The sequence below is a fragment of the Mesorhizobium sp. M1403 genome (assembly GCF_040317695.1).
Taxonomy (GTDB): Bacteria; Pseudomonadota; Alphaproteobacteria; order Rhizobiales; family Rhizobiaceae; genus Mesorhizobium.
Genome location: NZ_JAMYKY010000016.1, coordinates 1 through 54,849, shown reverse-complemented (window position 1 = coordinate 54,849; position 54,849 = coordinate 1). Strand labels below are relative to the sequence as shown.

The window sequence follows — 54,849 nt, the reverse complement described above, 5'->3', positions numbered from 1 at the left end:
CGCTCCTGCTCCGCCCTAGGATGACGAAGGCGTGGTGGGCAGCTAATCCCAAACCCTGGAGATTGGTAGCGCGATTGGCCGGGGCTCCAGCCCTCAGCCCTTCAGGGTCGGTCAAAGGATCAAGCCCTACCGCCCGGTCTTCAGCATACGTGCCGCCTCGCCAGAAATCGCTGCTTCGAGCGCCTGCCAGTCGCCCAGGAATTCCCGGGGGAAGCGGTAGGTGAGGCTGAGATTGTCGCCGACCAGGATGTCGCGTTCGCAGGGCGCCAGCGACTCGTCCGCGCTCGGGCCGCTCAGGCAGCGGGCAACGAACGGATCCTTGCCGGGGCGGTTTGCGACCGCCAGCACTTCGTTGAGATAGCCTGATTTTTCGCTGAAAGCGTAAAGTGTGGTGCCGCCAGGGCCGGGCGTACCCGGCTTGGCGATCAGCGCGCTGTAGATCGGCGCAAAGCGGCCGCTCATGTCGCGCGACATCATCTGCGGCTCGAACGACAGGAAAATGATGTCCTTGCTGGGTCCGGTGTGGTTGAAGTCGTTGCGGGCAACCTCGCTGTAGCCGTCCATCTCGGGATAGCGCAAATAGAGGTCGAGCCGCGAGGCGATGCCGTCGCGCCGGGCCTGGGCAAAGCGGATGACATTGGCCGGCACGGCGATGATGTTGTTGCCGATGACGACCTTGTGGACCGTGGTGTCGTCGGTGTACCCGGCCATGGCGATCGAGCGGCCGAACCATTTGCCGCCAAGGCTGATCGCCACCGAAAGCAGCGCCAGCGTCGCGAACGCATAAAACACCCGCTTCATCAGCGTCGAATCGACGACGCTGAGTTGCGGGCCCTCTGTGGCGGCTGCCTGCTTCATCGCGATCCTCGTTGCCGTCCCATCGGTGTGCCTGAACGGCACATCTCGGCGCGGCACGGCTCTTGCTACGCAGCTTTGCAGGCGACTGTGCGATTTCATGGTAAACGGAGGGTAAAGATGAGCCCGGTCGAACAAATCATATTCAGTTTTATGGCTGGGCTGACGGCTTGCGGCCTGGCCGGATCGGCGATGGAACTGGTCGCCGGCCGCAAGCTTGCCTTCGTCCAGCCCTATGTATCGTCGAAGCACATGCTGCGCTCGCTCGCCGCGACGGCTTGCGCCGGGCCGCTGATGTTCGTCAACGAGGCGCTGGACGCCTGGCGGGAGCGTCGCATCTCGGTGCTGGGGCTGATCTCCTGCGGCTGTACGGCGACCATCTGGGCGCTGGCGCTGGGCATGGTGGTGATCGCCATTGCGTCGTGGGCGGCTTCGCTTCTAGGGTCTGGCACCTTGTCGGTGTGAGACAATCTGGAGACAGCGATGCCGATCTACGCGATTGACGGAAAAGCGCCCACCTTCGAGGACGCCGACAGCAATTGGATCGCGCCCGACGCCACGCTGATCGGCAATATCAGGATCGGCCGCAACGCCGGCTTCTGGTTCGGCGTCGTCGCCCGCGGCGACGACGAGCCAATCGTCATCGGCGCCGACACCAACGTGCAGGAGCATACAATCATGCACACCGACGCCGGCTTTCCGCTAACCGTCGGCCAAGGCTGCACGATCGGCCACCGTGCCTTGCTGCATGGCTGCACGATCGGCGACAACAGCCTGATCGGCATGGGCGCCATCGTGCTGAACGGCGCGAAGATCGGTAACAACTCGCTGGTCGGGGCTGGTGCACTGGTCACCGAAGGCAAGCAATTCCCCGACAATTCACTGATCGTCGGCTCGCCCGCGCGCGTCGTCAGGACGCTCGACGAAGCCGCAATCGCCAGGCTGCGCGCGTCCGCCGCGCATTATGTCGCCAATGGGAGGCGGTTCAGGGCGGGGCTGAAGAAGGTCTAGCGCCAGGCAGTGAAGGCCGCCTATCGCAAGCCCAGAAATGGTGGAGCCGGCCCGGGGACGGGGCCGGCTCCTAAACCCGGTCGTTGGGGACGGGGAGGGTGGGGACTCGACCGGGTTTCTCCTAAAGCGCGAAGTCATGCGACGCACTTAACCTCTGTTTTATGCATGTCGTTATCCCAAAACCGCTACGCACTTTTGGGCGACATGCATTGGCGTCCTCAGCGGACGCTGGCGACCGCGTCGGAGCGGCCGTCGTTGATCGTTACCCAGGCGCCGGAATTGCGGTCGGACTGGCGCTTCAGGTAGGTGTAACTGGTCTTGGTCCAGGACAGCACCTTGGGCTGGAGATTGTCGAGGATGAACTCTCCAAGGCTGGTGCGCACGGTCAGCACCGCATGGCCGTCGCCGTTGCGCTGGCGCACCACCGTCATCAGCAGATCGCCGGCCGGCACGCCCATGCTCATCAGTTCGCGGCGCTTTTCCAGCGCATAGTCCTCGCAGTCGCCGAAGCCTTTGGGAAACGACCAGACTTCTTCCTTGCCCCACATTTCCATGTCGGTGCGCGGCGCGACCCTGCTGTTGACCGAATTGTTGATCTTGACGATCGTTGCCCACAGCTTGCGGGTGAGTTCGACCGGTGCCCGGTTCGGCGTCCTCTGATTGCATTCCTGCGGGATCTGCCGGCACAATTCGTAGTGACCGACCGGCTGCGTGGTGCGGCCGCCGGTATGCATGAACGCCGGCTCCGCCGCGCTTGCAATCCCCCAGCCGAAAAGCTGCATCGCTATTGCCGCCAGCAACAGCTTGCCCCTCATCCTTTTCATTATTCAGTCTCCCCGTTTGAGGAGACAATGACACGGCTGGATTTATTTGACGCAAAAGCGCGAAGTAGACATTAAGTAAAACGCCAATAGAATAAACATAAAATTTGATGCAATTGAGTATAGAATTATTTAAGGATTCTAGCCGGGTGTATTCCCATGCTTCGTCGCACCGTTCGAACAGCTAGGATGGCGATCTTCGCGATGGTGCTAAAGCTTCCGCGTCAGCCGCGCGGCGAGCTGAATTCGGTGTCGAGCGTTTCCGGCCGCTGGACGACGGCGAACTCGATGGCGACGCCATCTTCGAAATGGCGCACCACCTGGCCGCGCATGGTGCCCAGCGTCACCTGGACGCCGATGGCCGGCTTGACGTCGATCTCGATCGCGGCGCCCGACAGCGACAGATCGATGATGCGGCACTGGTACTGCCGTCCGTCAGCAAGTTGCAGCACGCTCGTCGGGTTGCGCGGTGCCACGCGTTCATGGCGGCGGTCTTCCGGCAGGTCGAGCTCGTGCTTGTTGGCAAGCCAGGTCAGTTGCGCGGCGAGCTTGTCCCGCTTGCGGTCCGACGCGATGACGGTCATCGCAAAGCCATCCTGCAAAGTGCGGGTGATGACGCCCTCGATGCGGCCGATGTGATCGATGTAGGCAATGACCTTTTCACCCGGCAGGCCGGCGCGCTCGGTGCGCAGTGCGACGTTGCCGGGCGACATGTCGACCACCTGGCAGGGATGTTCGGTGCGGTCTTCCAGCATGAAGCGTCCGTAAATCTTCACGCGGACGCGCTGAAAGTTACGCCTTTCAGCTTGGGACGGCGCATGGTCGACCGCCGCTGACCTCATGACTGCCATACCCCGTTCGGCATTCCGCGCATGGATGCGGGGAATTTCAGCGGAAAACTACAACAAAGCAGGTTAACAAAGGGGAAAGCCCGGCACTGTTGCTTTAAGCTTTGGCATCATTCTTCGCGTCCGCCGTCGAAGACGACCAGGTGACGGATGCGACGGGCCTGGCCGAGCGCCGAAATCGTCTCGGGCGGGTCGAATTCCGATGGGGCGAGCGAGGGAACTTCGATCGCCGGGCGGTTCTTCAGGAACATCGGCTCCTTGTCGGGATCGACGACACGGATCGAATCGATCAACGCGTCGAGAACCGGGTCGGCGCCCAGCCAGAAGGGCTTTTCAACGGCGCTTATCACGCCGAGGCAACGCGGACTCTCGACACCGCCGTCGAGCGGCAGTGCGAGCAGCTCGAACCTGTTGGAACGGCCGTTGCGGCTGAAACCCTCATAGGTGATGAGCACCACCGATTTCAGGTCGAAGACGCCATCGGTCAGCTTCGAGATCAGCCGCTGGTCCTTCTCGCGCCACAGCGAAGGGAATGAAAACCCCTTGAGTTCACGGCCATAGACTGCGCAAAGCCTGGTGCCGGCCAGCCGGAACACCGCTTCGCCGCGCGTGTCCTTTTCCAGGATGAACGTGTCGGCCAGCAGCGACTTGATGTCGGCCGGTTCGACTTCCGAGCGCTTCGGGGCAGGGCGTCCGTCACGCAACCGGTTCCAATAATGGAACAGCGTGATCGATCCGGTCTGGTTCATGCTAATGCTGCTCCGCGCATTCTGTCTTCTGATGTCCCATCGGTGAACAGAAGGGCGCCCTCCGAAGACCTACATGCGTTGCGGAGCAGGATGCGTGCCAGCATCGTTAATACTTGTTCACGGGTCGGGGCGGTTAAGGTTAACAACTGGTTTACGTTGCGCGCCGGCCAGGCCTGTGGCACACCAAAACCACTCCAGAAGCGGTCGTTTTGCGACGATCGGCAGCACTTCAGTCAAGAGTTCAGGGGGAGCAAGGGGGCTCGACCAGCCGTTCAAGGGAAATCTTGGACGGCTTCTTTTTTGATTCGGAGCTGCTGATTCGCCGTTTGTGATTCGGTTGGCCGTGATCTACATGCTCGCGAAGTCCAATCCAGCGACTGAGTGCAAGCCGTATGAGCGACCCAGAAAGCCCACCGGAGATCGAGCAGGGCGAGAGTGGGCCTGCCGCCCGCGAACCGGAGCAGCGCCGTGAACCGGTGTTCAACCTGCCGCCCGTTGTGCTGGCGGTGATCGGCATCTGCGTCGCCGTCCATCTGATCCGGGTCTATTGGCTGACCGACGACCAGGACTTCGAACTGCTTGTCCGGGCAGCCTTTGTGCCGATCCGCTATTCCGGCCGCTTCGACCTGGATTTCTTCGCGTTTTCAAGCCCATTTACCTATGCCTTCCTGCATGGCGGCTTTGCCCATCTTGCCATCAACATGGTGTGGCTCGCGGCCTTCGGCTCACCGCTGGCCAACCGCTTCGGCGCGTTGCGCTTCAGCCTGTTCTTCGCCGCGACCGGACTGGCGGCGGTGGCGCTGTTCTGGGCCATGCATCCGCTTGGCGAGGCGCCGCTGGTCGGCGCCTCCGGCGCGATTTCCGGCATGATGGGTGCGGCGGCGCGCTATGGCTTCCGCATCGACCGCTCGTCGGGCAAGGCCGCCTTCGCCGGCCAGCCTTTGCCGATGGCGGCGGTGCTGCGTTCGCGCGGCGTCGTCACCTTTCTCGCCATGTGGATGGCGATCAACCTGGCGACCGGCCTCTTCGGTCTGGCGCCCGGCATTGACGGCCAGATCGCCTGGGAAGCCCATATTGGCGGCTTTCTTGCCGGCTTCTTTGGCCTGCGGTTTTTTGATCGGCGAGAGCAGGCGCCCCGACAGGCGGACGAGCCGGAGACCTGAGAGCTCCGCTCTTGAAATGAAACCGATCGCGGCGCACCATGTTCATACTAGGGAAAGCCGGCCAGGGCAGGAGCCGGCAGGAAATGCAGAGGAGGACGCCATGACTGTTAAGGCAATTCTCGAGGCAAAAGGCCACGACGTGGTGACGCTCGGGCCGAACGAAAAGCTCAGCGAAGCCATCCGCATGCTTTCCGAACACAGGATCGGCGCGCTGGTCATCACCAACGGCGATCACAAGATCGTCGGCATTCTTTCCGAGCGCGATGTGGTGCGGGTTCTCGCCAAGGAGGGGGCGGCGGCGCTCGACCTTGCCATCCGCTCGGCGATGACGCCCAAGGTGAAGATCTGCAATGAGAACCACACCGTCAACGAGGTCATGGAGATCATGACCAAGGGCCGCTTCCGCCATCTGCCGGTGGAAAAGAACGGGCTGCTCGACGGCATCGTGTCGATCGGCGACGTGGTCAAGCGGCGCATCGAGGACGTCGAGCGCGAGGCCGAGGAAATCAGGGCCTATATCGCCACGGCATAGGTGAGGGCGGCCGGGTTGCCGGCCATTGAATTTTTTCAAGCTGCTATAGCAGTCCATCGCGGCAGGTGCGGGCCTGTGCCGCGTCGGCGCCCGCGGCTTTGCGCTTGTCTCTCTTGGCGGTTTGCACTAGCGAAGTTGCACATCAAAATATGCGTTCTCGCATATCCGCAATTCCACTATGCAGGCCACTATGACCCTCATCGATACCCGCACGCCCGACGCCAAGCGCCTGGTTCCCGGCGCCACCGGCGACTGGGAGATCATCATCGGCCTCGAGGTCCATGCGCAGGTGACCTCGCAGGCAAAGCTGTTTTCCGGCGCCTCGACCATTTTCGGCGCCGCGCCCAATGCCAATGTCAGCCTGGTCGACGCGGCGATGCCCGGCATGCTGCCGGTCATCAACGAGGAATGCGTCAAGCAGGCGATCCGTACCGGGTTGGGCCTGAAGGCTGAGATCAACCACAAATCGGTCTTCGACAGGAAAAACTATTTCTATCCCGATCTGCCGCAGGGCTACCAGATCTCGCAGTTCAAGCAGCCGATCGTCGGCGAGGGCAAGGTGATCGTCTCGGTCGGCCCGGACCGGCAGGGCGAATTCGAGGACATCGAGGTCGGCATCGAGCGTCTGCACCTGGAGCAGGATGCGGGCAAGTCGATGCACGACCAGCATGCGACAATGTCCTATGTCGATCTCAACCGCTCCGGCGTGGCGCTGATGGAGATCGTCTCCAAGCCGGATATGCGCTCCGCCGATGAAGCCAAAGCGTATGTCACCAAGCTGCGCACCATCGTGCGCTATCTCGGCACCTGCGACGGCAATATGGACGAAGGCTCGTTGCGAGCCGACGTCAACGTCTCGGTGCGCCGGCCCGGCGGCGAATTCGGCACGCGCTGCGAGATCAAGAACGTCAACTCGATCCGTTTCATCGGCCAGGCCATCGACTATGAAGCGCGCCGCCAGATCGCCATCCTCGAGGACGGCGGCAGGATCGAGCAGGAAACACGGCTGTTCGACCCCAACAAGGGTGAGACGCGCTCGATGCGCTCCAAGGAAGAAGCGCATGACTACCGCTATTTCCCGGATCCCGATCTTCTGCCGCTGGAATTCGACCAGGCCTATGTCGATGAGTTGGCAAAGGACCTGCCGGAACTTCCCGACGCCAAGAAGGCGCGGCTGATCTCGTCGCTTGGCCTGTCGACCTACGATGCCTCGATCCTGGTATCGGAAAAGGCGGTCGCCGATTATTTCGAGAAGGTGGCGGCTGGGCGCGACGGCAAGCTCGCCGCCAACTGGGTCATCAACGACCTCCTGGGGGCCTTGAACAAGGCCGGCAAGGATATTGAAAACGCTCCTGTTTCGCCCGACCAGCTTGGTGCCGTCATCGACCTGATCAAGGAAGGCACCATCTCCGGCAAGATCGCCAAGGATCTGTTCGAGATCGTGTGGAACGAGGGCGGCGATCCGCGTCAGCTGGTCGAAAGCCGTGGCATGAAGCAGGTCACCGATACCGGCGCCATCGAAAAGGCGGTCGACGAGGTGATTGCGGCCAACCCGGACAAGGTCGAGCAGGCGCGTGCCAAGCCGACCATGGCCGGCTGGTTCGTCGGCCAGGTGATGAAGGCAACCGGCGGCAAGGCCAATCCGCAGGCGGTCAACGAGCTGGTCAAGGCCAAGCTCGGGATCGAGTAGGATGTTCGTCCGCACCGCCGGCGAGCGCGATCTGGCGGCGGTGCGCGCATTGCTGATCGAGACATGGCATGCCACCTATGACGCCATCTACGGCGCGGCGCGGGTTACCGAAATCACCGATGAATGGCATTCGATCGCCGCGCTCAAAGCACGGCTGACGCGGCCGAACTCGGAGTTCCTGGTCGCCGACGACGGCAAAAGCATCGGCGGCATGGCTTTCGCCGCCGCCACCACGGATGCCAGGATCGTCATGCTGAACCAGCTTTACGTGCATCCGGCCTGGCACAGGCAAGGCATCGGCCAGGCGCTGCTGGACGAGATCGAGGCCAGCTTTCCGGAGGCCCGAACGCTACGCGTCGAGGTCGAGGAAGCAAATGCCCCGGCGATCGCCTTCTACCGCTCGAGAGGGTTCTTGCCCGCCGGCAACACGGCCGATTGCGGCGGCGCCACAGGGTTGCCGGCGCTGGTTTTGGAGAAGGCGATCGGCTAGCTCGTTCGCCTGACGCTCAGTTGCGTTTCACAGGCAGGTTGGAGCAGCCGGCAGCGAGAAACTCGCACGGCAGGCTGCCGCCGCCGCCCGACGTGTGCGGGGGCGTAGCGGCTTCGATTTTTTCGACCTCGTAATATTTCGAGGTGACACCCCATTTTTTGACGCCTTGGCACGTCGAGCGCACGCCAACCTCCGTCGCCTTCGCCGCCGTCTTGTAATAGGTGGTGATCCGGCAGGATTGGCTGACCGGCAGCGCGTTCGCCGGGCTCGTGACCGGCGGCACGAGGTTCGGGAAAGCAAGCAGCGAGATTGCCGCAATGATCCGGGCGGCGGGCATGGTGTGGCGAAGGTGCAGCATCGTTTGTCTCCATCGATGGCGCCGCTCGCTCGTGGCGAGCGGCGCGTTTGTTCCCGCAAGATCAGGCCATGAAGCAGGCGCTGCCGCATCTGCCGCGCGGGGGATGGCGGCAGCGGTCCGAACCGCCGCCGTCATCCGCGAGTGGCCGCGTCAGGGCGTTTTCGGCTTGATGAGCGTCTCTATCGGAACGGCGACTTTTGGTGGCCGGACCGTACTGGCGCCACCGTCGACGGCCAGCCCGCCGCTGTTGAGATAGCGCACCGTATAGCGCAGCTCGTAGCCCGGAACTCTGATCCATGTAGGCTTGTGATTGAACTGGTCCGGAGGCCTCGAATACCACTTCGGGATCTGCATGACCTTGGAACCGGCACCGAATCCCGCACTCTTGGCCGCTACCGCGAAGGCGCTGTCTCTGGGATCGTTCGGCGGCTGGTCGACATTGCCGATGACGACCAGCGAATCGTATTTTCGCGCGTCGAGCCTGAGTGTGGGAAGGTTCAGCACAGCCACGTCGCCTTCGCGCATCGTCAGCGCCTTCTGAAGGCCGCCCTCATTGGCGTAGACGTTGAGGTTAATGGCCTCGGATTCCGCATAGACCACATTGTTGTGGAAGTCGCGGGCCGCCAGGCGCGTCAGGCTGTCGAAGGTCACTTCAACCGTCGGCTTGGCTATGGCGTCCGTCACAATCAGGTTGCGCCGCGGCACCGTCCAGAAGATGAGATCGTCGCCGGTGGCTTGCGTTCCGGCATCGGACCCGTCGATTGCCGAGCATTTCGAATTCGGAACCGGCGTCGTCACCGGCAGGGGTGCCGAAAACGAGCTGCGTACCTGCGCATCGATGTAGTTGCCGATGTTGAAAACATCTTCGAGGATGTTGCCGCCTTCGAAACTCGCCGGGCCGGGTTGCGAGCGGATGATGACCTGGCTGGAATCTGTCTGCCAGCGGCTGCAGAAGACGTTGACGTCTATGGGAATGCCGATGTGACGGTCGGACGTCACCGGGATCGAGACCTTGATGGTGAGGATATAGGGAACTTTGACAAACCAGTTGTTCGGCTGGTTCAGCATCTGCGTCGCAAAGCGCGACGGCCGCCATTGCTTCAGCGATTCGATCGATGCGCGCGATGATCGTCCCTGGGCGGCTAGCTGTGCGTTGGTGGCGTCGACCTTGGCTTGCGCCAGGTTGCGGACGGTGTTGGTGATCAGGAACACGCCGAGTTCGGCTTTGCAGGGCCTGTTCGATTGTGTGGGGTTGCATGGGGCAAGTGCCGCACTGGGAACCGGCGGCCCCGAAGGCGGCGGCTGGGCGGCCGCGGTGGCCGCCATCAGACCGAAGAACAGCATCGTGCAGGTTTTCAACATGGTATCCTCGCTCTGTCGTTGGAAACCACCCTCCGGCTAGACAGCAGCATTTGTCCGATGGCGGTTCATCGCCCGCACGGGGGATGAACCGCGAAAACATCGGGCGGGCCTAACGACGTCGAGCCGCCGTCCTTTCGGATTGGATGGCTACTGCTTCACGACGCCTTTGGTCGTCGCCTTCGGCGCGACGACCTTGGGCTTGGGGGTTTTCGGACCTGGGTCGACTACCAATGCGGCCGTGCAGGAGCATTTGCCCGAACCGCAGTTCAGGTCGCCCTTGCACATTTTGGAATGCCGCATGTCGGTGCAGTCGGCGGTCCCGGAGCAGGAGCAACTGCCTTGCCCGATCGTACCCGACTGACATTTGAAGCTCCATGCCGGATCGGCAGCAAGGCCGGCCACAGCGAGCGATAAGACAAAAAGCGTTGTCGAGATGAGCTTGCGCATGAATACCTCCCGGTTCTATCGAGCGATGGAACCACGGAGCAGCAACGCCTTCATCTCCCGCGCGGGAGATGAATTCGCGTACCGGTGACGATCGTCAATGCTGTCCCTTCAGCACGACGAGATAACCGCGTTCGACGCGAAGCCGGAACGCGATTTGCCCTGCGGTGCCGGGATCCTTGGAAACCTTGTCGATGACATAGCCGCTGGGATGCGAGCCAAGCCATTCTTCCGGTTTGTCGGTGGTTTCGAATGGCTTTTGCAACCGGGCCAGGAAGCCGACTTCGCCTTGATAGTCGAAAGCCACGGCCCAGTCCGCATCCTTTCGCTCGTCGACGAAGTTGGCGAGCGGCGTCAGGTCATAGCGTTTGAACGCGGTTGCCGATGCCACCGCGTGGCCGATGCCGAAAATGACAAGCATGACGACGGCCGAGCTTTTCAGCCTGGCGAGCGGGATCTCCGCCATGAAATACCCGAATAGGATGGTCACGAACGGCAACATCGGCACGACATAGTGGGGCTGCTTGCCGGATATCGCGCTGAATGCCAGCAACACGGCAACGAACGAGAACGACAGCAGGCGCAAGGCGCGCAGATCGGGCGACTTCGTCTCGATCAGGCTGCGTATCCGCGTGCGCAGCTTCAATCGCCATACCTCAGGTATAAAAATCCACGGTATGAACATGACCGGCAGCAGCAGCAGATAGAAATAGAACGGCCGGCCGTGCGAATTGCGCAAATTGCCGGTGACGCGCCCCGCCGATTGGTTCCAGACCAGATCATAGACGAAACTGCCCTTTGTCAGGATGGTCGCCGGCACCAGCCAAATCGCCACCGGAATTAGCGCGGCGAGCACTGCCAGGCCCACTCCAGCGAGGAAGTTCGGTGTCGCCAGTCCCGCCCGCCGGTCGCGCCAGAACGGGTAGAACAGGATGGGCGCGCCGATATGGATGAGCACCACCGGGCCTTTCGTCAGCACGCCCATGCCGATGAACAACCCGGCCAGAACGGCCTGCCAGCGGTCGCCGCTCCGGGCAAAGGCAATCAACGACAACAGCGCGGCGAGCACGAAGACCGTCAGCAACAGGTCGAACAGGATCAGCGTCGAATAGATGACGAACACGCTGCTTCCGACGACCAGCCAGGGGACGCGCCGTGCGATGTCGTCGCGGCCGGGAAACAGGGTCCTTGCCAAAGCCGTCGTCAGCCAGATGACGAGTGAGGAGGCGGCGAAGATGACCAGCATCGCCGCCGGCCGGCTGGCGCCGAAAACGGTCCAGACAAGGTCGATAAGCCAAAACAGCAGCGGCGGCTTCTGCAGATAGGGCGCGAAATTCATCGTCGGGACGAAGATCTGTCCGCTCAGATACATTTCCCAGGTGACGCTGAGATATCGCGTTTCGTCGACGGGCAGCAGTGGCCGGAAAGCGACCGCGATGACGATCAGCCCAAGCAGGAAAAGGTAGGGGAGCAGCCGCTCGGTAGATGTCGGTATCAAAGATCGAGATCCGCGCCAGAAACCATTTTCTTTCCAGCCGAGCATAGTGCCGCGTTTCTGGACCGCGAACGACCGCACCATGATTTTGGCCGAATTGCAACGATGCCGGTTTCGTTTTGCAGATTTTGCGGATGATGTTCTTAAAGGCTTGGAAAACTTACCGGCCGAGCCTTTTGGACCACGGCCGGTCCGGGGGATCTGCGCAAATCAACTGGAGCGCAACGGCGGCGACAATTCGCGCATCAAGAGTTCGAGCTCGCGCTGATCGCCGGTACCGGTCTTGTCGAAGATCGTTGCCAGCTGCGACTTGACGGTGCCATCCGAGACGCCGCCGGCCGCGGCGATTTCCTTTCGCGTCAGGCCGGCGGCAACGTGACCGGCGACGCGCCTCTCTGCCGCGGTCAGTCCGAACAGCGCCGCAATGGCGTCCAGCGCCGGGATTGGTGCCGAACCGGCCGCGGCGATGAAGATCGCCGCGGCGGCGCGCTGCGAGATACGCGCCGAGATTTCACGCCGCGCCAGCGGCATCACATGGGCCACCGCCGGAACGGCCGTCTTGGCCAGCGGAATGTTGATGCCGCAAGGTCCGAGCGCGAATTCGTCGCGCGTGCCGAGCTGGACGGCACGGCCGATCGCGGCATTGGCGTTGGCATAGGTGAAGGAAAGCTGTCCGCGCACGCAAGCGACCGAGATGTTTTCGGCGAGCAGCGCTTCGGCTGTCGGGTTGGCGAAGATGATGGTCATGTCTTCGGCGACGATCAGCACGGGATGGTCAAGGCTTTCGATGATGGAACGGAAGATTTCGGCCTTGCGCCGCTCCGCCTCGAACAGGTCGCCGATGGTCACCGCGCGCCGCACATGCGGCGCCAGCAGGCAGACAAGCTCGAGATCCTCGCGGGAAATCTGGCGTCTGTCCTTGTCGGTCACCACCATTAGCGTGCCGATCCGGGTCGGCCGCTTCATCAACGCCACCCAGAAGAAATCGTCCAGCCGGTTGGGTTGCACCCATTCGCGCACGATGCGGCTTTCGAGCCATCTCTGTCGCGTATCTGGACCTTGCAGGGCGTAGATCGAATCGACGGTGAATGGCACGTCGATCTCCATCTTGGGAACCGCCGCGTAGAACGGCACTTGCGAGCCGTAGTCATGCTTCAACGGCTCAAGAACTGCGGGATCGCCGCAAGACACCGAAAACCGCGCGGAACTGCTGATCGTGTCGATGACGGCGAGCATGGCAAGCTGGCCTTCCGCCAGGCTGCAGATGGCCTCGAGTGTCGCTTGCCAGCGGCCGACGTCGGCAATCGAATCGTAGATCGCCTCAACGACCTGCGGCAATGCGCGACCGGCCGTGCCCGCCAGCGATGACATGAGCCCCTCTCATTTGCCGCCCTTGAGGCGACGAAGCATCAATTCCTAGAATAACGCTGCGTAAGGTTGCCAACAACCCATTTCATCCGCTTCGCGCGGTCGCGAGGATCGCATGAATGTATCGCTTGCCCGCCAGCCATTTGCTTGTCGGTTGCGGCAAGACCCTTGCCTTCGCAATGCCGTGACGCCATAAGCAGGAACAGGCGCCGCGAGGACTTGCTACAAGGACTTGCCACGAGGATTTGGATGAAAACTTTCCTTCTGCAGTTTTTCACCTGGTGGAACAGCCAGACGCTGGGAACGCGCTTCCACACCTGGCGGCACGGCAAGATGGTCGGGCAGGACGAGGTCGGCAACGTCTACTACGAGGGCGGCGTCGATTCGGAAGGCCGCACCCGCCGCTGGGTCATCTACCGCGACTATTCGGAAGCCTCGGCGATTCCGCCCGGCTGGCATGGCTGGATCCATCACCGTGTCGACGTTGCGCCGCCAACGGAAGACTACAAGCCCCGCGACTGGCAAAAGCCGCATGTGCCGAACCTCACCGGCAGCCCCGCAGCCTATCGCCCGAAGGGCTCGGTGCTGACCAACCAGCATCGTCCGCAGGTGACGGGCGACTACGACGCCTGGACGCCCGGTTCGTGATCGATCGCCGCGACACGCGCGCGGTTCCCACAGGCACCGTCCCCACGGGCGCGGTCCTTTGTCGCCACAATTGCTGTTTAGCTGTTTGCTGATCCGACAGCAGCAACTAGCCTTGGCGTTAAGAGAATCACCCGGGCGCAAACCACCGGACCTTGCATGAGCATGTTCAGCCGAATTTTGACGGGCGGATCAACCGCGGTCGTTCTCGCTTCTATGGTGGCGCTTGCTGCTGCGCAGGAGTTGGCGCCGCCTGCGCCGGACGCGTCGGTGGCACCCGCAGCACCCGCAGTATCCGAGCGCATCACCAATCCCGTCGCTGAATTCGCCGGCATCGACAAGATCACCGGCCGGATCATCACCTTCGACGTCTATATCGACGAGACGGTGCAATTCGGCGCTTTGCAGGTGACGCCGCGCATCTGCTATTCGCGGCCGGAAAACGAAGAGCCGAAGACGGATTCGTTCGTCGAGGTCGACGAGATCACGCTCGACCGGAAAATCCGCCGTATCTTCACCGGCTGGATGTTTGCCGAAAGCCCCGGGATCAACGCCGTCGAGCACGCCGTCTATGATATCTGGCTGAAGGGCTGCAAGCAGAAGTCCGACGTGCCGGCACCCGCTGCCCCCAAAACCAACTAGAACCTGTCAGCGCGGCGGATACGGCGTCTTGCGGAACCGCCTTGTTGTCCGAGCGTTGGGGCTTCTCTAGGGAGGAGGTTGCCATGATGATGGCCAACAAAAGCGAGCTTCTCGACATCGAAAAGGGATTCTGGACCGGCGACGCCGACTATTTCAAGGCCAACGCCGACACCGAATGCCTGGTGGCCTTCCCGCAGATGGCGCGGGTGATGAGCAACGCCGATCTGGCCAAAACCGCGACGGAGCCGAAGCGCTGGCGCGAGCTCGACATCGACCTCAAGGGCATCATCGAGCCCGGCAGCGACATCGTCATGCTGACCTACGAGGCGCGTGCGACCCGGCAAAATGGCGAAGCCTATGCAGCACTGGTCAGTACCGGCTATGTCCACCGCGTCAATGGCTGGAAGATGATGTTCCATGCACAGACACCGCTGGTGACGGCGACCAAGGGCTGACCGGCCGGTAGAGCAATTCCAGGAAAAGTGTGAACGGTTTTCCGTGCGGAATTGCGTCAAAACACAAAATAGACCGGTTCGGCGTTTCCGTGAAACGATGAACCGTTCTAGATCACGGAAAAAACACAGCCTCGCCCTTTAGCGCCTCGGCCAGCATCTTCTCGTACTTGCCACGTGGCACGTCGATTGCGCCGAAACGTTTGAGATGCTCGGTCGTGAACTGCGTATCGAGCAGCGCAAAGCCGCGCGCCTTCAGGCGCTCGACCAGATGAACCAGACAGGCCTTCGAGGCGTCGGTCTCCCTGGCAAACATGCTCTCGCCGAAGAACACCCGGCCGAGCGACACCCCGTAGAGCCCGCCGACCAGCCGGTCGTCGTGCCAGGCCTCGACCGAATGGCAATGGCCCATCCGATGCAGCTCGACATAGGCTTCGCGGATTGGTGCGTTGATCCAGGTCGACCGCCGTTCCTCGCGTCTTTCGGCGCAGGCGTCGATCGTCGCCTCGAAATCGAAATCGATGCGGAATTCGAACAGATCCTTGCGGATCGTCTTCCTCAGGCTCTTCGGGATGTGGAAACCGTCGAGCGGAATGATGCCGCGCGTCTCCGGCCGCACCCAGAACACCTCGGGGTCATTGGCATTTTCGGCCATCGGGAAGACGCCGGAGGCATAGGCTTTGAGCAACAGGTCGGTCGGGATGCGATAGCCGGGTGCGTAGGGGCGGGTCATCGCGTCGCCCCTGAGTCACTCGCCTTTGGCCAGATATTTTTCCAGCCAGTGGATGTCGTAGTCGCCATTGGCGATGTCGGCGTTGCCGACGAGGTCGCGAAACAGCGGCAGCGTGGTCTTGATGCCGTCGACCACGAATTCATCGAGCGCGCGTCGCAGCCGCATCATGCACTCGACGCGGTTGCGGCCGTGCACGATCAGCTTGCCGATCAGGCTGTCGTAGTAGGGCGGGATCTTGTAGCCGGAATAGACGCCGGAATCGACGCGGATGCCGAGGCCGCCTGGCGTGTGGAAGTGGGTGATGGTGCCCGGCGAGGGGGTGAAGGTGCGCGGATCCTCGGCATTGATGCGGCATTCGATAGCATGGCCGTGGAAGCGGATATCTTCCTGGCGCACCGAAAGCCCGCCGCCCGAGGCGACGCGGATCTGCTCGTGCACGAGGTCGATGCCGGTAATCGCCTCGGTCACCGGATGTTCGACCTGCAGGCGCGTGTTCATCTCGATGAAATAGAACTCGCCGTTCTCATAAAGGAATTCGATGGTGCCGGCGCCGGAATAGCCGAGATCGGCGATCGCCTTGGCGCAGACGCCGCCAATATGTGCGCGCTCCTCGGCATTGAGCGCCGGCGAGGGCGCTTCTTCCCAGACCTTCTGGTGGCGGCGCTGCAGCGAGCAGTCGCGCTCGCCGAAATGCACGCCGCGCCCGGCGCCGTCGCCGAACACCTGCACTTCGATATGGCGCGGCTTCTGCAGATACTTCTCGATATAGACGGCGTCGTCGCCGAAGGCGGCGCCCGCCTCCGAGCGTGCCGTCTGCAGCGCCACCTCGAGGTCGGCCTCGCTATGCGCCACTTTCATGCCGCGCCCGCCGCCGCCGGCCGACGCCTTGATGATCACGGGGTAGCCGATCTCGGCGGCAATGCGCTTGGCCTCCTTTTCCTCGGTGACCGCGCCGTCGGAGCCGGGTACCACGGGAATGCCGAGGCGCTTTGCGGTGCGCTTGGCCTCGATCTTGTCGCCCATGATGCGGATATGGTCGCCGGTCGGGCCGATGAAGGTGATGTTGTGCGCGGCGAGGATGTCGGCGAACTTGGCATTCTCCGACAAAAAACCGTAGCCGGGATGCACCGCGTCGGCGCCCGTGATCTCGCAGGCGGCGACGATCTGGTGGATGTTGAGATAGGAGTCGCGCGACGGCGGCGGGCCGATGCAGACGCTCTCGTCGGCGAGACGCACATGCATGGCGTCGGCGTCGGCGGTCGAATGCACCACCACCGTCTGGATGCCAAGCTCCTTGCAGGCGCGCAGCACCCTGAGGGCAATTTCGCCGCGATTGGCGATGAGGATTTTCTGGAACATCTTTCGCCTGTTCCCGGCTCTACTCGATCACGACGAGCGGCATGCCGTATTCGACCGGCTGCGCATCTTCGAACAGGATCGCCGTCACCATGCCGGCGCGCGGCGAGGGGATCTGGTTCATCGTCTTCATCGCCTCGATGATCAGCAGCGTCTGGCCTTCCTTGACCTTCTGGCCGATTTCGATGAACGGCTTGGCGTCGGGCGACGGTGCCAGATAGGCGGTGCCGACCATTGGCGAGGCGACGGCGTTCTTCGACACGTCGGGCGTCGCCGGCGCGGCCGCTGCCGCAGGCTGCGCTGCTGCCGGGGCATAGGCTGGCGGCGCTGCGGCGATCGCATGGACGGCCGGCGCCTGCCGCGAGACGCGCACCTTCAGATCGCCCAGCTCGACCTCGATCTCAGTGAGGTTGGTGTCGTTCAGTATGCCCGCCAGGTCGCGGATCAGCTGCTGGTCAACACCGTTCTTCTTTATCGACATTTTCGAGCCTTCTGTTTGTTGGCCGGTCATAGGCGTGCAGCCAGCGCCTGCAGCGCCAGCGTGTAGCCGAGCGGCCCGAACCCGCAGATCATGCCGACAGCGACCGGCGCGACCATGGAGACGTGGCGGAATGGTTCCCGCGCGTGGATGTTGGAGAGATGCACCTCAGCGACCGGCAGCGGCGCGACGGCGCGGATGGCATCGTGAATGGCGATCGAGGTGTGGCCGTAGGCGCCTGGATTGATGACGATTGCGGCGGCCTTCTCGGCGGCCTCGTGGATCCAGTCGACGAGGTCGCCCTCATGGTTCGACTGGCGGAAATCGATCTCCAGCCCAAGTGCGGCACCCGCCTGCTTGCAGTCGTCGGCGATCGCCGCAAGCGTCTTGCCGCCATAGATGCCCGGCTCGCGCTTGCCGAGCGCGTTGAGATTGGGGCCGTTCAGGACGAAAACCGTTTTCAAAAAATGCCGACCTTTCCCGGCGCGGCTAAGCCGGCGCGCCGGACCCTCTATAATGGGCATAGACGCTGGCGAAAAGAGCGCAAGTGCGTTCTTTCGCCGTCCACAACAGCCGGAAAACGGCCCGCGCCGGAAACCCGCAGCCTGATCGAAACCCGAACGCTAATCAGAGTGCGGCCTTCGCCGCCTCGATCTTTTCGGCCAGCACTTCCTGGCCGAGCGCGCCGAACACAACCTCGTTGCCGACGACATAGGACGGCGTTCCGGTGATGGCGAGCTTGGTGGCAAGATCATAGGTCTTGGAGAAGGCCTCAGTGATGCTCGGGTCCTTCATCTTTTCGCGCAGCGCCGCCTCGTCGGCGCCGAGCGACAGCGCCACCTTGATTGCCGCCGCCTCGGTGGCGCGCCCCTGGCCGCCGAGCAGCGCGTTGTGGAATTCGCCGTATTTCTCCGGCTTCATCAAGTGGAAGGCCATCGAGACGACGCTCGCCTTCTGCGAATCAGGGCCGAGGATCGGGAATTCCTTGAGCACGAAACGCAGGTCCGGATCGGCCTTGGTCAGCGCGCGCATGTCATCGATGGCGCGTTTGCAGTAACCGCAATTGTAATCGTAGAACTCGACGATTGTGACCTTGCCGTTCGGATTGCCGACAACGCCGTCGAAGGCGGAGTTGAAAATCTGGTCCTTGGCGTCTTTGATGACGCCGAGACTGGCGACGCGCTGTTCTTCCTTCTGCTTGGCCTCGAGCGCCTGCTGGGCTTCCAGAAGCACTTCCGGGTTCTTCAGCAGATAGTCGCGGACGATGCCTTCGACTTCGGTGCGGTCGAGCTTGGTTTCCGAGGACGCCGTCTGGACAAGCTGCGCCGTGCCGGCCTTCGCCGTCTGCGGACTTCCGGCGACGAAGCCGAACGCCAGCATGGCGAGGGCGGCTGCCACTCCGGTAGTGCCCAGCAGAATTGCCTTGGTCATGATCCTCGATCCTCTAGCCTGTGTTCGGGTCCGCTCGGTTCGGCTGTGTCGCAGCGTGCGTCCGAAAGGTTCACTTCTTCTTACCTGATGGTGCGTAGTTTATAATGTCCTGCGCGCGAAGCCAGCCCGGCTCGCCCCGCTTCATGCTCTGCTGCGCCCGCATGGCGAAGATCTTCGCATTCTTGTAGTCGCCGGAATAGAAATGCCCTTCGGCGGTTGCAAGCTCGGCCGCCGGGATGTTGCCGAGTTCGCCATAGGCCTGTGCCAGATAGCGGTATCCGGCGGCGTTTTCGCGATCCCGCCCGAGGCCCGTGTTGATCTGCGCCACCGCCTTCTTCAGCGAATCCGGCGTGCCGATAGCCATCAGCGCCTGGCCGTACGAGACCGGCAGCAGCCCGGATCGCGCCGGATCGAGGCTGACCGACCTGGCATAGGCGTCCGCCGCATCCTTCGGCCTGTTCGCCTTCATCAGGATGTCGCCGCGCAATTCCTGGAAATAGGGATTTTTCGGCTGTTCCTTGATCAGTGCGCTGGTCTTGGTGAGCGCCGAGGCCAGATTGCCGAAGAGATAGGTCATCTGCGCGTCGCCATAGCGCGAGGCGAGGCTGCCGGGGTTCTTGCGCATCAATCGCGACGCGGCGGCCTGTCCTTGCATATAGGCGGCGATCTTGATGCGCATCATGTCGTGGCGCTGCTGCAGTGTCGGTGGGTCGACCTTGTCGAGGTAAGGGCTCTGCTTCACCAGCACTTCGAGATTGGCGATACGCTCCTGCGGCATCGGATGGCTGATCTTGTAGGGATCGACTTGGGCGCCCGAGAGCGACAATGCGTTCTGGAAACGGCTGAACGTCTTCAGCATGCCCATGCCGGACTGGCCGGTAGCATTGAGATAAGCGATTGCCGAGCGGTCGGCGGTCATCTCTTCGGTGCGCTGATAGGCGAGGATACTGCGTTGCGCCATCTCGCCGCCGCCGGCCATCACGCCCATGCCGGCCCCAGCAAGGCCGCGGCTATTGCTGGTGGCGCCGGCCACCATGGCGCCGGCGCCAAGCAGCGTCGCCAGGATTGCCATCGTCTTGGCGCGCTCGAGCTGTTCGCGCAACTTTTGCTGGTGTCCGCCGGCGATATGGCCGGCCTCGTGGGCGATGACCCCGATGATCTCGTTGGGCGTTTCGGCTGTCATCAGCGCGCCGGTGTTGATGAACATGCGGCGGCCAGCAACAAAGGCGTTGAAGCTCTGGTCGTTGACCAGCACGATGTTGATGGCGTCGCCCGATAAGCCGGCCGCTTTGAAGATCGGCCGTGCGTAATCCCGCACCAGCGCCTCGATCTCGGCATCGCGTACCACCGGCACATTCTGCGCAAACGCGCTGACCGAGCCAGCCATGGCTAGCACCGCGGCAAGCGAAAGCGTTGCGAAGGCGCGCGCTGTCCTGGCGATCGTCGATCTGGGTCGGCTTAACATGGCAGGTCCACTGGTAGACGAGCGGGCGAAGGATGAAAAGTCGGCACCTTAAAACTTACCGAACTTGTGATCCCCACATCAATCGGGCATTTGTGCGGCGCGGCCTGCATGGCCGGCACGTGCGGACAAGTGTGGTGGGTTGAAAAATGGTTGTTTCGCTTTCGCGCCGCGGCGCCGTCGAGCCGTTCCACGCCATGGACATCCTGGCCGAGGCGAATCGGCTGAAGGCCAAGGGCGTGCCGGTCGTTTCCATGGCAGTCGGCCAGCCGTCCGACCCGGCACCGGCCGGGGTTCGCGAAGCGGCGGCGAGCGCCTTGAAAGCAGGCCGCATCGGCTATACCGACGCGCTGGGCCTCGCCGGCCTGCGCAAGGCAATCGCGGCCCATTATGGCGAGCATTACGGGCTTGACGTGCCGCCCGAGCGGGTAGCCGTTACCACCGGATCGTCGGCTGCCTTCAACCTTGCCTTCCTGGCGATGTTCGATCCGGGCGACCGCGTCGCCATCGCCGCGCCGGGCTATCCGGCCTATCGCAACATCATGGCTGCGCTCGGCATCGACATCGCCGAGATCGAGCTCGACGGCGCCGCCTATCTTCATGCCGAGCACCTGAAAGCCGCGCACCGCGAAAAACCGCTGAAGGGCGCGCTGTTCGCCAGCCCGGCCAATCCGACTGGCGCGGTGATTCCCGCCGGCGATCTCGAGGCGCTGGTCAAGATGGCGCACGAGCTCGGCATCGCCGTGATCTCAGACGAAATATACCACCGGCTGGCCTATGCGGCGCCCGACACGACGGCGCTGTCTTTCGGCGCGGACGTGACGGTGATCAATTCCTTCTCGAAATATTATTGCATGACCGGCTGGCGCATCGGCTGGATGGTGCTGCCGCAGGATTTGGTGCGGCCGATCGAGCGCATCGCCCAGAGCCTCTACATCTCGCCGCCCGAACTGTCCCAGATTGCCGCGATCGAGGCGTTCAAGGCGACAGAAGAGCTGGAAGCGGTGAAGGCGCGCTATGCCTGGAACCGCGAGCTCCTGATGCAACGCCTGCCGGAGCTCGGCTTTGCTTTGGCCGCGCCCATGGACGGCGCGTTCTACGCCTTCTGCGACGTCACCAGGCACACCAACGACAGCATGGCGTTCGCGCGCAGGATGCTGGCGGAGGCGCATGTGGCGGCGACACCCGGCCGCGATTTCGATCCGCTGCAGGGCCATCGCACGATGCGCTTTTCCTACGCCGGCAGCCACGACGACATGGTCGAGGCGATGGCGCGTATCGAACGCTGGCTGAAGTAGCGGGGACGACGATGCCGGAGCTTGAACAGGCGGCGCAACGCGGACAGGTGCTCCAGCTTGAACAGGCGCCCCAGCTTGAACAGGCACTGCGCGAGGTTGCCGCCGAAATGGCGGAGCGTGCCGATCGCGGCGACGTTGCCAGCTATATTCCGCAGCTGAGCAAGATCGACCCGAAAAAATTCGGCATTGCCGCGGTGACCAATGACGGCCGCGTGCTGACCGCGGGCGACGCCGACGAGGCATTTTCGATCCAGAGCATCTCAAAGGTATTCACGCTGACGCTGGCGCTCGGCAATGTCGGCGACGCGCTATGGCAACGGGTCGGACGCGAACCGTCGGGCAATCCGTTCAACTCGATCGTCCAGCTCGAGCACGAGAACGGCATTCCGCGCAATCCGTTCATCAATGCCGGCGCCATCGTCGTTTCAGACATCCTGCTTGCCGGCCATCAGCCGCGCGAGGCGATCGGCGAGATCCTGCGCTTCATCCAGTTCCTGGCCGATGACGACACGATCATCATCGATCGCGAGGTCGCGGCGTCCGAACGTGCCACCGGCTTTCGCAATTTTGCGCTTGCCAATTACATGAAATCGTTCGGTAATCTCAATCACGCGCCGGAACTGGCGCTGGGCGTTTATTTCCACCATTGCGCGATCGCCATGAGCTGCCGGCAACTCGCCCTGGCCGGGCGCTTTCTCGCCAATGGCGGCAACAATCCGGCGACCGGGCATTCCGTCGTCTCGGCCGAGCGCGCCCGCCGCATCGGCGCGATGATGCTGACCTGCGGCCATTATGACGGCTCCGGCGACTTCGCTTTCCGTGTCGGCATTCCCGGCAAGAGCGGCGTTGGCGGCGGCATATTGGGGATCGTGCCGGGCGTCGCCTCGCTTGCGGTGTGGTCGCCTGGCCTCAATGCCAATGGCAATTCCAGGCTGGGCTCGATCGCGCTGGAGAAACTGGCGAAGATGATGAACTGGTCGATCTTCGCGCCATAGTGCCTGTCGCCTGGAATTGGCACGAAGAAATCCCGCGCAGCCAGTCGGCAGCGCGGGATTCTTTTAATCAGAAAGTCTGGCTAATACACGGAAAGCTTAGAAAAAGCCCTTCCGCTGCCACCAGCCGGCACGCTTCGGCTTGTCCTCGGCCTTTGCTTCCTCGGTCTTTGCCTCGTCGGGGACGATCGAGGAGACGACCGGCACGACCGGAGCATCCACCGGTGCGGGTTTGCGCCGCGACGGCCGGGCTTTCGGCGTTTCCTTGCCAGCCGCCACTTCGGTCTCCTGCCGAACCGGCGCAGCGGTCTCGCCGGAAGCCACCGCCGCGGCTTCGGCGGCCGATGTCTCGGCGCCCGCAATCTCGGCAACTGCTTCCGCCGCGGCCTTCTTCGGCTTGGCGGCACGGCGCGGCTTCTTCGGCTTTTCGGCGCTCGGCGTGTCGTCGTTCGCCGGAGCACGCACCGCAAGCTCTTCGGCAGGCGGCGCACCTTCCGGCTCGCCAGTCACCGGCTCTGCTTCCGATACGGCACCTTCTGTCATGCCGGCCGGCTCGCCGGCGCTGGCTTCGACGCCGTCCTCACCGTCTTCACGGCGATTGCGCTTGCCGCCGCGCTTGCCGCGCCGGCGCTTCTTGCCGTGACCGTCGTCCGCCGCTTCCGCAGTTTCGGCAACCCCGGCCGGCGCTTCACGTTCCGCTTCGGCGCCTTGATCGCCGGCGGCTACGAGGGCGTCGTCCGTCGGCGCCGAAACGGAAGCACCTTCCCCGGCAGCGGCCTGTTCACGATCCCCGTGTTCACGATCCCCGTGTTCGCGATCCTTGCCGCCGCGCCGTCTGCGGCGCTTGCGGCGCTTGCGATCGCGGCCTTCGCCGTCCTCGCCGGACCTTGGCTGCTGCGGCTGCTGGGCAGGGCGTGGCTGCTCAGCCTGCACCGGTGCCTCCTCTTCCTCCTCGATGACGATCTCGTCCTCGGGTTCTTCCGGCTCGACATAGGCCGGGAACGTGCGGGCCTCGACAAAGCCTTCCGGCTTTTCGGCCAGCGCGCCGCGGAAGATGGCATAGTGTTGTGCACCGACCGTGTCATCGGCTTCGATGGTGATGGTCACGCCGAAGCGGTGCTCGAATTCCACCAGCGTGCCGCGCTTGTGATTGAGCACATAGAGCGCGGTCGCTGCCGGCGTCCGCACCGTGATGTGGCTGCGCGAATCCTTGAGCAGGAATTCCTCGATTGCCCGCACCACCATCAGCGCAACCGACGAATCGGAGCGCACATGGCCGGTGCCGCCGCAATGCGGGCAAGGCTTCATCGTCGATTCCAGCACGCTGGCACGGATGCGCTGACGCGACATTTCCATCAGCCCGAAATGCGAGATGCGGCCGACCTGGATGCGGGCGCGGTCGTTCTTCAGGTGATCCTTCAGCCGCTTCTCGACGGAGCGGTTGTTGCGGTTCTCCTCCATGTCGATGAAGTCGATGACGATCAGGCCGGCGAGATCGCGTAGCCTCAATTGCCGGGCGACTTCCTCGGCGGCTTCCAGATTGGTGTGAAGCGCGGTGTCCTCGATCGAGTGCTCCTTGGTGGAACGGCCCGAATTGACGTCGATGGCGACCAGCGCTTCCGTCTGGTTGATGATGATGTAGCCGCCGCTCTTCAGCGTCACCTGCGGCTGCAGCATGCGGTCGAGCTGTGCTTCGATGCCGTTGCGCACAAAGATCGGCGTCGTATCGCGGAACGGCTGTACCACCTTGGCGTGGCTCGGCATCAGCATGCGCATGAAATCCTTGGCCTCGCGGTAGCCTTCTTCGCCGGAAACCAGGATCTCGTCGATATCCTTGTTGTAGAGGTCGCGCACCGACCGCTTGATCAGGCTGCCTTCCTCATAAACCAGGGCAGGGGCCGTGGATTGAAGCGTCAGATTGCGGACATTTTCCCAAAGCCGCATCAAATATTCGTAGTCGCGCTTGATCTCTGCCTTGGTGCGGCTTTCGCCGGCCGTACGCAGGATGACGCCCATGCCTTGCGGCACTTCGAGATCGGCGACCACTTCCTTCAGCCGCTTGCGGTCCTGCGCATTGGTGATCTTGCGCGAAATGCCGCCGCCGCGCGCCGTGTTCGGCATCAGCACCGAATAGCGGCCGGCCAGCGACAGGTAGGTGGTCAGCGCTGCACCCTTGTTGCCGCGCTCTTCCTTGACGACCTGCACCAGCAGGATCTGCCGGCGCTTGATCACTTCCTGGATCTTGTACTGGCGGCGCACCGGCTTGCGGCGGTTGCGCACTTCTTCCAGCGCGTCTTCGGCGCCGACCGATTCGACCTCGTGATCGTCCGAATGCGAGGATTGCACCTCCTCCAGCATGCCGCGATCATTGTCTTCGGACGTCGCTTCGCCGCTCGTCTCGGCCCCGCCTGTCTCGACCTCCCTTGTCTCTACTTGCGGGACGGCTTCCGAGATTACGTCGGCGTCGACGCTGGCAGCGATGGAACTGGATCCGCCTTCGGACGGCTCGGTCTCGCCGCTATCGGCGACTTCATCACTCTGTCCGGCGGCATCCTCGCTCTGTCCGACAGTATCGGACATGGTGTCGCCGCCGTCGGCAGCGGCATCCAGGTTCTCTGCGACGGCATCTTCGCCGCTCTCGCCATTCTCACCGTCGGACGCGCCTGCCTCGCGCCTGTGCTCGCCGCGGTCGCGGCTCTTGCCGCCACGCCGGCGTCCGCGCTTGCCGCGGTCGCGGCTCTGGCGGTCGTCGCCCTCGGCGGCTTCCTCGTCCTCTTCGTCCTGGGCTTCCTGTGCTTCCGCACGCAGCAGCGCCTGACGGTCGGCGACCGGAATCTGGTAATAGTCGGGGTGTATTTCACTGAAGGCGAGGAAACCGTGACGGTTACCGCCATATTCGACGAAGGCTGCCTGGAGGGAAGGTTCGACGCGCGTTACGCGGGCGAGATAGATGTTTCCTTTGAGCTGCTTCTTGTCCTGGGATTCAAAGTCGAATTCTTCAATACGGTTACCGCGAACGACGACAACGCGTGTTTCCTCCGGGTGGGAGGCGTCTATCAGCATTTTGTTGGGCATTATTTCGTTTCCCCCCGGCAGCCGTCGGCCGCAGCTTGCGGGGCAATGCCCGCTGCCGTGGACCTGGAACATGGGTGCCGGACAATTGAACGTCCGCCGGCCGCTGCCTGAGCGCCATGGCGGTGCCGCCCGCAGCCGTAGTGGCGCGGTTTGTTGCGGACCTTTCCATGATTGCGCTTGAAGCCATCGTAACCAGCAGAACCTTTTGAACCAAAGCCCGGGAAAAACCGGACCAGCTTGTTTGCTCATACAGAGCCGGCACGGGACAATCCCGGCCGTTTTGCTCACGCAGGCGATTCCCCCGCCACGGGAGCACGCCTGCGAAAATCGTCGCGATCACCGATGCCTTCTTCGCCTGAAGCGAAAGGAGCCGTCTTGCGTCTGACCTGTAGCAGGAAGCTGCGGAGGAGGACGGTTCCAGGATTGCAGTGATCCACCATCGCTTTTATGATTTGGCGGGTTGGAAGGCAACCCCGATTCCCGACGCCGGCAAAAAGCCGTTCCGCAACGGAAGCCCAGGTTCCAAGCCTTCCATGAAAAGGCTTGGTTAACCTTCTCTGGATACCAATCGTTAATCGAGTTCGCGGCCTGCCGGCACTTTGACCGGCACTTTGACAAGCAATAGGGCACTTTGACGAACGATCGGGCATGACGCCAAACAGGAGCGACTGGTAGAAAGATGGGACTGGCAGGCTTCGCAGACAAGGGCCGTCATCATGGAGGCTGGTTGTTCCGCACCGCCTGCCTGCTGCCGCTGATCCTGGCTTGCCTAGTCTTTCCGCCACTTTCGCGTGCTGCCGACGTACCGATCGGCGCCACAAGCTACAAGATGGCCGGCGATGCCACCAAGATGCGCATCGTCATCAATTTCGACCGCGATCCCGACATCAAATGGTTCCTGCTGCGCGGCCCCAATCGTCTGGTCATCGATCTGCCGGCCACGAGATTCGCCCTAAATGCCAAGGATGTGAAGCCGCGCGGCCTTGTCCGCGCCGTGCGTTACGGCGGACTCGGCGAGGGAAAATCGCGGCTGATTCTCACCGGCAAGGGACCGTTCGCCGTCGACAATCTCGACGTGCTGAAGAACGATGACGGCAGTGGCTACCGCATCGCCATCGACATGTCGGCGGCGTCGCAGCGGGAATTCGATGCAGCGCTCGCCAATCAGGCGCTGACCACCGGCTCGACAGTCTCTGCCGACAAGGCCGGCAGGGTCGGTACCGGGCCGGTCTCCAATCCGGGCCATCGTTTCACCGTCGTCGTCGATCCCGGCCACGGCGGCATCGACGGTGGTGCCGAGGGCCTGAACGGCACTGTCGAGAAGAACGTGACGCTCGCCTTTGCCATGGAACTGCGCGACAAGCTCACCGCCAGCGGCAAATATGACGTGTTCCTGACGCGCGAAACGGACGAGTTCCTGCGGCTCGACGATCGCGTGCGCATTGCTCGCCAGCATGAGGCCGACCTGCTCATCTCGATCCATGCCGACACGATCAGCCTCAAGGGCATTCGCGGCGCAACCGTCTACACCGTGTCCGACAAGGCTTCCGATCCCGAGGCACAGGCGCTTGCCGACCGTGAAAATCTTTCCGACCAGTTCGCTGGCATGGAGATCAAGGACGACAGCAAGGAAGTGACCGATATCCTGATCGACCTGATCCGCCGCGAGACGCATAATTTTTCGATGAGCTTCGCGCACACTCTTGTCGGCCAGCTTTCCACCAGCGTCGGCCTGATCAACAACCCGCAGCGTTCTGCCGGCTTCAAGGTGCTGAAGGCGCCGGACGTTCCGTCCGTGCTGGTCGAACTCGGCTATCTGTCGAACGCCAAGGACGAAGCGCAGTTGCTCAGCGCCGATTGGCGCAACAAGGCGACCCAAAGCATAACCAACGCCGTTGCACTGTTTGCTTCGGCCAAGAGCGGAACGGGGGCCGGAGGCTGAAATGCCCGCCGGCGCCCACAACCTGAGGCAGCGTTGCACGGCGACAACACCCTGTGCTTTTATTTCCGGCATTCGAAACCGAAATTCCACGCTGCCGTATTTTGCCCACATGGTCGCGACATGGCTTTTGCGATTACGGGTTGGGATCGTCCCGAAAGCTTGCGCGAAGGGCGGCTTCGTTTAGGAAATTCCCGAACCAAGGACTGGAGCGGGTATGATTCGTCTCATTGGCTATTTCTTCGGCATCGGCACGACGCTGGCCCTTTTGGTCGCGGCGGGCGTGGCGATCTATATCGGCCATTTGTCGAAGGACCTGCCCGATTACGAGGTGCTGGCCAAATACGAGCCGCCGGTGACGACCCGCATCCACGCGTCGGATGGCGCGCTGATGGCCGAATATGCGCGTGAGCGGCGGCTTTATCTGCCGATTCAGGCGATCCCGGATCGAGTCAAGGCGGCCTTCCTGTCGGCCGAGGACAAGAACTTTTACAATCATCCCGGCATCGACGTGACCGGCCTTGGCCGCGCCATTGTCGTCAACCTGCAGAATCTTGGCTCGGGAAAGCGCCAGGTCGGCGCCTCGACCATCACCCAGCAGGTGGCGAAGAACTTCCTGTTGTCTTCAGACCAGACCTACGAGCGCAAGATCAAGGAGATGATCCTCGCCTTCCGCATCGAGCAGGCCTATTCGAAGGATCGCATTCTCGAGCTCTATCTCAACGAGATTTTCTTCGGTTTCGGTGCCTATGGCGTCGCCGGTGCTGCGCTCACCTATTTCGACAAATCGGTGAACGAGCTCACCGTGGCCGAGGCTGCCTATCTTGCCTCTCTGCCGAAGGGGCCGAACAACTATCATCCCTTCAAGCATGCCGATCGCGCCTTGGAGCGCCGCAACTGGGTCATCGACCAGATGGTCGAGAACGGTTACGTCACCCATGAAGAAGGCGAGAAGGCCAAGGCCGAGCCGCTCGGCGTCACGCCGCGCCGCACCGGCAACTATCTCTTCGCCGGGGAATATTTCACCGAGGAAGTGCGTCGCCAGATCATCGCGCGCTACGGCGAGAATGCGCTCTACGAGGGCGGCCTTTCCGTCCGTACCACGCTCGATCCGAAGATGCAGTTGATTGCCCGCAAGGCCATGCAGAACGGTCTCATGAAGTTCGATACGCTGCGCGGCTACCGCGGGCCGGTCACGAGCATCGATGTTTCCGGCGACTGGGGCGTGCCGCTGGGCAACGTCAAGCGACTGGAGGACGTGCCGGAATGGTCGCTTGCCGTCGTGCTCGATAGCTCGGCCACCGGCCTGTCCATCGGCCTGCAGCCGACGCGCCAGATCTCCGGCGAAATCGTCAAGGACCGCCTCGAAGGCACCGTCAGCAAGGAAGACATGAGCTTCGCCATGCGCCACGTGGTCGACGGCAAAACCGTCAAGGCGAAGTCGCCGGCCGACGTGCTGAAGCCGGGCGACGTGATTTTCGTGCAGAGGAACGACGGCTCGGACAACAGCTACAGCTTGCGCCAGGTTCCCGAAGTGGAAGGCGGCCTGATCGCCATGGATCCGCATACCGGACGCGTCCTGGCCATGGTCGGCGGTTTCTCCTATGCGCAGTCGGAGTTCAACCGGGCGACGCAGGCCATGCGCCAGCCGGGGTCGTCGTTCAAGCCGATCGTTTATTCGGCCGCCCTCGACAATGGCTATACGCCCGCCTCTGTGATCATGGACGGGCCGATCACCATCCAGAGCGGCAACACGACCTGGACGCCCAAGAATTACGACGGAACGGTGGCCGGTCCGGCGACCTTGCGCTCCGGCATCGAGAAATCGCGCAATCTGATGACGGTGCGGCTTGCCAACGACATGGGCATGAAACTGGTCGTGGAGTATGCCGAGCGTTTCGGCGTCTACGACCATCTCGCGCCGTATCTGCCGATGGCGCTGGGATCCGGCGAGACGACGGTGATGCGCATGGTATCAGCCTATTCGATCATGGCCAATGGCGGCAAGTCGATCAAGCCATCGCTGATCGACCGCATCCAGGACCGCTACGGCAAGACCGTCTTTAGGCAGGACGAACGCGGCTGCTCAAACTGCAATGCCGCAGAATGGCAGAACCAGCCAGAGCCGGAGTTGGTCGACAATTCCGAGCAGGTGCTCGATCCGATGACCGCCTACCAGATCACATCGATGATGGAGGGCGTCGTTCAACGCGGTACCGGCGCCACCATCAACGAACTCGGCCGTCACATCGCCGGCAAGACCGGAACGACCAATGACGAAAAGGATGCCTGGTTCATCGGCTATACGCCGAACCTCGTTGTCGGCCTTTATATGGGCTACGATCAGCCGAAAGGTCTTGGCAAGGGCGCGACCGGCGGCGGCCTTGCCGCGCCGATCTTCAAGGATTTCATGCGCGTAGCGCTGGACGGCACGCCCAATGTCGACTTCAAGGTTCCCGAAGGCATGAAGCTGATTGCGATCAATCGCAAGACCGGCATGCGGGCCAACGAGGGTGACGCCGGAACCATCATCGAAGCCTTCAAGCCGGGTACCGGTCCCGCCGACAGCTACTGGGTGATCGGCATGGGTGCCGACGGCTCCAACGCCACCGGCGGGGCGCTGTCGCCGCAGGCCAACCAGGCTATCCAGTCGGGCGGCGGCGGGCTCTACTGACAATCGTTACATCCGGTCGGGCCGGCTTGACGATCATGGTCGAGCCGGCCCATCCCGCTTTACAGGGGCCGGTGCTTTACAGGGGACATTGCCGTCCCTATGTATCGCGCCACCAAACCGCCATTCAGCAACAGGACAGAACAGCCAGCCATGCGCGCGGAAACGCAAAATATTGTCGACGAGATCAGGCAGGCGATCACCCTGCTGAGGAGGCATCTTTGACTGGGACCAGGCCATAAAGCGGCTTGAGTACCTGAATGTCCGCGCCGAGGATTCGAGCCTCTGGAACGAGCCGTTGGAAGCGCAAAAGCTGATGCGCGAGCGTCAGGGCCTCGAGGAAGGCATTGCCGCGGTCAAAGGCCTCACCCAGGCTCTGGAAGACAATATCGGCCTGATCGAGCTTGGCGAGGAAGAGGGCGACGAGGGCGTCGTCGCGGAGGCCGAGGCGGCGATCCGCTCGATGCGCGGCGAGGCCAAGGCGCGCCAGATCGAAACGCTGCTGTCGGGCGAGGCGGACGCCAACGATAGCTATCTGGAAGTCCATGCCGGCGCCGGCGGCACCGAAAGCCAGGACTGGGCCTCGATGCTTCTGCGCATGTATACGCGCTGGGCCGAGCGCCGCCGCTTCAAGGTCGAGGTGCTGGAAGTGCATGACGGCGAAGAGGCCGGCATCAAGTCAGCCACGCTGCTGATCAAGGGCCACAACGCCTATGGCTGGCTGAAGACGGAATCCGGCGTGCATCGTCTCGTGCGTATTTCGCCCTATGACAGCAATGCGCGCCGCCACACCTCCTTCGCCAGCGTCTGGGTCTATCCCGTCATCGACGATACGATCGACATCGACGTTTCCGAATCTGACGTCCGTATCGACACGTATCGTTCTTCGGGATCGGGCGGCCAGCATGTCAACACCACCGATTCGGCGGTCCGCATCACCCATCTCGCCACCGGCATCGCGGTTGCCTGCCAGGCGGAGCGCTCCCAGCACAAGAACAAGGCCAAGGCCTGGGAAATGCTGCGCTCGCGGCTTTACGAGGAAGAGCTGAAGAAACGCGAAGCGGTGGCGAACGCCACCGAAGCGTCGAAGAGCGATATTGGCTGGGGCCACCAGATACGGTCCTACGTGCTGCAGCCCTATCAACTGGTGAAAGATCTGCGCACCGGCGTCGAGAGCACCAGCCCGTCGAGCGTGCTCGACGGCGACCTCGACGATTTCATGGAGGCCTCGCTGTCGCAGCGCATCGAGGGTGGCGCCGGAGAAACGGTGGCCGACATCGACTGAAGGCGGGCACCAACCCGGCAATTTCAGTCCATCACGCGAGAGTTACGGCCACGGCGCGAGAGTGACGAGTTCTCAGCTTGAACTTACCTGTCGTTCTACAACTTTGTTTTTCATCGGAATTTCCAAAATCGATTTCCGCTTTTGACGCGAATGCTTCGAGCCTGCCGGTGCCGAGCCCGGAACCACTGCGAGCCGAATTCCGTTATTGGCAACCCTCGCTGCCGGGGGTGATCGTACCAGTCTCGTCAACCCGGCCGGCAGGCTGGTTCCGGCCGCAGAGGTCGGCGTTCGGTTTGCGACAGCAATTCCTTGCGCCGACCAAGGAATCAGCCCAGCATCCAAGCGCTGGGGAGGAAAAAAGCATTTATGGCCGGGCGCGGCGTATCTGCGACCTGACGATCCGGCCACTGGGAAGACACGTTCCGGGAACGGGCAAGCGAGATGCTTGACAACCGTTGATAGGAACTGCGCCCATGCCTGCTCTTACAACCAGACCGGCCCATGCCGTTCACACGGCGCGCCGATTTCTGAATTCCCTTGTCGCGGCAGTGGTTTTGATAGCTGCCGCGATGCCATTCGCGGCGCCTGCTCTGGCGCATGATGCCAAGCCGACCGCGGCGATGCCGCAAGGCTGGAGCTATCCGTTCTCCTGCTGCTCGGGCTATGACTGCCGCGAGGTTGCGCCGATATCTATCGGCGAGCGCCCCGAAGGCTATGTCATCAAGGGGACAGGCGAAGTCGTGGCCTATAGCGACAAGCGCATCAAGAATTCGCCCGACGGCGCATATCACTGGTGCTCGGTCGCCGGCGCCAATGACGGAAAGACCATCTGTCTGTTCGTGCCGCCATCGTCCTATTGATGCATGTCGCCCCCAAAAGCTTGCCCTTGGGCTTGACCCGAGGGTGTGCAGGGTTTTTGGGATCGACACGCCCTCGATTGGGTTACAACACTTTTGAAACTGCGCATTGCAGACGACAGATCTGCTGACGGAGAGTTGTCAGGAGCGTTTCTTTATGGTGCCTTGCCGTAGGGCCGGCGGGCATTGTGAGGGACTAATCCATGACCATCAAGGCAAGCTGCCACTGCAAGGCGACGACGTTCGAGGTTTCGCAAGCGCCGCAGACTGTGACGCGATGCACCTGTTCCTTCTGTTCGAAACGCGGTTCGTTGTGGGCCTATTACACCCCATCGCAATTCAGGCTTACCAGCCCGCCGGAGAATGTTTCGTTCTACCAGTGGGGATCGAAAACCATAAAACACGGTTTTTGCGCCACCTGCGGCTGCGGCACCTTCACCGAGACGCCGGACTGGTCGACAGGCGAGCCGAATTTCGACAATCCGAAGATCAGTGTGAATTCGCGGCTGTTCGATGATTTCGATCTCGACAAGGTCGAAGTGGTGGTCATCGACGGCAAGAATCTCTGGTAGCCGGTCGAACTGCGGTGGTCGCGCGAGCCGCTGCAGGGGTGTGGAATTGAGCCGGGGAAAGCCGCGGCAGCGGCTTTTGCTGGTCCGCTTTTCGCCGCATTTCATGTTACAAGTCGCTGGAAGGGCTGATGCGGTGCGCCGTTGCGCGGCCGTGGAATGGAGAGGGACCACCATATGAAAAAGATTGTGCTCGCCGTCGTGGCGACGGCTGTGCTTGTGAGCGCATGCACCACCGATCCCTACACCGGGGAGCAGAAGGTTTCCAACACCGCTGCCGGCGCCGGTCTGGGAGCGCTGGCGGGTGCCGGGCTTGGTATGCTTGCCGGCGGCAACGACCGCCGCAACGCGCTGATCGGCGCGGGCATCGGTGCGCTTGCCGGCGGCGCCATCGGCGCCACCATGGACCAGAACGAGGCCGAACTGCGCCGGCAGCTTGAGGGCACCGGCGTCAGCGTCACCCGCACCGGCGACCAGATCATCCTCAACATGCCGTCCGACATCACCTTCAACGTCGACCAGGATGCGGTGAGGCCTGGTTTCTATCCGGTGCTGAATTCGGTTGCCCTTGTGCTGAAAAAGTTCCGGCAGACCACCGTCGACGTGTTCGGCCACACCGACTCGACCGGCGGCGACGAGCACAATTTCGACCTGTCGCAGCGCCGCGCTTTGGCGGTCGCCAACTATCTATCGGGACAGGGCGTCGATTCCCGCCGCTTCGCCGTCACCGGCTTCGGCAAGACGCGTCCGATCGCCTCCAACGCGACCGCTGCCGGCCGGGCTCAGAACCGCCGCGTCGAGATCCAGCTGTCGCCGCTCACCTGATGCAAGCGCATGAACCGAGAGCGGCCCCGTACGGGCCGCTCTAATAGTGATGCCGGACCGCCGGCCGCCGGCGCGCTGCGTTTGTGATATCAGGACCGGGCCGGCTGATCGACAATCGCGGCAACGATCCGGCGCACGATCGGAAGCACAATCAGCAGGCTGGGAAACGCAACAAGCCATGAAGCGCCCCATGCATAGCTCCAGGCCGCAATAAACCCGTCCGTCCAGCCTGCGCCGATTGCCGTCGAAACCGCCGAGACAATCGAGGACATCAGAATCGAAAGAACCAACGGCATCACCACCGCGCCGTAGGAGGGCGGCAGCTTTCTCAATTTGAAGGCTCGGTCCGGTGATGCTTGCATCGAAATCTCCTAATCAGAAAGTGTGCGTAAGCGTTATTGTGAGGACGATCAGGCGGCATGTGCCACCGGCAGCGCCAATTCCCGAATGAAGCTTCGCAGCGAACGCGGCTCGCGGCCAAGCGCGGCGCGCAACGCCAGGCTGTTCCCGCCGAGGCCGTATTTGGCGTAGTGGCTGTGTACTTTGGCCAGCATCTGCAACTGCCGGTCGGTATAGGGAAGGCGGGCTTTCGCCGCCCAGTCCTGAAATGTCGGCTCGCCTGCTGAAACCGGCCGGCCAAGCGCCTCGCTGATCATGGCGACGACCTCTTCGCGGCTGTGCATACCGTCGGCGCACAGCTCGAGGGTCGCATAGGACAAACGCGTTTCGGTCAGTGCGATCGCTGCCACTTCAGCCACGTCGCGATAGTCGACGCGGGCCAGCTTCGCCGTCTTTGGAAACGGCTCGGCGAAAACGCCATGCTCGACGACGGACGGCCAGGCCGCCGCGATATTTTGCATGAAATTGGCCGGGTGCAGAATGGTGTATTCCATGTTCGTCGAATAGAGGGCAGCTTCGACCGGTACCTTGCTTGCATGGTTTTCCAGCCTCGTATTGGTGGGCTGGATCACAGATGAGAAGACGAATTTCCGAACGCCTGCTCGCGCCGCTGCCTCAACCATGGCAACCCCCATGGCGGCTTCGTCGGGAGCAAAGGCCGGCCCGATGTGGAAGACACCGTCGACACCTTCGACGGCCTGTTCAAGGCTTTGATGGTTGCGCAGATCACCGATCGCGATCTCGGATGCCCCGGCTTTCCGGGCTTTTTCGGCAGCCGCGGCGTCACGAACAAGCGCTCTAACCCTGGCATTGCGGCGGACGAGTTCAGGCACCACCAAACCGGCAACGCGGCCTGCGGCGCCTACGACCAGGACGGTTGGACTGGGTGTTCGCATGACGATCTCCTTCCCTCGAGTCTGCCTTTCGGCCTGTGCAGGGAAGATAAAATCTAGCGAACTGCGTTACAATTGATCGATTTTGCGATAGTTTATCCCGGTTTTCGGGAGAAATCAGCGATGAGCCGGATAGATGATTTCGAAGCCTTCATTGCCATTGTCGAGCATGGCAGCCTGACGGCTGCCGCCCGCCGGCTGAACCGCTCACTGCAGTCGGTCAGTCGGTCTTTGGCGACATTGGAGGAATCCATCGGGGTCGAGCTTCTGCACAGGACGACGCGCCGCTCGACGCCGAGCGAAGCCGGTGCGGCCTTTTTCCAACGCATCAAGCCTGCCATCGAGGAAATAAACGAAGCCAGGCTTCAGGCGGCCAACCGACGATCCGAGCCGTCCGGCATCCTGCGTGTGAGCGCCCCGGTTCTGTTCGGCCCGGATTTCCTGATGCCGGTCATCGCCGACTATATGCGGACATATCCCCAGGCTGAGGTTGACCTCCAGCTTTCCGATGAATTTGTCGATCTGGATGCCGTGGGTCTCGATCTGGCGGTCCGGATCGGCGATTTGCCGGATTCCAGTCTACGGGCGAAGCGGCTGGGGGCGCTGCGGCGCGTCGTGTTCGGCGCACCTGCCTACTTTCGACAACACGGCCGACCGGCCCATCCGCTCGAATTGCGTGAGCATGAATGCATCGTACGAACCGTTGACGGCCGCCCAGGCGAATGGATGTTTCAGATTGAAGGCAAGCCCCGGCCGGTGAAGGTCGCGGGCACCTTCCGGTCGAATTTGATGATATCGATCTATGCAGCCGCGGTTCACGGATTGGGTTTGGGCTACTCCCCGCTTTGGCAGGTAAAACACCTGGTGGACGATGGCCGCCTGGAGCTGGTTCTGACCGAATTCGAGCCGGTGCCGGTGCCGATACATGCCGTGTGGCCGGAAGGCAGGTCGTCCTCGGCCAAAGTACGCGCTTTTCTGGACCTGTTGGCATCTCGCCTGGAGCTCAGGAACCTTTAGGGCCCAAATCAAACTGAGCGCCGATCTTACCTCATCGATATCAAGTTCGTGATCAGAACTGCCTTGACGGCGTCGAGTGCTGGTTGATGGACCTCCAAATGACCGATGTCCTTCAGCTGATCGATCGTCAAATCTGCCAGTGCCCTGCGTCTTGCGGCGGTCCGCCGCCATCTCGTGAAGGCAGCGATCATCATTGCTGCGCTTTTCAAGCCAGACCCAAGCAAGCGTTTGGACATGCCGCGGGCGGCGCGAGTTTCCGTGTGAGCCATTGTTTTGGTCTCCCATTTCGAGTTTGCGGATGGGAGCGTGCCACGCAGGCGTTTTCGGACTGTTCGGCTGTGCGTGAACAACTGGGAGAAGTCCGACGATCCGCCGTTAAATCGGTGTTAAATCGATCCACCGAGATGCTATTCTGTCGCCGCGGTCAAAGTCTGGAGACGATTTGTGCGCATCCGGTTGCTTGGTGGCCTGGAGGTTACTTCCCCGGAGCGCCGGCCCGTCCGGTTCGCCACACGCAAGACTTCGCTTCTTTTTGCTGCTCTGGTTCTCGCAGGCCGCCGCGGCCATCGTCGCGAGCAGCTTTCCGAAGCCTTTTGGCCGGGGCGAAGCAATGGGCAGGCCCGCAATAGTTTGCGTCAGGCGCTGGTCGACATCAGGCGCACGTTCCCCGCCAGCTCGGATGCCACCGTCTACATCGATGGGGATCAGGAAACCGTCGCGCTTATTGCCGGTCCGGATGAGGCGGACATCTCGATCTTCGACCGGAAGCTGGAGGAGGGCCGGACCACTGATCTCGCCTTCGCCGCCGATATCTACCGCGGTGAGCTGCTTGCCGGGCAAGCCATTCCTGACGAACTGGACGAGTGGTTCAGACCTTATCTGAGCAAGTATCAGCGCAAAGCGCTGCAGTTGGTCGATCGGCTGAGCCTGGCGCTGCCCGCACCCGGCTCAGCGGAAGAGACGGCCTGCGAAGGGCTCGCGGAGAGATTGCTCGCCCCGGATCCGACGGCGGAGGCGGCCCATCGGGCGCTGATCCGCATCCACGCTCATCGAGGTCACGAAAACGCCGCCTTGCGCCAGTTCGAGCTGTGTCGGGCAGCTTTGAAAAAACATCTGGATGCAGAGCCTGAGGAGCGGACAAGCTCGCTGGCGGCTTCTCTGCAGTCCCGTGAACGACCTGAACGTCCGCGGCCGGAGCCAAGCTCCGGCGTCGCATCACTGGCGCAGGTTCTGGCGGCCCCGACGAGGCGCGACGACCACCCATCGATAGCGGTGCTGCCGTTTCAGAATCTAAGCGGTGATATGGAGCAGGAATATTTTGCCGACGGTATGGTGGAAGACATTGTCACGGCCTTGGCTCACTTTCGTCACCTGTTCGTAGTCGCACGGAATTCGAGCTTCACCTACAGGGGACGGTCCGTAGACATAGAGCAGGTCGGGCGTGAGCTGGGCGTGCGCTATGTGGTCGAGGGAAGTGTTCGCCGGGCTGGCGACCGCCTGCGCATCGCCGGGCAGCTCATCGACACCTCGACAGGGGCCTATCTCTGGGCCGACCGTTTTGACGGAGCGCTCGCCGAAGTCTTCGATCTGCAGGACCAGGTCGCCTCGAGCATTGTCGGCGCAATCACACCGAAAATGGAGGAGGCTGAGATCGAGCGTGCCAAACGCAAACCGACTGAAAGCCTCGACGCCTATGACTACTATCTCCGCGGGCTGGCGGCCTTTGACCGGACGATCACTAGTAGGTCGGCCATTGACGATGCCTTGCGCCTCTTCATGAAGGCGATCGACGGTGACCCCGAGTTTGCCGCAGCCTATGCGCGGGCGGCGCGGTGCTACGCTACCCGAAAAAGCAACGGCTGGATGGTCGACCGCGCGAAAGAGAATGCCGAGGCTACTCGACTGGCCAGGAGAGCGGTCGAACTCGGAAGGGACGATGCGATTGCGCTTTCCTTCGGTGGATACGTGCTCGGCTACGTAGGTGGCGACCTTGACGACAGTGCGGCTTGCATCGATCGCGCGCTCGTTCTCAACCCGAATCTAGCGGCCGCGTGGGGCCTAAGCAGCTGGGTCAGGGCTTGCTTTGGCGAGCCAGGCAAGGCCGTCGAGCACGCCGCGCTTGCCATGCGCCTAAGCCCATTGGATCCACGCCTGTTCGCTTGGCAATTCAACACCGGGCTCGCTCATTTTTGTGCCGGCCACTACGATGACGCCGCCACTTGGGCGGGAAAGTCGCTGCGATACCAACCGAACTACGTGAGCGCGATGCGTGTAGTGGCGGCGAGTCATGCCCTTGCGGGGCGCCTGTCGGAAGCGCAGCAGATGATGGCCCGGGTCTGCGAGCTCGATCCCTCGCTGCGGCTTTCGAATCTTGCCGAGGTGCTGCCGCCGTTTTATCGACCGGACGATCGCAGCAGGTACATCGAAGGCCTTCGCAAGGCGGGCCTGCCGGACTAACGCCATCTCAGCGTGAGGCGAGGCCGTCTTATGCCGGCTTCGTGCTTCGCGCGTCGGCGGGACGCGCGAGCGCTGTGGTATCAGACCTTGGCGACGATCCGCATGAAGGCCGGCATGTCATCGCCGAAGCCCACGGTCGCGTCATTGTCTTCCTGGCGCTGACGGGCAGGGCGCTCGCGCTGTGGCCTGGTATCGCCGCGTTCCGGCGCGCGCCGCTCGCTGCGATCGGGCGAAGCCTTCCGTTCAGGTGAAGCTTGGCGCTCGCTGTTTTCCGAGCGGATCGCCTCTTTGCGGGTACGCCGCTCGCCGATGTCGGCGACCGCGGCTTCGGCCACGACCGGCTGTTCCTCGCTCACCGCTTCCGGCGCCGTTTCCTCGCCACGTTTGGCGTGGCGTTCACGCGGCTTGCGCTCGCCCCTGTCCTTGGCGTCGTCCTTGCGCCCGGCGCGGCGTGGCGCACCACGGCCACGGCGGGGGGCCTCATCCTCGCCGCCTTCGCTGACGACGACCGTCGACAGGTCGCCGTCATGCCACTCGATCTTGGTGCCGATCAGCCGTTCGATGGCGTCGATGTATTTGGTGTCCGATTTGGTCGCGATGGTGAAGGATTTGCCGGAGCGTCCGGCGCGGCCGGTACGGCCGATGCGGTGGACATAATCCTCGGCGTGGATCGGCACGTCGTAGTTGAAGACATGGCTGACGTCGGGAATGTCGAGGCCGCGCGCCGCGACGTCCGAAGCAACGAGATAGCGCAGCTTGCCGTCACGGAAATTGGCCAGCATCTGCATGCGCGCGCGCTGGTCCATGTCGCCGTGCAGGGCGCCGGCGTCGAAATCATATTTCAGCAGCGAGCGGAACAGCTCCGACACCTCGACCTTGCGGTTGCAGAAGATGATGGCGTTCTTCAGCTCGGCATCCTCGGCCTTCATCAGATCGCGCAGCGTCTCGCGCTTGTCCCAAGGCTTTGGCCCGGATTTCACCAGCCGCTGGATGATGTTGGTGGCGGCCGATGCAGCCTTCGACACTTCGACGCGCACCGGCGCGTGCAGGAACTTCTCGGTGAGCTTGGTGATCTCCGGCGGCATCGTCGCTGAGAAGAACAGCGTCTGCCTGGTGAACGGGATCATCTCGCAGATGCGCTCGATGTCGGGGATGAAGCCCATGTCGAGCATGCGGTCGGCCTCGTCGATGACGAGGATCTCGACGCCATTGAGCAGGAGCTTGCCGCGCTCGCGATGGTCGAGCAGGCGGCCGGGGGTCGCGATCAGCACGTCGGCGCCGCGCTCGAGCTTCTTGTCCTGCTCGTCGAAGGACACGCCGCCGATCAGCAGCGCGATGTTGAGCTTGTGGTTCTTGCCGTATTTGACGAAGTTTTCCTCGACCTGTGCGGCAAGCTCGCGCGTCGGCTCGAGGATCAGCGTACGCGGCATGCGGGCGCGGGCGCGGCCCTTTTCCAGCCGGGTGAGCATCGGCAGGACGAAGGACGCCGTCTTGCCGGTGCCGGTCTGGGCAATGCCCAGCACGTCCTTGCCGAGCAAGGCGTGCGGGATAGCACCAGCCTGGATCGGCGTCGGCTCGGTGTAGCCGGCATCGGTAACTGCAGAAAGGACCTTCGGCGACAGGCCGAGGTCTGCGAAGGTCAACGCTTCTTGAGCGATCTGGGTGTCTGAGGACAAGTTTGGCTGTCTTTGGCTGGTTCGGGGGCGCAACATAAGCAGTCGCGGCAAGCGCCGCGCGCCTGCAAGATTGGTATTGCAGGTAGGCGCAAGCCTACGATTTGTCAACACAAACGGGCGGCATTGGCGCGATTGTGAAGTCGTAACCTTAATCGCGATGCTTAATTTGCGCAGTGGCTGCTGCGCCGGCTCAGTAGCGGAACTGTTCGGCGAGAATGCGCTCGTTCCACGAATGGTTGGGATCGAACAGCAGCGTCGCCGTCGCCGTCGGCGATTCCCTCACCGTGACCGTCGTCACCGCCTTGACCTCGGTGTGGTCGGCGGCGGCATTCACCGGCCGCTTTTCCGGCTCCAGAATGTCGAAACGCACGATCGCCTTGTTGGACAGCAGCGCGCCGCGCCAGCGGCGCGGACGAAACGGGCTGACCGGGGTCAGCGCCAGCAGCGGAGCGTCGAGCGGCAGGATCGGCCCGTGCGCCGACAGATTATACGCGGTCGAGCCGGCCGGCGTCGCAATCATAACGCCGTCGCAGTGCAATTCCTCCAGCCGCTCTTGCCCATCCACGGTGATGCGGATCTTGGCGGTCTGGTAGGACTGGCGCCAGAGCGCGACCTCGTTGATCGCCAGCGCCGAGATCGTCTCACCCTCCGCCGTCACCGCCTGCATCTCCAGCGGACGGATCGTTTCGGCGACCGCAGCTGCGATGCGCCCGGTCAAGCCGCTGGCGCGGTATTCGTTCATCAGGAAACCGATGGTGCCACGGTTCATGCCGTAGACCTTCTTTCCAGTGCTCATCGTCTCGCGCAGGGTCTGTAGCAGAAAGCCGTCGCCACCGAGCGCCACGACGATCCCGGCATCCTCGACGGATGCCTGGCCGTAGCGTGCCGAAAGGCTTTCCAGCGCTGCATTGGCGTCGGCTGTACCGGATGAGACGAAGGCGAAACGGCTGGCGGTTTTGCTCATGGCTCTCAACGACAACCGATTGGCAACGACCGATTGGTGGCGACCGGTTGCGGGGTCGCGCCAGCGCCGGGTTAGCATGGGCGGCCATTTCTGCAAAGGGAGGGAGGTGTCTTGAGATGGCGGCCAAACAGGGCGCACTCGCGCATCATGTCGGGGGACAAAATGATGTGATGGTTAAGACCTGCCTTAAACTCTCGTAAAGCCATATCGATCATGTTAGCCGGCAGCGGACGGGCGGCGTGGGGGCTAACCAGTCGAGGCCGATCTATTGCCGCTGGCACGCTTGATTATTGTCTTCCTGATGCTGGCAAGTTTTGCCCTGGCTTTCGCGGAACTGGTGCGCCAGTCGGAGGAAAAGAGTTTCAGACCCGAGCCCACGGCCTCACGCTGCGGCGACGCGGCGGGCACACCCTGCCCGCAAAGGGCGCTTTGACGCTATAGCGTAGTCCTTATCGGGCGAGCAGATGGCAGCCGGCCTGGCGCTTTTGCGCGAGATACTCGTCGACAAGCTGGCGATAGCGGACTTTGCCGAAGCTCGGGAAATGCCCGCCATGCACGACCGAGACATCGAGACCGCGCATACGCAGCAGCGTTTCGACATAGTCGTCGATATCGGAGTGATAAACGTCGTCGATCAGCGGGCCGTCATAGATGATGTCGCCGGAAAACAGGATGCCCGTCCTGTTTTCGTAGAGCGCAATGCCGCCGGGTGAATGGCCGGGCGTGTGGATCACCTCGAAGGCACGGTCGCCGAGATCGACGATGTCGCCTTGTTCGAGCAACCGGCCGGCTGGTGCGGGCAGGATCTGGTAGCGCTTCGTATCCCAGCCTTGCGGCATGCCGTCGAACATCTCCTCGGTGGCATAGCGGTCGGCAACCGTCCATTCGTTGCGCGGGTCGGCGAGGATCTCGGCCTCGGCCGGGTGCACGCAGCGGTCGGGAAATTCGTGATGGCAGCCGATATGGTCGAAATGCGTGTGGCTGGCCACGCAGGTGAGCTTGCGTTCCGTGACCAGCGGCACGTGGCGGCGCAGGCTGAAATGACCGAGGCCGGTGTCGAACAGAAGGTCGCGGTCGCGGCCCCGCACATGCCAGATGTTGCAGCGGAAGAACGGCTTGATCCACGGCTCGTGGATCAGCGTCACGCCATCGCCCATGCGGATGCTTTCGTACCAGTGGCCGGCGTCGATGATTGGAAGCGTGCTCATGTTCAGTCCGCAAGCAGGATGACGTCGCCAGCATCGCACGATACGGCGACCACGTCGCCGGGCTGGACGGCCGATGCGGCGGGGACCTTGGCGATGAAGTGCAGCGCCGGGTCGGTCGTGGAGGTTCCCAGCACGCGCTTGAAGCTACCCTGGAAGACGACGTCGCTGACCTTGGCCATGCCAAGCGCTACAGGGCCGCTGGCAGCGCCGAGGACCAGATGCTCCGGCCGGACGGCCAGCGCAATCGTCGAGCCGGCCGGCAATGTGCCAGCCAGCGAGAGCGACCCAAGCTTCGTGGTGACGGTGATTTTGCCGCACTTCGCCTCGGTCACTGTTCCGGAAATCAGCGTGCTTTCGCCCATGAAGGTCGCGGAAAAGCGCGTCGCCGGCCGTGCATAGACGCGCTCGGGCGGTCCTTCATCCTCGATGCGCCCGTCATTCATCACCACGCAATGGTCGGCCAGCGCCATCGCCTCTTCCTGGTCGTGGGTGACGTGGATGAAGGCGGTGCCGACACGCTTCTGGATCGCCTTCAACTCGTCCTGCATCTGCCGGCGCAATTTGAGGTCGAGCGCACCGAGCGGCTCGTCGAGCAGGAGCACCGCCGGCTCGACCACCAGGGCGCGCGCCAGTGCCACGCGCTGCCGCTGCCCGCCGGAAAGCTGGTGCGGCTTCTTGTCGAAGGCGGTGGCGAGGCCAACCAGCGCCAGCGCCTCGCGCGCCCTTGCTGCCCGGGTTGCGCCATTGACACCCTGCATGCGCAGCCCGAAGCCGACATTGCTGCCGACGCTCATATGTGGGAACAGCGCATAGTCCTGGAACACGGTCGTCGTCGGCCGCTTCGCCGGTGGTACTGCGGTGCAGTCCTCGCCGCGGATCAGCACCTTGCCTTCGCTCGGCATGACGAAGCCGCCGAGAATGGACAAAAGCGTCGTCTTGCCGGAGCCGGACGGCCCAAGCAGGATCGTGTAGCTGCCCGGCTCGATCGTCAGCGAGACGTTCTTCAGCACAATGTGCTGGCCGAAGCGATGCGAGACAGAGCTTATATCGACCAGTGGCGCCGTCATGCCGGCTTCCTCCGCAACAGCATCAGCTCGAACAATACCACCAACACGATGGAGACGGCGAAGACCAGCGAGCCGACGGCGTTGGTCTTGGGATTGAGACCGGAGCGCAGCAGGTTCCAGATCTCGACAGGCAGCGTCGTGTCGAAGCGCGTCAACAGGAACGAGATGACGAATTCGTCCCAGGAGAAGGTCATCGACAGGAAGAAACCGGCGAAGATCGCCGGCGCCATCACAGGCACGGTGATCAGCAGCAGCACCTTCCATTCGGGCGCGCCGAGGTCGCGCGCGGCGCGCTCGATATTGATCTGGTGGTCGCCCATCTGACTGTAGACGATGGCAAAGCACAGCGGCAGGTTGATCACGACATGGCCGATGCCGGCGGCAAGAAGCGACTTCGGCACGCCGGCCCAGTTGAACAGCACCAGCAGCCCCATGCCGATGATGAGATAGCTGACGGTCAGTGGCAGCGTGATCAGTCCACGCATCAGGCCCGAGCCCGGCAAGGCGAAGCGTGCAAAACCCCAGGCCGAGAGAAAGCCGAGCGTGACGGCGACAGCCGAAGAGAGGACGGCAACCAGCAGCGAGTTGACCAGCGCCGAGGTGAGCCGCGTATCGGCGAGCACGGCCTCGTACCAGCGCAGCGACGGCCCGGTGAAGGGCGGGATCGGAAACGACGTCGCCTGCAGCGAAAACAGTATCAGCACAACCACCGGCAGGAAGATGAAGCCGTAGATGGCGATGGCGTAAAGGCCGGAGACGAGGCGGATGAGAGCGCGCATGGTCAAGCCCGCTCGATCTTCAGCCAGCGGGCGCAGGCGAGATAGGCAACGGTGACGACCGCCATCAGGATGATCGACAGCGCCGAGGCGAGCGGAAAGTCGCCGCGCCGGCCGATCTGCATCATGACCAGCTGCGGCATCAACAGCTCATTGTTGCCGCCGAGGATCTGCGGTGTGATGTAGTCGCCGATGCACAGCACAAAGCTGAGGAAGGCGCCGACCATGATGCCAGGCAGCGTCAGCGGCAGAACGACATGCAGGAATGTCCGGATCGGCCCGGCGCCGAGGTCGGCTGCGGCCTTGCGGTAGCTGGGGCTGAGCTGCTTCAGATTGGCGAAGATCGTCAGCGTCAACAGCATGACGAAGAAATGCACGAAGCCGGTGACGGTCGCTAGCCGCGTATTGGCGAGCTGCAGCGGTTCGCTGAACAGGCCGGAGCCGGTCAACGCATGGTTGACGACGCCGTTCTGCGCCAGCACCAGCAGCCACGAATAGGAGCGCACGACATAGGAGGTCCAGAACGGCAGCACGGCCAGCATCAGCGCCAGCCGCTGCCAGCGTTCCGGCACCTGTTCGGCCAGAATCCAGGCGAAAGGGTAGGCGAGCAGCACCGAGATCACCGTGACGATGGCGGTAACCTGCAGCGAGTTCACCATCGCCTGCCAGTAGGACGGATTGGCAAAGAACTGGCTGTAGTTGGAGAGCGTGAAGCCGCCGCCTTCATGCGCCGTCAGGCTGGATACCGCCATGGCGATGAAAGGCAGCACGAAGAACAGCAGCGTCCAGCCGAGCGCCGGCGTGACCAGCGCCCAGGGCAGGGGGCTGTTTGCGGCAGAGTTCATGACCGGCGACCGGTCATTGCGCCTGCAGCATTTCGGTCCAGACGTCCTGCATCTTCTTGTCGAGATCGGCATTCGGCGCCGGATAGGACTGGGCCCGCGCAAGGAATTCAGGCTGCTCGTCGAAGCGCAGGACCTTCTTCTGCTCCTCGCTTAGTGCCGCCTTGGTGTTCGCCGGCATGCCCCAATAGCAGGACGAGGTGGCGAGCCGCGCCTGGCCTTCGGGGCTCATAATGTACTGGATGAATTTAAGCGCCAGCTCCTTGTTCTTGGAATCCTTGAACATTGCCAGCGACTGTGACCAGAGCACCGCACCCTCCTTGGGGATCGAGAAGTCCAGTGCCGGGTTTTCCTTGGCCAGCCCCGCCGTCACCCATTCGCCGCCGCCGACCAGAATGTCTACCTCGCCGGTCGCCAGCGCGGTCTGGCTGGCGGTCACCTCGCCGACCAGCTTGGCATTGGCCTTCATTTTGAGCAGCTGTTCCTTGATGGCGGGAAGGTCGGCTTCGGTCAGTTCCGCCGTCTTCTTGCCGATCGCCAGTCCGGCCATGCCGATGACCGGCAAATAATAGTCGTAGATGGCGATCTTGCCCTTGTATTTGTCGCCGGTCAGCGCGGCCATCGACTGCATGTCGGCCGGGTCGACCTTGGTCTTGTTGTAGCCGATCGTGTTGTAGCCGAACTTTTCGGTGATGCCGTAGCGCTTGCCGTCAACGACGGTGGAACTGTCCATCTTCACCTGGGGAAAGAGGTCGGCCAGCGGCAGCCTGTCTTCCGGCAGCGGCTCGAACAGGCCTTTTTCGACGCCGCGCGGTATGTCGATGCTGTCGATCACCATCACGTCCCAGTCGCCGGGCTGCGACTGTTCGACGATGGCCAGGCCGGCGCCGGTGCCTTCGAACTCCTTGACATTGACCCTGATGCCATTGGCCTCCTCGAAGGGCTGCAACAGCGCCGGGTCGGCGTGGTCGCACCAGATCAGGGCGTTGAGATCCGCGGCTTGAGCGCCAGTCGCGAGCAGCAGTGCCGCGGCTGCGGTTGCAGCGCGCAGATGGGTTTTCAGAATGGAAGTCAGATTCGCGTTCGTCGGATTCATGCGCATCGAGTGTTCTCCCTTGCCTTTGTGGCTTCTGAGAAAAAATTGAACCAATTCTAAAATTGAGTCAATTCTGTTTTTGTGGCAAACAGCCGCTATGAGTGGATTGCGGGCAAGGCAGAAGGCGGATCGGCACCGCCGTATCATCGAGGCAGCCGCGGAGCTTTTCCGCGACGCCGGCTATGAAGGCGCCAAGATCGAGACCATCGCCGCGCAGGCCGAGGTCTCGGTCGGCACCATCTACAATTACTACCAGAACAAGGGCGACATCCTCGGCGCCATCGTCTCGATGGAGGTCAACGAGGTGCTCAATGCCGGGCGCGGCGTGGTGGCCAACCCGCCCGCCAATGTCGGCGATGCGCTGGATACGCTGCTCGGCATCTATATCGAGCACTCGCTGCACTATCTCAGCAAGGAGATGTGGCGGCAGGCGATGGCGATATCGACGCAGCTTCCCGACAGCCCGTTCGGCCAGGCCTACACCGCGCTGGACCGGGCGCTGATCGAGCAGATCCGCGCGCTGATCGCCAAGCTGCAAGCGCTCGGCCTGGTGCGCCCTGACATAGACGGGCCGGCGCTGGGCGAGTTGATCTTCAACAACATGAACATGATGTTCATCGAGTTCGTGAAGCGCGAGGAGGCCAGGATTGCGGAGTTGCGCGCAGCGATTAGGAGGCAGAATAGGATACTGGTGGTGGCGATTGCGGTTTAACCGCAAAACTTCGCCGGAACAAAATACCACCTTGAGTAAACCTAAAAAGCTGATACAACCATAGCATGCATTGGGGAGGGAGGGGTAATGGGTTTCTCGGTCTGGCACTGGGCAGACAGACGCCGGCTCGGCAGACCGACGACAAATTCGCAATGAATTCAACTATCAACGAAGCCGCCAGCGCAACCGGTCGCGGGCAGGGGAATCGTAGGGGTAAATTTGCCATAAGAGCCCGAGGTCACCTTGGCTGGCGTTTAGTTTTTTTGCTCTCCGGCTTTTCACGATGGGGTAAGCTTCTCCACTGTTGAGGAAGTGGCTGCCGAAATCTTGAAGGCTGCTCTTTATGCGAAATCAGCCAAGAAATGTGGTTGTCGAGGGTAGCGAGGTCGTCGTAAGCCAATTCAAGTGTAGAAACAAAACTTCTGACTTCGGCTATGTCGGCAAATACTCGGTCAGACTGGAGAAAGAGTTCCCGTTGGTGCGATTGCGTTTTCCGAACCACCGCTCCTATTTTTGAGCGAATAGCTGATTGTCCGTCGATGTGCCAAGTGTCGTGGACGTATCGATTTCGTTCCGTGCGCAGTGTATTGTCGATATGGTTCAGAAGTTCCTCCAGCCGTTCGTAGAAATCGGCTGATTCTTCCACATCCACGTGATGTGCAAGGGCCTTAGCCGTAGTGATCTTGGCTCGAAAGTCCATTCCCAGAAGGACCGTGTTCAAGGTGTCCCATGCGGTGTCCCGTTCGAAGGATGCGTCTCTGAAAACAGATAGGTGTAGTGACAAGCCGAGGATAACGTCTTCTAACGCCGTCCACCAAAGGCAGACTTCGCCGATGGCGGACGCTATTTGATCGTACGGCTCTGCTGCCTCGGAAGTGTCAACCATGCTGAATGTGAAATCTCCGCCCCGCGCACGATAGCGACAACCCGGTTCGGAGTCCGGCACAAAAGCAGCTAAAGCTTCGCGTATCGATGCGAAATGACCACATCAATGGGTGTTCACGCGCGGCGGCGCGAATCGGCTATAGCTGGCTGATGGGCAAGAAAGCACGACTGGCAATACCAAGGGCGGTCATGAATAAAGAATTGCCTAACAATTCAATATCTAACGCGTTCGCATTCGTCATCGCGAATATTGCAGGAGTATCTGCAATATTTTTGATCATACTCGCATGTTCAGCGTCTATGTTCACCTACGGATACCTCATATCATTTAGCCCCCCTTCTATGGGTGGTAGACTACACTGATATGATCAAGATTGGATTTACTGCGTCAATATTGCTTATTGTTGCGTGTGGAGCAATCGAGGCTCTTTTGATGTTTGCCTTTGATGGGCTTGCACAAATGAATATAAGCAGCAGGGCAATAATGAATATAATCATGGCCTTGGCGACGTTGATATTTTTATTAGCTATGACGCAAATAGCATTGAGTTATAAAAGTGGCGAGATGGATTTCTACAGCCTTGCAGAAGTTTTCCCTGCCTTGGTTGTTGCAGGATTTTTAACGAGAATAGCTCATCATATCAAATCGGATTGGAAGATAGGGATTAGAGTACTGTTCGGCGACGTGACGATGATACTTATTGTGTTGCTATTGTCCCGACTTGTATACGGATCAAATTTGAAAATTAGTGAGGATTACAAACAGATAATAATATTGGATGATAGAATTATCTATGACGGCGTGATTGTTGTTGTAACTTCCGAATTTGCTGCGATATACAAATCAGATGGCACTGTTTCGATGTTTCCAAAAGATCGAATTCGCGAGACGCGCGGCCGTGGCAATCCAGAAAAGTCGCTCTTCGAGCGGTTAAAGAAGGCGTTTTTCTTATCATGATCTACACAGCGATCCGCGCTGGCCCGCAGAGCCGAGATGAATCCGCATCGGCATCGCTTCGACTCAATGGGATGGATGGTGCCGCCTGAGGGACTCGAACTCCCGACCAATAGTTTACAAAACTACTGCTACCATCTGAGCTAAGGCGGCACATTTACCCTTACGTATACCCCTGAAACTCTCCGCTGAAAAATATCTCTATGTTTCAATGGCTTAACTGATTGATCCAGCGAATTACAAAACCGCTGCTCTACAGCTGAGCTACAAGGGCATGGCGCCCGGGAAGATATTTGTTGCGCATATCCTCGAGCCCATCGATCCGCCGCCGCATCACCCAGCCGGAAGACCCGCCAGAGCGAGGATTTCGGGCGCCGGCGTGAGATGTCCGTGCGGCCTGCAGTAGCTGGGGTCGATCGCCCGATCGCCAAGCAGACTGGCGAGCGGCACCAGGATCCCTAGCGCCACCCGCTGAATCGCAGGCGGCGGGTGCGTGAAGACGACCACGTCGGCAAATTCCCTGGCGATGACTGCCGCCTGAAGGGGCGAAGGTCTGCCTTTCCTATCCACCTTGCCGGCGTTGGCGAGGCCGAAGAGCATGCCGATCAGCAGTTCGAAACGGTTTGGGTCAACGTGGTCCGCACCCTGAGCCCGGTCGAATTCGATCAGGACATGCGCTTCATCGGTCTTGCTGCTGTTCCACCAATCGTGCGCGACGCCTGCCTCGACTGTAGCGGATTGGCCAGGCCCCAGAGAAATCGTCTTCCCGGCGATGGAGGCATCGAGCTGGCCGCTGAAGACGGTAAACCGTTCAATCATGTTCGGGTGGAAGTGCTCGCCCACCACCGCGGCCCCCGGCCGAGCGGTCAGATGGGCGATGCCAGGTCCCTGGCCGCGGTCTTCTGTGCCACGCAGGATGACGGCATATTCGCCGGTCACCTTGTTCTCGTAGACATCTCCACAGCGTGACATGGATCAGCTCGTGGTTTCATAGCATCAGTGCCGCCAACTATACGTTGAAGGCCTGGTGCTTCAACGGTTACAGGCGATCGCGAGCGCCGGCCTCGTTAACACAGGCACGACGCTCTACCGAATATGCTTAGGTGGCCGCGCTCGCGGAAACGGCACGACCGTCAGTGGCGCCTTGCGGAATTCCGCGATGGCTATTTCTTCAATCAGCGCGTCGAGGGCCTCGTTGACGCGTCGGCTCGTTTCATCCGCGCCGCAGAGGCGGTTTTGTGCGCACTCCAAAAGCTCGCGCGCCGCGGCGAAATCGCTTCGCATGACAACACCCTTTGGTTTTTGGCCCGCCGCACCGACATTGTCGGCGCGCCTAATTGAGCGAGTGCTAATATACACAGGGGCAATTTAATCGAATGGTACGAGATGGCCGAGGCCGGGAGAGCGGGCCGAAACGACGGCTCTGCAACGGCGGCGACACGCCCGAGCTCAGCGTCTCCAGATACGAGATGCTAACTCGTTGTCTGGCGATAGATTTTGCCAGCGATTTCACGGAAGTTTCTGGTGACCCGACGAGGACGGTCCCGACACTTACGCCCTAATACGATCTTGGGCGGCTTAGATATTCTCTTGCGGCGGCAATCTGGCGTCGATGCTCGCGAAGGAAGGCCGCGCCGAAACAAATCGCAAAGGCCAGTACGGAAAGGCTTGTCGTTGCTCTTGATGCTGGATCGGGATCGGGACTTATCAGGAAACGGAAACCAAGCGCGAAGGCGAAGACGACAAGGCCGCCAAACATACCGCTGATGAAGGGGGCGGTCGTGCGTTTCTGCTCCAACGAAGACTCCTAGGTTTTCCGCTAGGGAACTATGGTTTCCGCTAGGGAATATATGCGTTGAAGCTGATGTGCTACCGATCTGACGGCCCCGGCCTGTGGATATCGGGGACGAGCAGATATCAAGCGCCCCGGAGGTCTCAAGAAGCGCACTGGTGCCCCCGGACGGAATCGAACCGCCGACCTTCGGTTTACAAAACCGCAAATTGCCATTGTTTTTATTACATAATTCGGCACGGTGTTGCATCTGTGTTGCATGGAGCCAATGGCAACAGATGAAATCAGCCGAAAAGACCGGCTTCCATTTCGGCCATCTTGGCGCGGTCGTCATCTTCGGATGGGAACAAATAGCCATACGTGTCGTAGGTCATTTGTAGCGATGCATGGCCCATTAGGGCTTGCACCTTCCGACGCCAGATTCCTCGGCTGGCTCGCTGTAGCACCAAGGCTCTCGTTGCCCTGTCCATGTGCGCACCAAGCCTTCGGACACCAGCTGGTCGCCAAGAGAACGGCCGTCTCGGACAACGACCCGCAGCTTTCGCCCGTATTGATCCTCGTCGCGCTCGATGCTGCGCAAATCGAACGGCCCAGAATTGAGCAAAGCTATCAATCGAAGCGTAGCCTGCGAACCCCCAACGAGCCCTTGACATCGCAAAGGGTGGGCGTAGCGTAGGACGGCACGCCATCCCTATACTCGCCGCTCGGCGGCATGTGCCGTCTGCGCCCGGCGTGCGGAGGGATCCGCGATGCGTAGGCTCTTGTTCGTCGTCTCGGTCGCCGCCGTCGTGCTCGCCGCCTCCACCGCCGCCCAGGACGCCACTCCCACCGGCGCCAACCCCAGCGCCGGGGAACGGGGCCACTTCGACTTGGCGATCCACTTCCCCTGGGACCCCGCGGCGATCGCCCACCACTGGTGCAAGCCTGTGGCTGGCGGCTTCGTCGAGTGCCTGATCTACGCCAGCGACGCCCCGGACGCGCCGCTAGTGGCCGTGGAGGAGGTTGCCTCCGAGGCGATCTACAACAGCCTCGACCCGGCCGAGCAGCGGCGGTGGCACTCCAACGTCGTCGAGGCCGCCGCCGGGTCGGACCCGGACCACCCGGCCCCCTCGCTGGAGGAGGCGGCGGCGGCGGCCGAAAAATCGGGCGGGGCCACCTACGGCAAGCTCATCCTCCTGTTCGATCCCACGCAAGGCGACCTGCCGACGGGCGAGCCCCGGGTGGTCTTTCCCCACGGGACCGAGCCGGGCGCCCCGACCCCGTAGCCGCCACGTTCGTCGGCGCGATGATCCCGCCTCGATCCTAGCCCCGGCCCCGATGGGCGCCGAACGTGATCGTGTGGCCGGCTCGACAACCGAAGACGGCCCGGACTACCCAGACGGTGCCGTTCCCATCGGCTGGGTCGGACCAGCACTCCGACGGTCGACTTCGGCGTGGTTGACGCCTACAACGGCGACGACGATTAAGGCGCGGACGCCTAAATTTCGGCCACAGATATGCGCGAACGCCTATTTTATCATTTAAAACAACCACTTGACTCAATCTATCGGTGCGCGCATCGTACCTCGTCGGCACGGGTGGGCGGCGCCGCGAGGGAATGGGGGCACGAAATGGACATTGAAGCACAGGCAAAGCCGGCACAAGGCGAGCCACTAGGCGGATTCAGAGACGCAACGGAGGAAGACAAGAAAAGCGGCACACAAATTCGCGAGGCACACTGGTTCGATATGGACGGAAAGTATGTCGCGACAACGGAGGTTGTATTGACCTGACGTCGTCAACTTGGCGGCCGAGCCGGCAAAGACCGGCCGGCGCCGCCCAAACGAAAGGCCCGCCGAAGCGGCCTTTTTCATGTTGCAGGTGTGTTGCACGGACTCAGTCGCAACACATTGGAATGCCCGGAAATCCGCGGAATATCTTGCAACGTGTTGCAAGACGATATTAAGCACTTTGCGCGAGGTACGTGCCGGTAAGTAATTTAAATCGCCTGATAAATTCTGGTGCCCCCGGACGGGATCGAACCGCCGACCTTCGGTTTACAAAACCGCTGCTCTACCAGCTGAGCTACAAGGGCACGGCGCTCCGGTTAGCATATTTGTTGCGCCAGTAAAGACAAAACTCTGTTTTCGGCTGCCCAGAGAGCGCCGGAGCTGCCGGCGTGGGCATCCTGAAAACGGCCAATTCGCTTCCTATAATGGCCGAAAATGCAATCGCATAGGCGAGGGTGTCGCATGATCAGACTTGTCGTCATTGCCCTGGTCGTCGTCGTGGCCAGAGCGGACCGTAAACCCTCTTCACCGCGAGGATTCCCGTCATGGCTAGAGAAGGGTCTCTGAGAAGATCGACATCGGTGTTGACTAGCGCTCGGCGGCTCGGACGAAAGATCCTGCGCTGGCTGGAGGGAGACAGCCGATCCCAACAGCTCAGAGACGAAGTTCTGTTTTGGAGACACTGGTTCTCCACTCAGGGATCATTCTGGCCAGAGGACTACAAGGAACGTCTTGACCCCAATTTACCAATTCAGGATCACGTTGGGCGATATGTCGACAGGTTGACGACCAACCCAGTTCACATACTCGATGTGGGCGCTGGCCCCTTGACGAAGCTCGGCAAAGTACATGCCTCGAAAGAGATCATGATAACTGCAACTGACCTGCTGGCAACAGAATATGATAAAGTTCTGAGAGATTTTGGGATCCAACCTCTTGTGCGAACAGTCTTTGGTGACGCCGAAAATCTTAGCACCCAATTTGGCGATTACAGTTTCGACATCGTGCATGGACAGAATTGTATAGATCACACGGCTAGTCCACTCAAGGCAATACAACAGATGCTCTCGGTCACAAAACATGATGGTTTCGTCGTGCTTTATCATGCTGAAAACGAAGGAAAGACGGAATCCTACAAGCAGCTGCACAAGTGGGACTTCACATGCGAGAAAGGACATTTCGTTATCAGAGGGCCTGGACCGGGTGGGGATTCGGTGGATGCCACTGACGCGCTGGCAGCGGTAGGGTCTGTTGAATGTAGCTTGGATGACGGCGCGGTGCTTGTTGCAATCCGAAAGCATCCGCAAAGACGTCAGTGAACTCTGGCCAACCGCTGCTCTACCAGCTGAGCTACAAGGGCACGGCGCTCCGGTTAGCATATTTGTTGCGCCAGTAAAGACGAACTCTGTTTTGCCTACAAGCGCGGCGGCGCTGCCGGCGCGGGCATCCTGAAAACGGCCAAATCGCTTCCTATATCGTTCGGAGGTGCAATCGCATAGGCGAGGGTGTCGCATGATCAGACTTGTCGTCATTGCCCTGATCGTCGTCGCGGCCTGGTTTCTCCTGGTGAAGCTCATTAAGCAAGTGAAGAGCGCCAACATCGACTGGACCGGTATCGCCACCATCATCGGCTTCATCGCGCTCGCCTTCTGGTTGCGTCATATCACCGGCATGGGCTGAGGCCCCCCTGGCAGACTGCCGACCGGTGCTCTTCGCCGGCCGTAATTGCGCGCCTGACGGCAAACCCTGTTCAGACCGCAGTTTTGCACTTTCGAAAAATTCAAAAAACCGTCGAACCTTTTTCCCTGCTGCAACGACTGATGGTCAAGAGGCGGATGGATCGCCTCTCACAACGCAGCAAGGAGATCGTCATGTTCAAGCGCACCATCGTTTCCGGCCTCATCGCCACCACTGTCGCCGCCGCCATGCTGGCCGGCTCCGTCCAGCCTTCGGCCGCCCATCACAAGCACCATCACAACAAGCATCTTGGCATCGGCATCGCCGCCGGCGTCGGCGGCTTCCTGCTCGGCACCGAGCTCGCCCAGCCGCGCACCGTCTACATCGATGAGAACGGCGGCTCATGGCACGTCCGGCGCTGCCTCAACCGCTATCAGAGCTACGATCCGTACTCGGATACCTATGTCGGCTACGACGGTTATCGCCATCGCTGCCACCTTTGAGAGCCACTACCGCCCGCTTTGAGAGGAGGTGACCGTTTCAGGCAACCGGAAGAAGGGGCATCCCACCGCCCCTTTTTCTGTATGTCTGAGTTCCTATTCGAATGGTCGACTGCCAATGTCGGCATAGCTCATCATTTTTGAATTGGGCGCCGTCGACGAAACTGCCAATCTCCCCCTTGCGGGCAGGGGAATCGCATATGGCGATTTTGGGGTTGAGTTTAGGCTGAGAAAGGATTCTTTGGAGAGGCAGTTGAGCGAAGGAGCG

57 protein-coding genes and 3 tRNA genes are annotated in these 54,849 nt (G+C 61.7%); 27 read left to right on the top strand and 33 right to left on the bottom strand.

What is annotated here, in order from left to right; genetic code table 11:
- Window positions 1–126 precede the first annotated feature (126 nt).
- Complete coding sequence (locus NKH01_RS23170; RefSeq protein ID WP_353022611.1) at window positions 127–858, bottom strand: hypothetical protein; 732 nt, start codon at window positions 856–858, stop codon at window positions 127–129.
- A 117-nt stretch (window positions 859–975) separates the two neighbouring features.
- Between NKH01_RS23170 and NKH01_RS23165 the strand changes: the two genes are divergently transcribed.
- Together NKH01_RS23165 and NKH01_RS23160 are read left to right on the top strand one after the other, a co-directional pair.
- Window positions 976–1,320 carry a DUF6949 family protein gene (locus NKH01_RS23165; RefSeq protein WP_352817541.1) on the top strand — a complete coding sequence of 115 codons (345 nt, stop codon included), beginning with the start codon at window positions 976–978 and terminating at the stop codon, window positions 1,318–1,320.
- A gap of 18 nt (window positions 1,321–1,338) precedes the next feature.
- Complete coding sequence (locus NKH01_RS23160) at window positions 1,339–1,866, top strand: gamma carbonic anhydrase family protein (protein WP_353022609.1); 528 nt, start codon at window positions 1,339–1,341, stop codon at window positions 1,864–1,866.
- Between the two features lie 218 nt (window positions 1,867–2,084).
- Here NKH01_RS23160 and NKH01_RS23155 read toward each other — a convergent pair whose 3' ends face one another.
- The 3 genes from NKH01_RS23155 to NKH01_RS23145 all read right to left on the bottom strand — a co-directional run bounded on the left by NKH01_RS23155 (window position 2,085) and on the right by NKH01_RS23145 (window position 4,284).
- Window positions 2,085–2,690 (bottom strand): transglutaminase-like cysteine peptidase, encoded by a 606-nt coding sequence (locus NKH01_RS23155; protein WP_023717460.1) that lies wholly within the window; start codon window positions 2,688–2,690, stop codon window positions 2,085–2,087.
- Between the two features lie 221 nt (window positions 2,691–2,911).
- On the bottom strand, window positions 2,912–3,529 hold the full coding sequence (locus tag NKH01_RS23150; RefSeq protein WP_023717461.1) for a PilZ domain-containing protein: 618 nt from the start codon (window positions 3,527–3,529) through the stop codon (window positions 2,912–2,914).
- Between the two features lie 116 nt (window positions 3,530–3,645).
- Window positions 3,646–4,284 carry a PAS domain-containing protein gene (locus NKH01_RS23145; protein ID WP_023717462.1) on the bottom strand — a complete coding sequence of 213 codons (639 nt, stop codon included), beginning with the start codon at window positions 4,282–4,284 and terminating at the stop codon, window positions 3,646–3,648.
- Window positions 4,285–4,676: 392 nt separating this feature from the next.
- Here NKH01_RS23145 and NKH01_RS23140 point away from each other — a divergent pair, with 392 nt between their 5' ends.
- The 4 genes from NKH01_RS23140 (at window position 4,677) to NKH01_RS23125 (ending at window position 8,159) form a co-directional block, all read left to right on the top strand.
- The gene (locus NKH01_RS23140; protein WP_353022606.1) at window positions 4,677–5,447 is read left to right on the top strand and encodes a rhomboid family intramembrane serine protease; all 771 of its coding nucleotides are present in this window, start codon (window positions 4,677–4,679) and stop codon (window positions 5,445–5,447) included.
- Window positions 5,448–5,547: 100 nt separating this feature from the next.
- On the top strand, window positions 5,548–5,979 hold the full coding sequence (locus tag NKH01_RS23135) for a CBS domain-containing protein (protein ID WP_023717464.1): 432 nt from the start codon (window positions 5,548–5,550) through the stop codon (window positions 5,977–5,979).
- A 190-nt stretch (window positions 5,980–6,169) separates the two neighbouring features.
- Window positions 6,170–7,669: an Asp-tRNA(Asn)/Glu-tRNA(Gln) amidotransferase subunit GatB gene (gene gatB, locus NKH01_RS23130; RefSeq protein WP_352484544.1), complete on the top strand. Its 1,500-nt coding sequence runs from the start codon at window positions 6,170–6,172 to the stop codon at window positions 7,667–7,669.
- Between the two features lies 1 nt (window position 7,670).
- Window positions 7,671–8,159 carry a GNAT family N-acetyltransferase gene (locus NKH01_RS23125; protein WP_023717466.1) on the top strand — a complete coding sequence of 163 codons (489 nt, stop codon included), beginning with the start codon at window positions 7,671–7,673 and terminating at the stop codon, window positions 8,157–8,159.
- Window positions 8,160–8,175: 16 nt separating this feature from the next.
- Here the strand turns inward: NKH01_RS23125 and NKH01_RS23120 are convergent, their stop codons facing one another.
- From NKH01_RS23120 to NKH01_RS23100, 5 genes are all read right to left on the bottom strand, one after another.
- On the bottom strand, window positions 8,176–8,517 hold the full coding sequence (locus NKH01_RS23120) for a hypothetical protein (RefSeq protein ID WP_352844929.1): 342 nt from the start codon (window positions 8,515–8,517) through the stop codon (window positions 8,176–8,178).
- A gap of 150 nt (window positions 8,518–8,667) precedes the next feature.
- Window positions 8,668–9,879, bottom strand: a complete 1,212-nt coding sequence (locus tag NKH01_RS23115; protein WP_353022603.1) for a hypothetical protein — start codon at window positions 9,877–9,879, stop codon at window positions 8,668–8,670.
- Between the two features lie 147 nt (window positions 9,880–10,026).
- A complete protein-coding gene (locus NKH01_RS23110) occupies window positions 10,027–10,326 on the bottom strand; it encodes a hypothetical protein (RefSeq protein WP_352484548.1) in 300 nt (99 codons plus the stop codon).
- Between the two features lie 94 nt (window positions 10,327–10,420).
- Window positions 10,421–11,821: an ArnT family glycosyltransferase gene (locus NKH01_RS23105; RefSeq protein WP_198030459.1), complete on the bottom strand. Its 1,401-nt coding sequence runs from the start codon at window positions 11,819–11,821 to the stop codon at window positions 10,421–10,423.
- Window positions 11,822–12,028: 207 nt separating this feature from the next.
- The gene (locus tag NKH01_RS23100; protein ID WP_353022601.1) at window positions 12,029–13,189 is read right to left on the bottom strand and encodes a helix-turn-helix transcriptional regulator; all 1,161 of its coding nucleotides are present in this window, start codon (window positions 13,187–13,189) and stop codon (window positions 12,029–12,031) included.
- 246 nt (window positions 13,190–13,435) lie between these two features.
- On the opposite strand from NKH01_RS23100, the gene NKH01_RS23095 reads away from it, so the two are divergent.
- The 3 genes from NKH01_RS23095 (at window position 13,436) to NKH01_RS23085 (ending at window position 14,928) form a co-directional block, all read left to right on the top strand.
- Window positions 13,436–13,834: an NADH:ubiquinone oxidoreductase subunit NDUFA12 gene (locus NKH01_RS23095; protein WP_352484551.1), complete on the top strand. Its 399-nt coding sequence runs from the start codon at window positions 13,436–13,438 to the stop codon at window positions 13,832–13,834.
- A 156-nt stretch (window positions 13,835–13,990) separates the two neighbouring features.
- Window positions 13,991–14,473: a DUF2155 domain-containing protein gene (locus NKH01_RS23090; RefSeq protein WP_023717473.1), complete on the top strand. Its 483-nt coding sequence runs from the start codon at window positions 13,991–13,993 to the stop codon at window positions 14,471–14,473.
- Window positions 14,474–14,559: 86 nt separating this feature from the next.
- Window positions 14,560–14,928 carry a hypothetical protein gene (locus tag NKH01_RS23085; RefSeq protein ID WP_023717474.1) on the top strand — a complete coding sequence of 123 codons (369 nt, stop codon included), beginning with the start codon at window positions 14,560–14,562 and terminating at the stop codon, window positions 14,926–14,928.
- Between the two features lie 112 nt (window positions 14,929–15,040).
- On the opposite strand, the gene aat is transcribed toward NKH01_RS23085, so the two are convergent.
- From aat to NKH01_RS23055, 6 genes are all read right to left on the bottom strand, one after another.
- Window positions 15,041–15,658 (bottom strand): leucyl/phenylalanyl-tRNA--protein transferase, encoded by a 618-nt coding sequence (gene aat / locus NKH01_RS23080; RefSeq protein ID WP_023717475.1) that lies wholly within the window; start codon window positions 15,656–15,658, stop codon window positions 15,041–15,043.
- Window positions 15,659–15,673: 15 nt separating this feature from the next.
- Window positions 15,674–17,017, bottom strand: a complete 1,344-nt coding sequence (gene accC, locus NKH01_RS23075) for an acetyl-CoA carboxylase biotin carboxylase subunit (protein WP_352484553.1) — start codon at window positions 17,015–17,017, stop codon at window positions 15,674–15,676.
- Window positions 17,018–17,036: 19 nt separating this feature from the next.
- Window positions 17,037–17,495, bottom strand: coding sequence for an acetyl-CoA carboxylase biotin carboxyl carrier protein (gene accB / locus NKH01_RS23070; protein ID WP_023717477.1), 459 nt, complete (start codon window positions 17,493–17,495; stop codon window positions 17,037–17,039).
- A 26-nt stretch (window positions 17,496–17,521) separates the two neighbouring features.
- Entirely contained in the window at window positions 17,522–17,956 is a 435-nt protein-coding gene (aroQ, locus tag NKH01_RS23065) for a type II 3-dehydroquinate dehydratase (protein WP_352484554.1), read from the bottom strand.
- 163 nt (window positions 17,957–18,119) lie between these two features.
- Window positions 18,120–18,923 (bottom strand): DsbA family protein, encoded by an 804-nt coding sequence (locus tag NKH01_RS23060; protein ID WP_023717479.1) that lies wholly within the window; start codon window positions 18,921–18,923, stop codon window positions 18,120–18,122.
- A 70-nt stretch (window positions 18,924–18,993) separates the two neighbouring features.
- The gene (locus tag NKH01_RS23055; protein WP_353022596.1) at window positions 18,994–20,388 is read right to left on the bottom strand and encodes a M48 family metalloprotease; all 1,395 of its coding nucleotides are present in this window, start codon (window positions 20,386–20,388) and stop codon (window positions 18,994–18,996) included.
- A gap of 146 nt (window positions 20,389–20,534) precedes the next feature.
- Between NKH01_RS23055 and NKH01_RS23050 the strand changes: the two genes are divergently transcribed.
- A complete protein-coding gene (locus NKH01_RS23050) occupies window positions 20,535–21,683 on the top strand; it encodes a pyridoxal phosphate-dependent aminotransferase (protein ID WP_353022594.1) in 1,149 nt (382 codons plus the stop codon).
- An 11-nt stretch (window positions 21,684–21,694) separates the two neighbouring features.
- A complete protein-coding gene (locus NKH01_RS23045) occupies window positions 21,695–22,678 on the top strand; it encodes a glutaminase (RefSeq protein WP_353022592.1) in 984 nt (327 codons plus the stop codon).
- 96 nt (window positions 22,679–22,774) lie between these two features.
- On the opposite strand, the gene NKH01_RS23040 is transcribed toward NKH01_RS23045, so the two are convergent.
- A complete protein-coding gene (locus NKH01_RS23040; protein WP_353022590.1) occupies window positions 22,775–25,750 on the bottom strand; it encodes an Rne/Rng family ribonuclease in 2,976 nt (991 codons plus the stop codon).
- Between the two features lie 679 nt (window positions 25,751–26,429).
- On the opposite strand from NKH01_RS23040, the gene NKH01_RS23035 reads away from it, so the two are divergent.
- The 6 genes from NKH01_RS23035 to NKH01_RS23010 all read left to right on the top strand — a co-directional run bounded on the left by NKH01_RS23035 (window position 26,430) and on the right by NKH01_RS23010 (window position 33,896).
- Window positions 26,430–27,692: an N-acetylmuramoyl-L-alanine amidase gene (locus NKH01_RS23035; protein ID WP_023717484.1), complete on the top strand. Its 1,263-nt coding sequence runs from the start codon at window positions 26,430–26,432 to the stop codon at window positions 27,690–27,692.
- Window positions 27,693–27,906: 214 nt separating this feature from the next.
- Window positions 27,907–30,363 carry a penicillin-binding protein 1A gene (locus NKH01_RS23030; protein WP_023717485.1) on the top strand — a complete coding sequence of 819 codons (2,457 nt, stop codon included), beginning with the start codon at window positions 27,907–27,909 and terminating at the stop codon, window positions 30,361–30,363.
- Window positions 30,364–30,513: 150 nt separating this feature from the next.
- A protein-coding gene (gene prfB, locus NKH01_RS23025; protein WP_156948021.1) for a peptide chain release factor 2 occupies window positions 30,514–31,645 on the top strand; the annotation gives its coding sequence in 2 pieces (ribosomal slippage) (window positions 30,514–30,579 and window positions 30,581–31,645; 1,131 coding nt in all).
- Window positions 31,646–32,118: 473 nt separating this feature from the next.
- Entirely contained in the window at window positions 32,119–32,505 is a 387-nt protein-coding gene (locus NKH01_RS23020; RefSeq protein WP_023717488.1) for a hypothetical protein, read from the top strand.
- A gap of 200 nt (window positions 32,506–32,705) precedes the next feature.
- On the top strand, window positions 32,706–33,074 hold the full coding sequence (locus NKH01_RS23015) for a GFA family protein (RefSeq protein ID WP_023679923.1): 369 nt from the start codon (window positions 32,706–32,708) through the stop codon (window positions 33,072–33,074).
- 174 nt (window positions 33,075–33,248) lie between these two features.
- Window positions 33,249–33,896, top strand: coding sequence for a YiaD family glycine zipper/OmpA-like lipoprotein (locus NKH01_RS23010; protein ID WP_353022587.1), 648 nt, complete (start codon window positions 33,249–33,251; stop codon window positions 33,894–33,896).
- Window positions 33,897–33,985: 89 nt separating this feature from the next.
- Here the strand turns inward: NKH01_RS23010 and NKH01_RS23005 are convergent, their stop codons facing one another.
- A complete protein-coding gene (locus NKH01_RS23005) occupies window positions 33,986–34,258 on the bottom strand; it encodes a DUF2798 domain-containing protein (RefSeq protein ID WP_023717491.1) in 273 nt (90 codons plus the stop codon).
- A gap of 48 nt (window positions 34,259–34,306) precedes the next feature.
- A complete protein-coding gene (locus NKH01_RS23000; protein ID WP_352643510.1) occupies window positions 34,307–35,191 on the bottom strand; it encodes an NmrA family NAD(P)-binding protein in 885 nt (294 codons plus the stop codon).
- A 120-nt stretch (window positions 35,192–35,311) separates the two neighbouring features.
- Between NKH01_RS23000 and NKH01_RS22995 the strand changes: the two genes are divergently transcribed.
- A complete protein-coding gene (locus tag NKH01_RS22995; RefSeq protein WP_353022584.1) occupies window positions 35,312–36,205 on the top strand; it encodes a LysR family transcriptional regulator in 894 nt (297 codons plus the stop codon).
- Between the two features lie 444 nt (window positions 36,206–36,649).
- On the top strand, window positions 36,650–38,662 hold the full coding sequence (locus tag NKH01_RS22985; protein WP_353022582.1) for a BTAD domain-containing putative transcriptional regulator: 2,013 nt from the start codon (window positions 36,650–36,652) through the stop codon (window positions 38,660–38,662).
- 80 nt (window positions 38,663–38,742) lie between these two features.
- On the opposite strand, the gene NKH01_RS22980 is transcribed toward NKH01_RS22985, so the two are convergent.
- Window positions 38,743–40,338: a DEAD/DEAH box helicase gene (locus NKH01_RS22980; protein WP_353022580.1), complete on the bottom strand. Its 1,596-nt coding sequence runs from the start codon at window positions 40,336–40,338 to the stop codon at window positions 38,743–38,745.
- Window positions 40,339–40,528: 190 nt separating this feature from the next.
- Window positions 40,529–41,302, bottom strand: a complete 774-nt coding sequence (locus tag NKH01_RS22975) for an NAD kinase (protein ID WP_352492517.1) — start codon at window positions 41,300–41,302, stop codon at window positions 40,529–40,531.
- Window positions 41,303–41,570: 268 nt separating this feature from the next.
- Here NKH01_RS22975 and NKH01_RS22970 point away from each other — a divergent pair, with 268 nt between their 5' ends.
- Window positions 41,571–41,735, top strand: coding sequence for a hypothetical protein (locus NKH01_RS22970; protein ID WP_353022578.1), 165 nt, complete (start codon window positions 41,571–41,573; stop codon window positions 41,733–41,735).
- 16 nt (window positions 41,736–41,751) lie between these two features.
- Here NKH01_RS22970 and NKH01_RS22965 read toward each other — a convergent pair whose 3' ends face one another.
- Genes NKH01_RS22965 through NKH01_RS22945 form a run of 5 tightly spaced genes read right to left on the bottom strand, consistent with a single transcriptional unit; the run spans window position 41,752 to window position 46,297 of the window.
- Complete coding sequence (locus tag NKH01_RS22965; RefSeq protein WP_353022576.1) at window positions 41,752–42,510, bottom strand: MBL fold metallo-hydrolase; 759 nt, start codon at window positions 42,508–42,510, stop codon at window positions 41,752–41,754.
- 2 nt (window positions 42,511–42,512) lie between these two features.
- Window positions 42,513–43,577, bottom strand: coding sequence for an ABC transporter ATP-binding protein (locus NKH01_RS22960; protein ID WP_353022574.1), 1,065 nt, complete (start codon window positions 43,575–43,577; stop codon window positions 42,513–42,515).
- Window positions 43,574–44,356 (bottom strand): ABC transporter permease, encoded by a 783-nt coding sequence (locus NKH01_RS22955; protein ID WP_023717499.1) that lies wholly within the window; start codon window positions 44,354–44,356, stop codon window positions 43,574–43,576. The genes NKH01_RS22960 and NKH01_RS22955 overlap by 4 nt, the downstream gene beginning before the upstream one ends.
- Before the next feature lie 2 nt (window positions 44,357–44,358).
- Complete coding sequence (locus NKH01_RS22950) at window positions 44,359–45,198, bottom strand: ABC transporter permease (protein ID WP_353022572.1); 840 nt, start codon at window positions 45,196–45,198, stop codon at window positions 44,359–44,361.
- A 13-nt stretch (window positions 45,199–45,211) separates the two neighbouring features.
- Window positions 45,212–46,297: a polyamine ABC transporter substrate-binding protein gene (locus tag NKH01_RS22945; protein ID WP_502912675.1), complete on the bottom strand. Its 1,086-nt coding sequence runs from the start codon at window positions 46,295–46,297 to the stop codon at window positions 45,212–45,214.
- Window positions 46,298–46,388: 91 nt separating this feature from the next.
- Between NKH01_RS22945 and NKH01_RS22940 the strand changes: the two genes are divergently transcribed.
- Window positions 46,389–47,003, top strand: a complete 615-nt coding sequence (locus tag NKH01_RS22940) for a TetR/AcrR family transcriptional regulator (RefSeq protein WP_353022570.1) — start codon at window positions 46,389–46,391, stop codon at window positions 47,001–47,003.
- A gap of 238 nt (window positions 47,004–47,241) precedes the next feature.
- On the opposite strand, the gene NKH01_RS22935 is transcribed toward NKH01_RS22940, so the two are convergent.
- Window positions 47,242–47,889 carry a hypothetical protein gene (locus NKH01_RS22935; protein WP_353022568.1) on the bottom strand — a complete coding sequence of 216 codons (648 nt, stop codon included), beginning with the start codon at window positions 47,887–47,889 and terminating at the stop codon, window positions 47,242–47,244.
- Window positions 47,890–48,025: 136 nt separating this feature from the next.
- The gene (locus NKH01_RS22930; protein ID WP_353022566.1) at window positions 48,026–48,196 is read right to left on the bottom strand and encodes a hypothetical protein; all 171 of its coding nucleotides are present in this window, start codon (window positions 48,194–48,196) and stop codon (window positions 48,026–48,028) included.
- A gap of 56 nt (window positions 48,197–48,252) precedes the next feature.
- Between NKH01_RS22930 and NKH01_RS22925 the strand changes: the two genes are divergently transcribed.
- Window positions 48,253–48,846 (top strand): hypothetical protein, encoded by a 594-nt coding sequence (locus NKH01_RS22925; RefSeq protein WP_353022564.1) that lies wholly within the window; start codon window positions 48,253–48,255, stop codon window positions 48,844–48,846.
- Between the two features lie 76 nt (window positions 48,847–48,922).
- On the opposite strand, the gene NKH01_RS22920 is transcribed toward NKH01_RS22925, so the two are convergent.
- The 5 genes from NKH01_RS22920 to NKH01_RS22900 all read right to left on the bottom strand — a co-directional run bounded on the left by NKH01_RS22920 (window position 48,923) and on the right by NKH01_RS22900 (window position 50,857).
- Window positions 48,923–48,996, bottom strand: a tRNA-Thr gene (locus NKH01_RS22920).
- 180 nt (window positions 48,997–49,176) lie between these two features.
- Window positions 49,177–49,815, bottom strand: coding sequence for a cupin domain-containing protein (locus NKH01_RS22915; protein ID WP_353022562.1), 639 nt, complete (start codon window positions 49,813–49,815; stop codon window positions 49,177–49,179).
- Window positions 49,816–49,929: 114 nt separating this feature from the next.
- Window positions 49,930–50,127 (bottom strand): hypothetical protein, encoded by a 198-nt coding sequence (locus NKH01_RS22910; protein ID WP_352496180.1) that lies wholly within the window; start codon window positions 50,125–50,127, stop codon window positions 49,930–49,932.
- A 274-nt stretch (window positions 50,128–50,401) separates the two neighbouring features.
- Complete coding sequence (locus NKH01_RS22905) at window positions 50,402–50,641, bottom strand: hypothetical protein (protein ID WP_353022560.1); 240 nt, start codon at window positions 50,639–50,641, stop codon at window positions 50,402–50,404.
- 150 nt (window positions 50,642–50,791) lie between these two features.
- Window positions 50,792–50,857 (bottom strand) — tRNA-Thr (locus NKH01_RS22900).
- A gap of 539 nt (window positions 50,858–51,396) precedes the next feature.
- Between NKH01_RS22900 and NKH01_RS22890 the strand changes: the two genes are divergently transcribed.
- Together NKH01_RS22890 and NKH01_RS22885 are read left to right on the top strand one after the other, a co-directional pair.
- Window positions 51,397–51,900 (top strand): DUF1264 domain-containing protein, encoded by a 504-nt coding sequence (locus NKH01_RS22890; RefSeq protein ID WP_353022558.1) that lies wholly within the window; start codon window positions 51,397–51,399, stop codon window positions 51,898–51,900.
- Window positions 51,901–52,245: 345 nt separating this feature from the next.
- Window positions 52,246–52,407: a hypothetical protein gene (locus tag NKH01_RS22885; protein ID WP_353022556.1), complete on the top strand. Its 162-nt coding sequence runs from the start codon at window positions 52,246–52,248 to the stop codon at window positions 52,405–52,407.
- A 226-nt stretch (window positions 52,408–52,633) separates the two neighbouring features.
- Here the strand turns inward: NKH01_RS22885 and NKH01_RS22880 are convergent.
- A tRNA-Thr gene (locus NKH01_RS22880) sits at window positions 52,634–52,709 on the bottom strand.
- 240 nt (window positions 52,710–52,949) lie between these two features.
- On the opposite strand from NKH01_RS22880, the gene NKH01_RS22875 reads away from it, so the two are divergent.
- The 3 genes from NKH01_RS22875 (at window position 52,950) to NKH01_RS22865 (ending at window position 54,584) form a co-directional block, all read left to right on the top strand.
- Window positions 52,950–53,723 carry a class I SAM-dependent methyltransferase gene (locus NKH01_RS22875; protein WP_353022554.1) on the top strand — a complete coding sequence of 258 codons (774 nt, stop codon included), beginning with the start codon at window positions 52,950–52,952 and terminating at the stop codon, window positions 53,721–53,723.
- Window positions 53,724–53,916: 193 nt separating this feature from the next.
- The gene (locus NKH01_RS22870) at window positions 53,917–54,084 is read left to right on the top strand and encodes a hypothetical protein (protein ID WP_353022553.1); all 168 of its coding nucleotides are present in this window, start codon (window positions 53,917–53,919) and stop codon (window positions 54,082–54,084) included.
- A 191-nt stretch (window positions 54,085–54,275) separates the two neighbouring features.
- Window positions 54,276–54,584, top strand: coding sequence for a BA14K family protein (locus tag NKH01_RS22865; protein WP_353022551.1), 309 nt, complete (start codon window positions 54,276–54,278; stop codon window positions 54,582–54,584).
- The last annotated feature ends 265 nt before the right edge of the window (window positions 54,585–54,849 follow it).

Excerpts from the sequence above, each read along its gene's own strand:
- NKH01_RS23170 (WP_353022611.1), bottom strand. The coding sequence starts at position 858 with ATGAAGCAGGCAGCCGCCACAGAGGGCCCGCAACTCAGCGTCGTCGAT.
- NKH01_RS23165 (WP_352817541.1), top strand. The coding sequence starts at position 976 with ATGAGCCCGGTCGAACAAATCATATTCAGTTTTATGGCTGGGCTGACG.
- NKH01_RS23160 (WP_353022609.1), top strand. The coding sequence starts at position 1,339 with ATGCCGATCTACGCGATTGACGGAAAAGCGCCCACCTTCGAGGACGCC.
- NKH01_RS23155 (WP_023717460.1), bottom strand. The coding sequence starts at position 2,690 with ATGAAAAGGATGAGGGGCAAGCTGTTGCTGGCGGCAATAGCGATGCAG.
- NKH01_RS23150 (WP_023717461.1), bottom strand. The coding sequence starts at position 3,529 with ATGAGGTCAGCGGCGGTCGACCATGCGCCGTCCCAAGCTGAAAGGCGT.
- NKH01_RS23145 (WP_023717462.1), bottom strand. The coding sequence starts at position 4,284 with ATGAACCAGACCGGATCGATCACGCTGTTCCATTATTGGAACCGGTTG.
- NKH01_RS23140 (WP_353022606.1), top strand. The coding sequence starts at position 4,677 with ATGAGCGACCCAGAAAGCCCACCGGAGATCGAGCAGGGCGAGAGTGGG.
- NKH01_RS23135 (WP_023717464.1), top strand. The coding sequence starts at position 5,548 with ATGACTGTTAAGGCAATTCTCGAGGCAAAAGGCCACGACGTGGTGACG.
- gatB (WP_352484544.1), top strand. The coding sequence starts at position 6,170 with ATGACCCTCATCGATACCCGCACGCCCGACGCCAAGCGCCTGGTTCCC.
- NKH01_RS23125 (WP_023717466.1), top strand. The coding sequence starts at position 7,671 with ATGTTCGTCCGCACCGCCGGCGAGCGCGATCTGGCGGCGGTGCGCGCA.
- NKH01_RS23120 (WP_352844929.1), bottom strand. The coding sequence starts at position 8,517 with ATGCTGCACCTTCGCCACACCATGCCCGCCGCCCGGATCATTGCGGCA.
- NKH01_RS23115 (WP_353022603.1), bottom strand. The coding sequence starts at position 9,879 with ATGTTGAAAACCTGCACGATGCTGTTCTTCGGTCTGATGGCGGCCACC.
- NKH01_RS23110 (WP_352484548.1), bottom strand. The coding sequence starts at position 10,326 with ATGCGCAAGCTCATCTCGACAACGCTTTTTGTCTTATCGCTCGCTGTG.
- NKH01_RS23100 (WP_353022601.1), bottom strand. The coding sequence starts at position 13,189 with ATGTCATCGCTGGCGGGCACGGCCGGTCGCGCATTGCCGCAGGTCGTT.
- NKH01_RS23095 (WP_352484551.1), top strand. The coding sequence starts at position 13,436 with ATGAAAACTTTCCTTCTGCAGTTTTTCACCTGGTGGAACAGCCAGACG.
- NKH01_RS23090 (WP_023717473.1), top strand. The coding sequence starts at position 13,991 with ATGAGCATGTTCAGCCGAATTTTGACGGGCGGATCAACCGCGGTCGTT.
- NKH01_RS23085 (WP_023717474.1), top strand. The coding sequence starts at position 14,560 with ATGATGGCCAACAAAAGCGAGCTTCTCGACATCGAAAAGGGATTCTGG.
- aat (WP_023717475.1), bottom strand. The coding sequence starts at position 15,658 with ATGACCCGCCCCTACGCACCCGGCTATCGCATCCCGACCGACCTGTTG.
- accC (WP_352484553.1), bottom strand. The coding sequence starts at position 17,017 with ATGTTCCAGAAAATCCTCATCGCCAATCGCGGCGAAATTGCCCTCAGG.
- accB (WP_023717477.1), bottom strand. The coding sequence starts at position 17,495 with ATGTCGATAAAGAAGAACGGTGTTGACCAGCAGCTGATCCGCGACCTG.
- NKH01_RS23060 (WP_023717479.1), bottom strand. The coding sequence starts at position 18,923 with ATGACCAAGGCAATTCTGCTGGGCACTACCGGAGTGGCAGCCGCCCTC.
- NKH01_RS23055 (WP_353022596.1), bottom strand. The coding sequence starts at position 20,388 with ATGTTAAGCCGACCCAGATCGACGATCGCCAGGACAGCGCGCGCCTTC.
- NKH01_RS23050 (WP_353022594.1), top strand. The coding sequence starts at position 20,535 with ATGGTTGTTTCGCTTTCGCGCCGCGGCGCCGTCGAGCCGTTCCACGCC.
- NKH01_RS23045 (WP_353022592.1), top strand. The coding sequence starts at position 21,695 with ATGCCGGAGCTTGAACAGGCGGCGCAACGCGGACAGGTGCTCCAGCTT.
- NKH01_RS23040 (WP_353022590.1), bottom strand. The coding sequence starts at position 25,750 with ATGCCCAACAAAATGCTGATAGACGCCTCCCACCCGGAGGAAACACGC.
- NKH01_RS23035 (WP_023717484.1), top strand. The coding sequence starts at position 26,430 with ATGGGACTGGCAGGCTTCGCAGACAAGGGCCGTCATCATGGAGGCTGG.
- NKH01_RS23030 (WP_023717485.1), top strand. The coding sequence starts at position 27,907 with ATGATTCGTCTCATTGGCTATTTCTTCGGCATCGGCACGACGCTGGCC.
- NKH01_RS23020 (WP_023717488.1), top strand. The coding sequence starts at position 32,119 with ATGCCTGCTCTTACAACCAGACCGGCCCATGCCGTTCACACGGCGCGC.
- NKH01_RS23015 (WP_023679923.1), top strand. The coding sequence starts at position 32,706 with ATGACCATCAAGGCAAGCTGCCACTGCAAGGCGACGACGTTCGAGGTT.
- NKH01_RS23010 (WP_353022587.1), top strand. The coding sequence starts at position 33,249 with ATGAAAAAGATTGTGCTCGCCGTCGTGGCGACGGCTGTGCTTGTGAGC.
- NKH01_RS23005 (WP_023717491.1), bottom strand. The coding sequence starts at position 34,258 with ATGCAAGCATCACCGGACCGAGCCTTCAAATTGAGAAAGCTGCCGCCC.
- NKH01_RS23000 (WP_352643510.1), bottom strand. The coding sequence starts at position 35,191 with ATGCGAACACCCAGTCCAACCGTCCTGGTCGTAGGCGCCGCAGGCCGC.
- NKH01_RS22995 (WP_353022584.1), top strand. The coding sequence starts at position 35,312 with ATGAGCCGGATAGATGATTTCGAAGCCTTCATTGCCATTGTCGAGCAT.
- NKH01_RS22975 (WP_352492517.1), bottom strand. The coding sequence starts at position 41,302 with ATGAGCAAAACCGCCAGCCGTTTCGCCTTCGTCTCATCCGGTACAGCC.
- NKH01_RS22965 (WP_353022576.1), bottom strand. The coding sequence starts at position 42,510 with ATGAGCACGCTTCCAATCATCGACGCCGGCCACTGGTACGAAAGCATC.
- NKH01_RS22960 (WP_353022574.1), bottom strand. The coding sequence starts at position 43,577 with ATGACGGCGCCACTGGTCGATATAAGCTCTGTCTCGCATCGCTTCGGC.
- NKH01_RS22955 (WP_023717499.1), bottom strand. The coding sequence starts at position 44,356 with ATGCGCGCTCTCATCCGCCTCGTCTCCGGCCTTTACGCCATCGCCATC.
- NKH01_RS22950 (WP_353022572.1), bottom strand. The coding sequence starts at position 45,198 with ATGAACTCTGCCGCAAACAGCCCCCTGCCCTGGGCGCTGGTCACGCCG.
- NKH01_RS22945 (WP_502912675.1), bottom strand. The coding sequence starts at position 46,297 with ATGCGCATGAATCCGACGAACGCGAATCTGACTTCCATTCTGAAAACC.
- NKH01_RS22940 (WP_353022570.1), top strand. The coding sequence starts at position 46,389 with ATGAGTGGATTGCGGGCAAGGCAGAAGGCGGATCGGCACCGCCGTATC.
- NKH01_RS22935 (WP_353022568.1), bottom strand. The coding sequence starts at position 47,889 with ATGGTTGACACTTCCGAGGCAGCAGAGCCGTACGATCAAATAGCGTCC.
- NKH01_RS22925 (WP_353022564.1), top strand. The coding sequence starts at position 48,253 with ATGATCAAGATTGGATTTACTGCGTCAATATTGCTTATTGTTGCGTGT.
- NKH01_RS22915 (WP_353022562.1), bottom strand. The coding sequence starts at position 49,815 with ATGTCACGCTGTGGAGATGTCTACGAGAACAAGGTGACCGGCGAATAT.
- NKH01_RS22910 (WP_352496180.1), bottom strand. The coding sequence starts at position 50,127 with ATGCGAAGCGATTTCGCCGCGGCGCGCGAGCTTTTGGAGTGCGCACAA.
- NKH01_RS22885 (WP_353022556.1), top strand. The coding sequence starts at position 52,246 with ATGGACATTGAAGCACAGGCAAAGCCGGCACAAGGCGAGCCACTAGGC.
- NKH01_RS22875 (WP_353022554.1), top strand. The coding sequence starts at position 52,950 with ATGGCTAGAGAAGGGTCTCTGAGAAGATCGACATCGGTGTTGACTAGC.
- NKH01_RS22870 (WP_353022553.1), top strand. The coding sequence starts at position 53,917 with ATGATCAGACTTGTCGTCATTGCCCTGATCGTCGTCGCGGCCTGGTTT.
- NKH01_RS22865 (WP_353022551.1), top strand. The coding sequence starts at position 54,276 with ATGTTCAAGCGCACCATCGTTTCCGGCCTCATCGCCACCACTGTCGCC.